The 55,085-nt window shown below is 69.8% G+C and carries 55 protein-coding genes and 3 pseudogenes (1 of these 58 running past the window's edge); 30 read left to right on the forward strand and 28 right to left on the reverse strand.

All coding sequences use genetic code 11. The features are described 5' to 3' along the window. A pseudogene (locus ACFWP5_RS23645) lies at positions 1–153 on the reverse strand (2-keto-myo-inositol dehydratase); the annotation flags it as partial. 204 nt (positions 154–357) lie between these two features. Between ACFWP5_RS23645 and ACFWP5_RS23650 the strand changes: the two are divergent. Continuing rightward, the gene (locus ACFWP5_RS23650; protein ID WP_384160021.1) at positions 358–1,359 is read left to right on the forward strand and encodes a LacI family DNA-binding transcriptional regulator; all 1,002 of its coding nucleotides are present in this window, start codon (positions 358–360) and stop codon (positions 1,357–1,359) included. A gap of 40 nt (positions 1,360–1,399) precedes the next feature. On the opposite strand, the gene ACFWP5_RS23655 is transcribed toward ACFWP5_RS23650, so the two are convergent. The 7 genes from ACFWP5_RS23655 to arsM all read right to left on the reverse strand — a co-directional run bounded on the left by ACFWP5_RS23655 (position 1,400) and on the right by arsM (position 8,200). Beyond that, positions 1,400–2,404 carry a sugar ABC transporter substrate-binding protein gene (locus ACFWP5_RS23655; RefSeq protein WP_384159857.1) on the reverse strand — a complete coding sequence of 335 codons (1,005 nt, stop codon included), beginning with the start codon at positions 2,402–2,404 and terminating at the stop codon, positions 1,400–1,402. Between the two features lie 564 nt (positions 2,405–2,968). Next, complete coding sequence (locus tag ACFWP5_RS23660) at positions 2,969–3,118, reverse strand: hypothetical protein (protein WP_384159860.1); 150 nt, start codon at positions 3,116–3,118, stop codon at positions 2,969–2,971. 248 nt (positions 3,119–3,366) lie between these two features. Further along, positions 3,367–4,104 (reverse strand): TetR/AcrR family transcriptional regulator, encoded by a 738-nt coding sequence (locus tag ACFWP5_RS23665; protein WP_384159863.1) that lies wholly within the window; start codon positions 4,102–4,104, stop codon positions 3,367–3,369. 83 nt (positions 4,105–4,187) lie between these two features. Then, on the reverse strand, positions 4,188–5,177 hold the full coding sequence (locus ACFWP5_RS23670; protein ID WP_384159866.1) for a hypothetical protein: 990 nt from the start codon (positions 5,175–5,177) through the stop codon (positions 4,188–4,190). 35 nt (positions 5,178–5,212) lie between these two features. After that, positions 5,213–5,812 carry a carboxymuconolactone decarboxylase family protein gene (locus tag ACFWP5_RS23675; RefSeq protein WP_384159869.1) on the reverse strand — a complete coding sequence of 200 codons (600 nt, stop codon included), beginning with the start codon at positions 5,810–5,812 and terminating at the stop codon, positions 5,213–5,215. A 2-nt stretch (positions 5,813–5,814) separates the two neighbouring features. Then, positions 5,815–6,402, reverse strand: coding sequence for a carboxymuconolactone decarboxylase family protein (locus ACFWP5_RS23680; protein WP_384159871.1), 588 nt, complete (start codon positions 6,400–6,402; stop codon positions 5,815–5,817). An 895-nt stretch (positions 6,403–7,297) separates the two neighbouring features. Beyond that, positions 7,298–8,200, reverse strand: coding sequence for an arsenite methyltransferase (arsM, locus tag ACFWP5_RS23685; RefSeq protein ID WP_384159874.1), 903 nt, complete (start codon positions 8,198–8,200; stop codon positions 7,298–7,300). 84 nt (positions 8,201–8,284) lie between these two features. On the opposite strand from arsM, the gene ACFWP5_RS23690 reads away from it, so the two are divergent. Genes ACFWP5_RS23690 through ACFWP5_RS23700 form a run of 3 tightly spaced genes read left to right on the forward strand, consistent with a single transcriptional unit; the run spans position 8,285 to position 10,180 of the window. Further along, the gene (locus ACFWP5_RS23690) at positions 8,285–8,662 is read left to right on the forward strand and encodes an ArsR/SmtB family transcription factor (RefSeq protein ID WP_384159877.1); all 378 of its coding nucleotides are present in this window, start codon (positions 8,285–8,287) and stop codon (positions 8,660–8,662) included. Beyond that, positions 8,659–9,777: an ACR3 family arsenite efflux transporter gene (arsB, locus tag ACFWP5_RS23695; RefSeq protein WP_384159880.1), complete on the forward strand. Its 1,119-nt coding sequence runs from the start codon at positions 8,659–8,661 to the stop codon at positions 9,775–9,777. Before ACFWP5_RS23690 ends, arsB begins: the two co-directional genes overlap by 4 nt. Next, entirely contained in the window at positions 9,770–10,180 is a 411-nt protein-coding gene (locus tag ACFWP5_RS23700) for an arsenate reductase ArsC (RefSeq protein ID WP_384159883.1), read from the forward strand. The genes arsB and ACFWP5_RS23700 overlap by 8 nt, the downstream gene beginning before the upstream one ends. A 276-nt stretch (positions 10,181–10,456) precedes the next feature. Here the strand turns inward: ACFWP5_RS23700 and ACFWP5_RS23705 are convergent, their stop codons facing one another. From ACFWP5_RS23705 to ACFWP5_RS23720, 4 genes and pseudogenes are all read right to left on the reverse strand, one after another. Further along, positions 10,457–10,720, reverse strand: coding sequence for a hypothetical protein (locus ACFWP5_RS23705; RefSeq protein WP_384159886.1), 264 nt, complete (start codon positions 10,718–10,720; stop codon positions 10,457–10,459). Between the two features lie 203 nt (positions 10,721–10,923). Continuing rightward, positions 10,924–11,114: pseudogene (locus ACFWP5_RS23710) on the reverse strand (CoA-transferase); the annotation flags it as partial. Beyond that, positions 11,111–11,740, reverse strand: a complete 630-nt coding sequence (locus ACFWP5_RS23715) for a carboxymuconolactone decarboxylase family protein (protein ID WP_384159889.1) — start codon at positions 11,738–11,740, stop codon at positions 11,111–11,113. The gene ACFWP5_RS23715 and the pseudogene ACFWP5_RS23710, both read right to left, overlap by 4 nt. 43 nt (positions 11,741–11,783) lie before the next feature. Then, on the reverse strand, positions 11,784–13,175 hold the full coding sequence (locus ACFWP5_RS23720; protein WP_384159892.1) for a hypothetical protein: 1,392 nt from the start codon (positions 13,173–13,175) through the stop codon (positions 11,784–11,786). A 133-nt stretch (positions 13,176–13,308) separates the two neighbouring features. Between ACFWP5_RS23720 and ACFWP5_RS23725 the strand changes: the two genes are divergently transcribed. The 9 genes from ACFWP5_RS23725 to ACFWP5_RS23765 all read left to right on the forward strand — a co-directional run bounded on the left by ACFWP5_RS23725 (position 13,309) and on the right by ACFWP5_RS23765 (position 21,965). Then, positions 13,309–14,133: an SDR family NAD(P)-dependent oxidoreductase gene (locus tag ACFWP5_RS23725; RefSeq protein ID WP_384159895.1), complete on the forward strand. Its 825-nt coding sequence runs from the start codon at positions 13,309–13,311 to the stop codon at positions 14,131–14,133. After that, complete coding sequence (locus tag ACFWP5_RS23730) at positions 14,126–15,070, forward strand: amidohydrolase family protein (RefSeq protein WP_384159898.1); 945 nt, start codon at positions 14,126–14,128, stop codon at positions 15,068–15,070. The genes ACFWP5_RS23725 and ACFWP5_RS23730 overlap by 8 nt, the downstream gene beginning before the upstream one ends. Then, on the forward strand, positions 15,067–16,440 hold the full coding sequence (locus ACFWP5_RS23735) for an FAD-binding oxidoreductase (protein WP_384159901.1): 1,374 nt from the start codon (positions 15,067–15,069) through the stop codon (positions 16,438–16,440). Before ACFWP5_RS23730 ends, ACFWP5_RS23735 begins: the two co-directional genes overlap by 4 nt. Before the next feature lie 134 nt (positions 16,441–16,574). Further along, a complete protein-coding gene (locus ACFWP5_RS23740; protein WP_384159904.1) occupies positions 16,575–17,927 on the forward strand; it encodes an FAD-binding oxidoreductase in 1,353 nt (450 codons plus the stop codon). 47 nt (positions 17,928–17,974) lie between these two features. Next, entirely contained in the window at positions 17,975–18,985 is a 1,011-nt protein-coding gene (locus tag ACFWP5_RS23745; RefSeq protein ID WP_384159907.1) for an ABC transporter substrate-binding protein, read from the forward strand. Positions 18,986–19,001: 16 nt separating this feature from the next. Further along, positions 19,002–19,844, forward strand: coding sequence for an ABC transporter permease (locus tag ACFWP5_RS23750; RefSeq protein WP_384159910.1), 843 nt, complete (start codon positions 19,002–19,004; stop codon positions 19,842–19,844). 17 nt (positions 19,845–19,861) lie between these two features. Next, positions 19,862–20,692 carry an ABC transporter permease gene (locus tag ACFWP5_RS23755; RefSeq protein ID WP_384159913.1) on the forward strand — a complete coding sequence of 277 codons (831 nt, stop codon included), beginning with the start codon at positions 19,862–19,864 and terminating at the stop codon, positions 20,690–20,692. Next, a complete protein-coding gene (locus ACFWP5_RS23760; protein WP_384159916.1) occupies positions 20,677–21,564 on the forward strand; it encodes an ABC transporter ATP-binding protein in 888 nt (295 codons plus the stop codon). The genes ACFWP5_RS23755 and ACFWP5_RS23760 overlap by 16 nt, the downstream gene beginning before the upstream one ends. Next, positions 21,561–21,965, forward strand: a complete 405-nt coding sequence (locus tag ACFWP5_RS23765; protein ID WP_384159919.1) for a VOC family protein — start codon at positions 21,561–21,563, stop codon at positions 21,963–21,965. Before ACFWP5_RS23760 ends, ACFWP5_RS23765 begins: the two co-directional genes overlap by 4 nt. Positions 21,966–22,166: 201 nt before the next feature. Here ACFWP5_RS23765 and ACFWP5_RS23770 read toward each other — a convergent pair whose 3' ends face one another. Continuing rightward, positions 22,167–22,946: an SDR family NAD(P)-dependent oxidoreductase gene (locus tag ACFWP5_RS23770; protein WP_384159922.1), complete on the reverse strand. Its 780-nt coding sequence runs from the start codon at positions 22,944–22,946 to the stop codon at positions 22,167–22,169. A gap of 46 nt (positions 22,947–22,992) precedes the next feature. Next, entirely contained in the window at positions 22,993–23,754 is a 762-nt protein-coding gene (locus tag ACFWP5_RS23775) for an SDR family NAD(P)-dependent oxidoreductase (RefSeq protein ID WP_384159925.1), read from the reverse strand. 108 nt (positions 23,755–23,862) lie between these two features. Between ACFWP5_RS23775 and ACFWP5_RS23780 the strand changes: the two genes are divergently transcribed. The 6 genes from ACFWP5_RS23780 to ACFWP5_RS23805 all read left to right on the forward strand — a co-directional run bounded on the left by ACFWP5_RS23780 (position 23,863) and on the right by ACFWP5_RS23805 (position 29,641). After that, positions 23,863–24,735, forward strand: a complete 873-nt coding sequence (locus ACFWP5_RS23780) for a fumarylacetoacetate hydrolase family protein (protein ID WP_384159928.1) — start codon at positions 23,863–23,865, stop codon at positions 24,733–24,735. Positions 24,736–24,739: 4 nt separating this feature from the next. Continuing rightward, a complete protein-coding gene (locus ACFWP5_RS23785; protein ID WP_384159931.1) occupies positions 24,740–25,582 on the forward strand; it encodes a fumarylacetoacetate hydrolase family protein in 843 nt (280 codons plus the stop codon). Next, positions 25,579–26,802: an amidohydrolase family protein gene (locus ACFWP5_RS23790; protein ID WP_384159934.1), complete on the forward strand. Its 1,224-nt coding sequence runs from the start codon at positions 25,579–25,581 to the stop codon at positions 26,800–26,802. Before ACFWP5_RS23785 ends, ACFWP5_RS23790 begins: the two co-directional genes overlap by 4 nt. Further along, positions 26,799–28,157, forward strand: coding sequence for a carboxylesterase/lipase family protein (locus ACFWP5_RS23795; protein ID WP_384159937.1), 1,359 nt, complete (start codon positions 26,799–26,801; stop codon positions 28,155–28,157). The genes ACFWP5_RS23790 and ACFWP5_RS23795 overlap by 4 nt, the downstream gene beginning before the upstream one ends. An 81-nt stretch (positions 28,158–28,238) precedes the next feature. Further along, the gene (locus tag ACFWP5_RS23800) at positions 28,239–28,766 is read left to right on the forward strand and encodes a carboxymuconolactone decarboxylase family protein (protein ID WP_384159940.1); all 528 of its coding nucleotides are present in this window, start codon (positions 28,239–28,241) and stop codon (positions 28,764–28,766) included. Positions 28,767–28,834: 68 nt separating this feature from the next. Continuing rightward, positions 28,835–29,641, forward strand: coding sequence for an SDR family NAD(P)-dependent oxidoreductase (locus tag ACFWP5_RS23805; RefSeq protein ID WP_384159943.1), 807 nt, complete (start codon positions 28,835–28,837; stop codon positions 29,639–29,641). 16 nt (positions 29,642–29,657) lie between these two features. Here ACFWP5_RS23805 and ACFWP5_RS23810 read toward each other — a convergent pair whose 3' ends face one another. Beyond that, positions 29,658–30,401: a GntR family transcriptional regulator gene (locus tag ACFWP5_RS23810; protein WP_384159946.1), complete on the reverse strand. Its 744-nt coding sequence runs from the start codon at positions 30,399–30,401 to the stop codon at positions 29,658–29,660. A gap of 238 nt (positions 30,402–30,639) precedes the next feature. Between ACFWP5_RS23810 and ACFWP5_RS23815 the strand changes: the two genes are divergently transcribed. Further along, on the forward strand, positions 30,640–31,167 hold the full coding sequence (locus ACFWP5_RS23815) for a nuclear transport factor 2 family protein (protein ID WP_384159949.1): 528 nt from the start codon (positions 30,640–30,642) through the stop codon (positions 31,165–31,167). 65 nt (positions 31,168–31,232) lie between these two features. Here the strand turns inward: ACFWP5_RS23815 and ACFWP5_RS23820 are convergent, their stop codons facing one another. Next, a complete protein-coding gene (locus ACFWP5_RS23820) occupies positions 31,233–33,245 on the reverse strand; it encodes a hypothetical protein (RefSeq protein ID WP_384159952.1) in 2,013 nt (670 codons plus the stop codon). Positions 33,246–33,532: 287 nt separating this feature from the next. Between ACFWP5_RS23820 and ACFWP5_RS23825 the strand changes: the two genes are divergently transcribed. Continuing rightward, a complete protein-coding gene (locus ACFWP5_RS23825; protein ID WP_384159955.1) occupies positions 33,533–33,997 on the forward strand; it encodes a DUF6192 family protein in 465 nt (154 codons plus the stop codon). 111 nt (positions 33,998–34,108) lie between these two features. Here ACFWP5_RS23825 and ACFWP5_RS23830 read toward each other — a convergent pair whose 3' ends face one another. The 3 genes and pseudogenes from ACFWP5_RS23830 to ACFWP5_RS23840 all read right to left on the reverse strand — a co-directional run bounded on the left by ACFWP5_RS23830 (position 34,109) and on the right by ACFWP5_RS23840 (position 37,328). Beyond that, positions 34,109–35,695, reverse strand: a complete 1,587-nt coding sequence (locus ACFWP5_RS23830) for an amidohydrolase family protein (protein ID WP_384159958.1) — start codon at positions 35,693–35,695, stop codon at positions 34,109–34,111. Between the two features lie 256 nt (positions 35,696–35,951). After that, positions 35,952–36,629, reverse strand: a pseudogene (locus ACFWP5_RS23835) (transposase); the annotation flags it as partial. Positions 36,630–36,839: 210 nt separating this feature from the next. Continuing rightward, the gene (locus ACFWP5_RS23840) at positions 36,840–37,328 is read right to left on the reverse strand and encodes a DUF4265 domain-containing protein (protein WP_384159961.1); all 489 of its coding nucleotides are present in this window, start codon (positions 37,326–37,328) and stop codon (positions 36,840–36,842) included. Positions 37,329–37,557: 229 nt separating this feature from the next. Between ACFWP5_RS23840 and ACFWP5_RS23845 the strand changes: the two genes are divergently transcribed. The 9 genes from ACFWP5_RS23845 to ACFWP5_RS23885 all read left to right on the forward strand — a co-directional run bounded on the left by ACFWP5_RS23845 (position 37,558) and on the right by ACFWP5_RS23885 (position 47,761). Beyond that, positions 37,558–38,136, forward strand: coding sequence for a TetR/AcrR family transcriptional regulator (locus tag ACFWP5_RS23845; protein WP_384159964.1), 579 nt, complete (start codon positions 37,558–37,560; stop codon positions 38,134–38,136). A gap of 109 nt (positions 38,137–38,245) precedes the next feature. Next, positions 38,246–39,541 (forward strand): hypothetical protein, encoded by a 1,296-nt coding sequence (locus ACFWP5_RS23850; protein ID WP_384159967.1) that lies wholly within the window; start codon positions 38,246–38,248, stop codon positions 39,539–39,541. 38 nt (positions 39,542–39,579) lie between these two features. Next, positions 39,580–40,461, forward strand: a complete 882-nt coding sequence (locus ACFWP5_RS23855; RefSeq protein ID WP_384159970.1) for an alpha/beta fold hydrolase — start codon at positions 39,580–39,582, stop codon at positions 40,459–40,461. Between the two features lie 248 nt (positions 40,462–40,709). Beyond that, positions 40,710–40,931 (forward strand): hypothetical protein, encoded by a 222-nt coding sequence (locus ACFWP5_RS23860; RefSeq protein ID WP_384159973.1) that lies wholly within the window; start codon positions 40,710–40,712, stop codon positions 40,929–40,931. Positions 40,932–41,285: 354 nt separating this feature from the next. Then, positions 41,286–42,317 carry a LacI family DNA-binding transcriptional regulator gene (locus tag ACFWP5_RS23865; RefSeq protein ID WP_384159975.1) on the forward strand — a complete coding sequence of 344 codons (1,032 nt, stop codon included), beginning with the start codon at positions 41,286–41,288 and terminating at the stop codon, positions 42,315–42,317. 19 nt (positions 42,318–42,336) lie between these two features. Beyond that, the gene (locus tag ACFWP5_RS23870) at positions 42,337–44,502 is read left to right on the forward strand and encodes a beta-galactosidase (protein ID WP_384159978.1); all 2,166 of its coding nucleotides are present in this window, start codon (positions 42,337–42,339) and stop codon (positions 44,500–44,502) included. After that, positions 44,499–45,860 carry an ABC transporter substrate-binding protein gene (locus tag ACFWP5_RS23875; protein WP_384159981.1) on the forward strand — a complete coding sequence of 454 codons (1,362 nt, stop codon included), beginning with the start codon at positions 44,499–44,501 and terminating at the stop codon, positions 45,858–45,860. The genes ACFWP5_RS23870 and ACFWP5_RS23875 overlap by 4 nt, the downstream gene beginning before the upstream one ends. A gap of 66 nt (positions 45,861–45,926) precedes the next feature. Continuing rightward, positions 45,927–46,880, forward strand: coding sequence for a carbohydrate ABC transporter permease (locus tag ACFWP5_RS23880; RefSeq protein ID WP_384159984.1), 954 nt, complete (start codon positions 45,927–45,929; stop codon positions 46,878–46,880). Beyond that, the gene (locus ACFWP5_RS23885; RefSeq protein WP_384159987.1) at positions 46,877–47,761 is read left to right on the forward strand and encodes a carbohydrate ABC transporter permease; all 885 of its coding nucleotides are present in this window, start codon (positions 46,877–46,879) and stop codon (positions 47,759–47,761) included. The genes ACFWP5_RS23880 and ACFWP5_RS23885 overlap by 4 nt, the downstream gene beginning before the upstream one ends. A gap of 22 nt (positions 47,762–47,783) precedes the next feature. Here the strand turns inward: ACFWP5_RS23885 and catC are convergent, their stop codons facing one another. From catC to ACFWP5_RS23930, 9 genes are all read right to left on the reverse strand, one after another. Beyond that, positions 47,784–48,062 carry a muconolactone Delta-isomerase gene (catC, locus tag ACFWP5_RS23890; RefSeq protein ID WP_384159990.1) on the reverse strand — a complete coding sequence of 93 codons (279 nt, stop codon included), beginning with the start codon at positions 48,060–48,062 and terminating at the stop codon, positions 47,784–47,786. Positions 48,063–48,074: 12 nt separating this feature from the next. Next, entirely contained in the window at positions 48,075–48,932 is an 858-nt protein-coding gene (gene catA, locus ACFWP5_RS23895; RefSeq protein WP_384159993.1) for a catechol 1,2-dioxygenase, read from the reverse strand. 35 nt (positions 48,933–48,967) lie between these two features. Further along, positions 48,968–50,071: a mandelate racemase/muconate lactonizing enzyme family protein gene (locus ACFWP5_RS23900; protein WP_384159996.1), complete on the reverse strand. Its 1,104-nt coding sequence runs from the start codon at positions 50,069–50,071 to the stop codon at positions 48,968–48,970. After that, the gene (locus ACFWP5_RS23905) at positions 50,068–51,303 is read right to left on the reverse strand and encodes an amidase (protein WP_384159999.1); all 1,236 of its coding nucleotides are present in this window, start codon (positions 51,301–51,303) and stop codon (positions 50,068–50,070) included. Before ACFWP5_RS23905 ends, ACFWP5_RS23900 begins: the two co-directional genes overlap by 4 nt. An 88-nt stretch (positions 51,304–51,391) precedes the next feature. Beyond that, positions 51,392–51,916 carry a 4-hydroxyphenylacetate 3-monooxygenase, reductase component gene (hpaC, locus tag ACFWP5_RS23910; protein WP_384160002.1) on the reverse strand — a complete coding sequence of 175 codons (525 nt, stop codon included), beginning with the start codon at positions 51,914–51,916 and terminating at the stop codon, positions 51,392–51,394. Between the two features lie 53 nt (positions 51,917–51,969). After that, the gene (locus ACFWP5_RS23915; RefSeq protein WP_384160004.1) at positions 51,970–52,923 is read right to left on the reverse strand and encodes a PDR/VanB family oxidoreductase; all 954 of its coding nucleotides are present in this window, start codon (positions 52,921–52,923) and stop codon (positions 51,970–51,972) included. A gap of 88 nt (positions 52,924–53,011) precedes the next feature. Beyond that, positions 53,012–53,779 (reverse strand): SDR family NAD(P)-dependent oxidoreductase, encoded by a 768-nt coding sequence (locus ACFWP5_RS23920; protein WP_384160007.1) that lies wholly within the window; start codon positions 53,777–53,779, stop codon positions 53,012–53,014. Beyond that, on the reverse strand, positions 53,776–54,306 hold the full coding sequence (locus ACFWP5_RS23925) for an aromatic-ring-hydroxylating dioxygenase subunit beta (RefSeq protein ID WP_384160009.1): 531 nt from the start codon (positions 54,304–54,306) through the stop codon (positions 53,776–53,778). Before ACFWP5_RS23925 ends, ACFWP5_RS23920 begins: the two co-directional genes overlap by 4 nt. Continuing rightward, positions 54,296–55,085: the 3' portion of a Rieske 2Fe-2S domain-containing protein gene (locus ACFWP5_RS23930; protein ID WP_384160012.1), read on the reverse strand. The gene runs 485 nt beyond the window's last position; only the last 790 of its 1,275 coding nucleotides appear in the window; the start codon falls outside the window, past its right edge — the gene reads right to left on this strand; the stop codon is at positions 54,296–54,298. Before ACFWP5_RS23930 ends, ACFWP5_RS23925 begins: the two co-directional genes overlap by 11 nt.

Raw genomic sequence — 55,085 nt, forward strand, 5'->3', positions numbered from 1 at the left:
CCATTCGTAACCGGCCGTGGCCAGCTCGTCGAGGAAGCGGATGTACGGCACCTGCTGCTCGTCCTCGGGGAACCAGATGCCCCAGGAGTCGGGGGCGGAGCCCAGGCAGAGGTTGCCGGCGATGGTGCGGAGCGGGCCTGGCGCCGTTGCCATGACATGTCCCTTCACCCCGAGATCGGGAGATTCGTTGTGTTTGCTGTCGCGCTCTACTAGCGCGCTCTAGTACGAGTACGATGACCCTGGTCCAAATGTCATGTCAATAGCCTGTTGCCGGGAGATTTCGAGTCCACTGGCTAAGGTGGGCCGCGTCGAAGGGTGGTTTCACAGGTGGATGCATCGGGCAAGCAGCGGCCCACGATGGCGGATGTCGCCGAGAAGGCCGGTGTCTCCAGGGCGCTGGTCTCGATCATCTTCCGCAACCAGCCGGGCGCCAGTGACGAGACCCGGCAGCGGGTGCTGAGGGTGGCCGACGAGATCGGCTATCGCCCCGACAGCGCGGCCCGGCTGCTGGCCCGCGGCCGCAGCCGCACGCTCGGCGTGATGTTCACCGTGCACCAGACCTTCCACACCGACCTCATCGAGGGCATCTACGCCGAGGTCGAGCGCCTCGGCTACGAGGTGCTGCTGTCGGGCGCCACGCAGGGCCGCAGCGAGGAGAAGGCCGTGGAGGCGCTGCTCAGTCACCGCTGCGAGGCGGTGATCCTGCTCGGCTCGTTCGCGGAGCCTTCCCTTCTCGACGAACTGGGGCGCCGTACGGTCGCCGTCTCCGTCAGTCGGCGGGTTCCGCTCGCCCACGTCGACTTCGTGCACTCCGCCGAGGGCAAGGGTGTACGGCAGGCCATGGACCACCTCGCCGAGTTGGGGCACCGCCGGATTGTGCACATCGACGGCGGCGGCGGCCCCGGCTCGGCCGAGCGGCGCCGCGCCTACCGGGCGGCGATGCGGCGCCACGGGCTCGAGTCCGAGGCTCGCGTCGTCTCCGGTGATCACACGGAGCAGTCGGGCATCGAGACCGGTCGGCTGCTCCTGGCGGAACGCGACCAGGGGCAGCCCCTGCCGACCGCGGTCCTCGCCGGCAACGACCGTTGTGCGATGGGCCTGTTGATGACCCTGACCAGGGCCGGTGTCGAGGTGCCGCGCGATGTGTCCGTCGTCGGCTATGACGACAGCCATCTCTCGCATCTGATGCCGATCGGTTTGACCACCGTCCGTCAGGACGCGGGGCTCATGGCGGAGTACGCGGTGCGCTTCGCGGTGGAGCGGCTGGAGAAGCCCGAACTGGAGCCGCGGGAAGCGGTGTTGGACCCGAAGCTGGTGGTCCGGGGGAGCAGTGGGCCGGTCCCGGAACCGCCGGCCTGAGAGGCGGACGTACGGTTCCGGGGCGAGCGGGGCGGAGCGGTTACCGCGTCCCCTTCGCGGCGAACTTGGCTACGGCGTCCACGTTGTCCTTGGTGATGAAGGCCGGGCCGGTCAGCACCGGGGCAGTGCCGCCGCCGCTGAAGTTGCCGTTGGTCTTGTAGAGCCACAAGGAGTCGACCGCCAAGTAGCCCTGCAGGTAAGGCTGTTGGTCGACCGCGAACTCCACGGACCCGTCCTGGACGGCCTTCACCAGTTGCTGGTTGAGGTCGAAGGTCGCGACCTTGGCCTTGCTGCCCGAGTCGGACAACGACTGGATCGCCGTCAGCGCGATCGGGGCGCCCAGGGTGACCACCTGGTCGATGGAGGAGTCCTGGCTGAGCTTCGCGGTGATCGTCGACTTCACGGACGGCATGTCGGTGCCGTTGACGTAGAGGATGTCGGTCTTGCCGCTGAAGCCCTTCTTCAGGCCGGCGCACCGGGCCTCCAGGGCGACCTGGCCCTGTTCCTGGACGACGCAGAGGGCGTGTTTGGCGCCGAGTTGGTTCAGGCGCTGGCCGAATGCCTGGCCGGCGATGTTCTCGTCCTGTCCGAAGTACTCCAGCATGCCGAGCTTCTTCCAGTCGCTCACACCGGAGTTGAAGCCGACCACGGGGATGCCGGCCGACTTCGCCTTGGCCACCACGTCCTTCATGGCGTCCGGCTTGGCGGCGGTGAGTGCGATGCCGTCGACCTTCTGGTCGATCGCGTTCTGCACGAGGTTGGCCTGGTTGCCGGCGCTGGGGTCGCTGGAGTAGACGAGCTTGACGTTGTCCTTGGTGGCAGCGGCCTGGGCGCCCTTACGGACCAGATCCCAGAACGTGTCGCCGGGGGCGGCGTGGGTGACCATGGCCACGGTCATACGAGGGGTGGTGGCCTTGCCCGCGGAGGCGGCGCCCCCGTCATCCGTGGACTTCTTGCCGCCGGAGCTGCTGGAGCAGCCCGTGGCGAACAGGGCGCCGGTGAGGACTGCGGCCGTCAGGACGGCGGCTCGGTGGTTTCTGTGCATGTCCCTTGCACCTCACTGTGCTTGTTGGGGTTCGTGCTCGTCGGAGTTCGTCTCAGGGGGAGCGGATTGCGGGCCGATGCGGCCGGCGGGCTGCGGCCGGGCATCGACGGGTGGCGGGGAGCCCCCTGGCGACGGTGGTGGAGGCGTGCTCGTCCCAGGCGAGGCGGGCTGGTGGTCACCGGGTGCCTCGCGTGGGTGGGGTGGTGCGGCGTGGAAGCGGTCATGGGTGCGACTGCTCGGGGTGCGTTACTAGAGCGCGTCATTAGCGCGCTCTAGTAGCTCGTAACTATGAGACCGGCTCCAGGGGATGTCAATCGGTTTGTCAGGACGTTTCGACAACTGCGCCTGCTTCACGCTTGAGAGTTCAAACGAGCTCGACGGGGCTCCATTGCGAAGCTTCAAGCGTCGCTTTGTGGGGATCTCGCCGATTCTGGCAGCGATTGCGAGAATTCGAGGTCAAGATCGAAGCGGGATATGGGTACGCAGCAGGCGGAACGAGGCTCGGGCGTACACGGCCCGCTTGATGGTCTTGGGGCCCGGCGCGCCGTGTCCGGCCTGGCGTACCTACTCCAGCAGCTGGTGGCCGCGCCGGTGTTGGAGCAGGTCGTGGAAGGTGCGGGCGAGGTCACAGGCTCGGGCGATGTCGGGACCTGTCGGCCGTACTCCAAGCGGCTGTTCTTCCTCGCGGCGCTTCAGGGCGCCGCGAGGCAGCATGATCCATGTGGTGATCTTGCGCGGGCTGGGGACGGCGGTGCGGGCGGGTTCGACGGTGCCGGTCCTGAGTCGGCCTCATGTCGGCGCACTGGCGGATCTCCCGGAAGAGTTCGGTCGGGCTGGTCGTGCCGTCGGCGAGCCATTCGGTCAGGTACGTGGTGTAGGGCTCCTGTACGCCTTTGGGGTGCCCGTGCCGGGGGACGTCGGAAGGCTCGTCGCGGGAGTTCGATGTCAGGGGCCGACGGACGTCAGCTGGGTGCCGGTTCCGGCCTGCCGTGGTCCCCGGAGTCGTGGTCACGCACGTGGCCTGCCCAGAGCGGGGCACGGTAGACGACCACGTCTGCGTTCGATCCCAGCGGCGCAGCGTCGTGCAAACCGCTGTCGGTCGTGTCGGCGGGGTCCGGTCCCCAGAGCGCGGTCGCGGCGTCGGGTACGGGCGCGGTGGCGTCCGGCGGCTGTGTCGCCAACTGCGTGACGTAGCCGACGAGGACCGAGATCATGATCGACGCGGTTGCCTCGGTGCTCAGCGGGCCGAGCCGTCCCGAACGCTCTTGTTCGCGCAGCAGCGTCGTCAACGAGCGACGAACCTCCGTGAACGCATCCCTCAGGCTCTCCGCCAGCACATCGTTGCGCAGGCTCTCCGACCAGGTGAGCAAGGCGACCGAGGCCAGGCCGTTGCGCTCGTGTTCGGTGCGGACATAGCCGAGCAACTCGGCGAGCACTGCGCCCGCACCCCGGCTCCCGTGGCGTTGCGCCAAGTCCGCGGCCGCCTGGCTGATGCGGCTGAGGTTCTGAGCGGCGATCGCAGCGATGATCTCGTTCTTGCTCGAGAAGTACAGGTAGACCACGCCGGAGGACACTTCGGCCTCACGGCATACATCCGCCATGGACGTGGCGTGGAAGCCGTCACGCAAGAAGCAGCGGCGGGCGGCGTCGAGAACATGCCTCCGGCGCGCGTCGCGATACTCCTCGGTGACCTTGGGCATGACCTTGACCCTAACATAAAAAGAACGATTGGTCGGTTTTGGTCGACGTGCGGCGGGGCCTCCGCTTCGTAAGAAGAAGCTGCTCATGTCCCGGTGGGGGCGCCGGGATCGAGTTCTACGCGGAGCAGGGCGGCGTTGCGTACGACACCGGCGGGCGGGGCGGTGGTGCCGCCGTCGGTCGTCACGTACAGAACGCGTCCCTTGTCCCCGGGCTCACATCCCCAGTAGGCGCTGGACGGCCCGACGAGCACCGGGTCGAACGGCTCTCCGGCGAGGTGGCGCACCTCGCTGCCGTGCCGCGGGGTGAGCGGGACGCGGTCGAGGGTGTTCGCGCGGTGCCGGGCGACGTACGCGAAACCGGCCGCCTCGTCGATCGCGAAGTCGTCGCCGTCGGTGATCGCCGCGACGAACTCGGGAATGCCTGCCGCGTCGAGCGTGACGGGGTCGACCGGGACGCGCATGAACACCTTCTGTGCGGTCGAGGTGTAGTAGAGGTATCCCGTCTCCGCGCCGTAGCGCACGCCGTTGATCCCCGGCTGTGGCGGCCACGGAATCTCGCTGTCCGGGTCATCGGCCATCGTGTCGTGCTCGGCCCAGACCCGCGCGGTCGCGCTGTGCGCGCCGGGTGTCAGGTCGACGCGCCAGATCAGTCCGGCGAAGCAGTCGGCTACGGCCATCACACCGGGGCCGAGCCGGCAGCTGCCGTTCAACCCCCGCGCCCGCTCGTCGAAGGTGAGGATCACCGCCGGGTCGACCGGCGAACCCGGGGACCAGCCGTTGAGATCGAGGCGGACCAGGTGGGACTCGTGGGTGGTGTAGGCCTCGGTCAGGCTCAGGACGAACACGTCGGGTTCGATTTCGACGATGCCCGTGACGGGGTGGTCGAAGGTGTGCACGAGCACCGGATCGGCGAGCGTGCGTGCCGGGCCCGGCACGTACCACAGCTCCTTCTGCAGCACGGCGGTGATCAGCACCGAGCCGTCGGCGCGGACGGTGAGGTTCTCCAGGAAGTACTTCTCGGGGAAGTGCGCGACCGGGGTAACGGCGACCTGGGGAAGCGGGGCGATGGTCATGAGGATCCCTTTCCGCTGCGTGTTTGTCGGGGCCCTTACTGGTCGAGTCCGGTGGCGTTCGCCGGCACGTCGTAGGCGATCAGCGTGAGGGAGACGGCGGTGAACCAGCCCATCAGGACCGTGACGTCGGCGACGCCGGAGTCGCCGAGCACCTGCCGTGCGCGGTGCGACAACCCCTGCGGTACGACGCGCACGCCGGCCAGGGTCGAGGCGAGTTCGTAGACGGTCTGCTGCCGCTCGTCGTCGAACGCGGTGGGTGCTCCGGTGATCAGGGCCTCGACCTTCGCGGGGTCGAGCCCGCCGAGGATCTCCCCGATCTTCTCGTGCTCGTGGCACGCGTACGCGGCACCCCAGCGCCCGCAGATGACGCAGGTCGCGATCTCGATCTCCGCCTTCGACAACGTCGAATCCGTCTGGAAGTACGCGCCGATCGGCGCGATCGTCTTCAGGAGGGTCGGGTTCGCCGCCCAGATCTTGTGCGGGCCCGGGACCAGGCCGCGTAGCTTCAGGGTGAAGGCGAACGCCTCCCGCATCTCCGTCGGCATCTCGTCGACCGGCGTTTCCACGAACCGGCCGAACGTGCCGAAGTCGTTCGGGTCATCGAGCATGGCCTTGAGGTCGTTGGCACTGTGCATGGTCACTCCTGGACGGTCTGTGTCGTGGGCATCTCGGCGGGCACGTCGTATGCGTTGAGCAGGGTGGCCAGCGTCAGGTAGTGGACGGCGATGAACACCACCGTGTCGAAGCCCCGCTGCCCAAGCCCCTGGACCGCCGCGTCGTACAGCGGTCCGGGCACGGCGCCACCGTGCGTCAACGCGGTCGCGACATCCGCGGCGAGCAGCTCGTCCTCACCCAGATCCGTCGGCCGTGTACCCGCGCTGAGCGCCGCGATCTGGTCCGGCCGCAATCCGGCACGCAACGCCAGCGGCGTGTGCGCGTACAGCTCGTAGGCGGCGTCGAACCGGCCGCCGATTGTCAGGATCACCACTTGGCGCGCTCGCTCGCTGACGCCGTCCAGCTTCTGGGCCATGGCGATGAACCGGCCCAGCGGCACCGCCAGATCCGGGAAGTGCAGCATCACGCTCCACGGCCCGACGAACGCGCCGTCGGAGTTCCTGACCTCGAAGCCCTGATATTCCTCGGCCTGGGTCATCTGCTCGAAGGACTCGTAGAGGGGGCGCTGCTCGGCGGTCAGCTCCGCCGGGCGCAGTAGCGGCAGTCGCATGGTGCTCTCCCTGAGCTGCGTGTGCTCAAAAAATGAGCGTTCATTTTATTTCAGACTCCACGCTACGACCGTCGGAGGCGATGAGCAAACGGTCCCGTCCCTCGTCAACTTGTGGGCCGGAGGGGTGGATGTGTGGCCCTCTCGTGATCAGGGCTTGTGTCGTTCGCTCTGGTGAGGGGCCGGGTGGCTGTCGAGGCGATCGCTGACGTCGGGCACGGGGTTTTCAGGTCGAGTTCGTTGTTGCGGACTGCGTACGCCGTCGTGAGGCTCTGGCGGCTGTGTGGAGCCAGAGGGTCGGGTCGCTCGGGCCGGTTCGGAAGGTGCGTACGTACTGTGAGTCCCGGCTGGGGCGTGATCACGCGATGCTGATGGACTTCAATCCGCGGGTGACGGGGCTGGTGTCGCAGCCGTTCCGGCTGTTCTGGCCCACGCGCCGGGGGGCGACTGGGGCACGTCCCCGACTTCTTCGCCCGTCTTGCCGATGGCGCCGGGGTGGTGGTCGACGTCCGTCCGGACGACCGGATCGAGCCGGACGACGCCCAGGCGTTCGCGGTGACCCAGCGGGTCTGCGACCTGGCGGGCTGGCAGTTTCGCCGGGCGGGAGCCGATTGACTCGGTGCTGCTGGCGAACGTGCGCCGGCTGCGGGGCCACGGACACCCGCGCAACGAGACGGCCGGCTACCTGCCGCTGGCGTTGTCGGCGGAGGATTACCTGAAGCTGTTGCCGACCCGCTGGCAGGTGGTCAGCTCCTACGGAATCAAGATCAAGCACCGGATCTACGACGGCGACGCGTTCGACGGGCTGCGGCGGGAGAAGTCCGGTCCGGCCGATCACAAGGGCCGCTGGGAAGTACGCCATGACCCTTACGACGTCCGCCTCGTGTGCCCGGGCTGGTCAGGACCGGCAGCCGCAACCCGAGGCGCTCTTGGCTTCGGCGACCGTGAGGGCCGGGTCGCTGGACTGCTCGGTGGGCGTGCAGCAGGCGGTAACGCCGCAACACGAGTCGCCGGCCTCACTTCCCGCAGCCTCGTGGCTCGCATCGCCGCTGGTGATGGGCTTGGCGGCGCGGACGATGGCGGAGTGCATGCCGTCGGCGACCGCATGGGTCGGGGTGATCTCGACACCTGTGAATCCGGCGGCTTCCAGGCCCTGGCGGTATTCGGCGAAGGAGAGAGCCCCGGCGATACACCCAACGTAGTCGCCGCGCTCGGCCCGCTGGGCCGGGGTGAGGGCGTCATCGGCGACGACGTCGGAGATGCCGATCCGGCCTTCGGGCTTGAGCACGCGGAAGGTCTCGGCGAAGACGGCCGCCTTGTCGGTGGACAGGTTGACCACACAGTTGGAGATCACGACGTCGATCGTGTTCGCGGGCAATGGGATGGCCTCGATAGGGCCCTTGAGGAACTCGACGTTGGTGGCCCCAGCCTCCTTCTGGTTGGCCAGCGCGAGGACGAGCATCTCCTCGGTCATGTCCAGGCCGTACGCCTTGCCGCTGGGGCCGACCCGGCGGGCGGAGAGCAGGACGTCGATGCCGCCACCGGATCCGAGGTCGAGCACGTGCTCGCCTTCGTGGAGATCGGCGACGGCGGTGGGGTTGCCGCAGCCGAGCGAGGCGGCGACTGCCGCGGTGGGCAGCTGATCGCGCTCGTCGGCGGCGTACAGGGCGGAGCCGAAGTTGTCGTCAACCTCGATCGCCTGCGGCCCGCAACACGCGGTGCCGCCCTCGGCGACCTGGACGGCGGCTGCCGCGTACCGCCGGCGGACGGTCTCGCGCAGTTCGGTGGACTGCTCGCTCATGACGTGCTCCTCGACAGATCCGGTTGCATTGACGTTCCTCGATGCAAGCTTGCGCCCTGAATTGAAAAGCGTCAATATAGAAGCATGTCGAAACAAGAGCTGGTCCTGCTCGGCCAGGATGAGACCGACTGCTGTCCCACCCTGCTGACCGAACCCATGGACCAGGACCAGGCCATGGACCTGGCCAGGGTGTTCAAGGCGCTCGGGGACCCGGTCCGGCTGCGGCTGCTGTCGATGATCGCCTCGCGGGCCGGAGGGGAGATCTGCGTGTGTGATCTGACCCCCGCCTTCGACCTGTCGCAGCCGACGATCTCCCACCACCTGAAGCTGCTCAAGCAGGCCGGGCTGATCGGCTCCGAGCGACGCGGCACCTGGGTGTACTACCGGCTCGTCCCGGAGACCACCGACCGACTCGCGCAGGTCCTCACCCGCCCCGCCGAGCCGACCGGGGCCGCCTCGTGAGCACGGCGTCTTCCCCCGCTGCCGGTGCGGTCGCGGGCCGCCTCTCCTTCCTCGACCGCTACCTGGCGGTGTGGATCCTGGCCGCCATGGCAGTGGGCCTGGGGCTCGGCCGGTTGGCGCCCGGTCTCGGTGACGCGCTGGTGAAGGTCACCGTTACCGGTGTCTCGCTGCCCATCGCGCTGGGCCTGCTGGTGATGATGTACCCAGTGCTGGCGAAAGTCCGCTACGACCGGCTGGAGACCGTCACCCGTGACCGGCGGCTCCTGCTGCCCTCGCTGGTGCTGAACTGGGTACTCGGGCCCGCGGTCATGTTCGCGCTCGCCTGGATCTTCCTGCCCGACCTGCCCGAGTACCGCACCGGTCTGATCATCGTGGGCTTGGCCCGGTGCATCGCCATGGTGATCATCTGGAACGACCTCGCCTGCGGCGACCGCGAGGCCGCCGCCGTTCTGGTCGCCCTCAACTCCGCCTTCCAGGTCCTCGCGTTCAGCCTGCTCGGCTGGTTCTACCTGACCGTGCTGCCCGGCTGGCTCGGTCTGGAGCAGACCGCGTTGGACGTCTCGGTGTGGGAGATCACCCGCTCCGTGCTGATCTTCCTCGGCATCCCCCTGCTGGCCGGATTCCTGACCCGCCGCCTCGGCGAGAAGGCCAAGGGCCGCACCTGGTACGAGACGAAGCTGATCCCACGCATAGGACCGTTCGCCCTGTACGGACTGTTGTTCACCATCGTGGTGCTGTTCGCGCTCCAGGGCGACGCCATCACCTCGAAGCCGCTGGACGTGGTCCGGATCGCACTGCCGCTGCTGGTGTACTTCGCGCTCATGTGGGCCGGCTCCATGGCCCTCGGCCGCGCAGTCGGCCTCGACTACCCGAAGGCAACAACGCTGGCGTTCACTGCCGCGGGCAACAACTTCGAGCTGGCCATCGCGGTGGCCATCGCCACCTTCGGTGCCACCAGCGGCCAGGCCCTCGCCGGGGTGGTCGGCCCGCTCATCGAGGTCCCCGTCCTGATCGGCCTCGTGTACGTGGCACTCGCCTCCCGCCGTTTCTTCCCCGACGGGCCCGCCCCGGCAGCCGAGCGGGCCGTCGCTCCGGAAGGACCCGCCCGTGTCTGACGCCCCCGCCGCCAAGCCGTCAGTGCTGTTCGTTTGCGTGCACAACGCCGGACGCTCCCAAATGGCCGCCGCCTGGCTCACCTACCTCGCCGGAGACCGGATCGAGGTCCGCTCTGCCGGCTCTGTCCCCGCCGACAGAGTGAACCCGGCCGCCGTCGCCGCGATGGCCGAGGCCGGCATCGACATCTCCACCCAAGTCCCGAAGGCCCTGGCCTCCGAGGCCGTACGTGCTTCCGACGTTGTCATCACCATGGGTTGCGGCGACACCTGCCCTGTCTTCCCCGGCAAGCGCTACCTCGACTGGAAGCTCGACGACCCCGCCGGACAGGACTTCGAAGCAGTCCGGCTGATCCGCGACGAGATCGAACGGCGGGTCCGCGCACTCATCGACGAGATCGCGTAACACCGCACCTGCCGCGTCGTACGCGATGCCGCCCGCCGACAACGAAAACTGGGACGGCCGCGCCCGAACCGCTGCCGACGGCAACACCTCCTGGGATTCACCAAGCCGTCGCGTTCACCATCTTGCCTGTCCCCTGTCACCGAGGTGCCCGGCGGGAGCGGGGAACGGGACGGGACACAAACAGACAGCGGGTTTCGGGCGCCCGAAATGGCAGAGAGCCCCGCTTGCAACGTAGGCAGGCACCCGAGTCGGATCCGGCATCAACTGCGGATCCGGTCATCCGTCCAAGGCGCGGCGGGAGAACGGAGAGGCGTAGCCGACGGTGATGAGACTCTTTGAAATCGCTTCGATCGTCTTGCTGTAGGCAGTGACACGGTCCCGGCAGATGATCTCGGCGCCGTGGTGCGCGGTGAGCCAGGCGGCGAAGGTGTCGCACTCGCGGTCGGGCAGGACATCGACAGCGCGGCCGGATTCGACGTCGACCAGCGGGGTGCCGTACCGCTTCTCCTCCTGGAGCGCGAAGCCGTCGACGCCCAGCACGTGCGGCGCCCGTTCGGGGACGGCCGGCTCCGTGAGCAGGCCCAGGAGTCGGGTCCGGCCCGCCGTCAGCCGCAGCCGCAGGCACAGCCGTTGTCCCGGTGTGCTTGGCGATGTCCTGGGGGCCCGCCCGGCCCGCATTCCACGAGGGCGAGGCCTTCCGGTGTGATGTCGAGGCCGGCGAGGTCGCCGGTGGCGGAGACCTGCATGGCGCCGAGGCCGGCGCTGTCGACGCCGCAGTTGTTGGAGACGACCGACAGTCCGCTCACGCCCGGTCGTACAGCGCGGCGATCACGACGTTCGGCACTCCGCTGAGGCCGAACCCGCCGACGGCCGGCGAGGCGCCGTCGCCGATGTCGTGTACCGCGCCGGCCGCGGTCGCGCAGATCTTGTTCACGGGACGGACTCCTTGTCCATGGACGGTGGTTCGTTCCGTGGCAGGTCCGGCGCGGGGACGTCGAACAGGCGGAGTTGGAGGGCGAGCGTCGCGTAGTAGCCGACGAGTGTGGACAGTTCGAAGAGCGCGGTCTCGCCGAGCGCGTCCCGGGCGGCCTCGTACCAGGTGTCGTCGAGGTGCCGCGGTGGGGTCGCGAGCGTGCGGGCCGTCGCCCAGGCCGCGTGCTCGAACGGATCGGTCAGACCCGGGTCGGCGCCGTCGCGCAGGGCGCGGATCTCGGCGTCGGTCAGTCCGGCGGCGCTGCCGGCCGGTTCGTGGGCGTACCGCTCGAAGGCGCTGTCCCAGACGGCGGCGACGACGAGGACAGCTGTCTCGCGCACCCGGGGCGACAGTGTGGTGCGGTAGCGGATCGCCGCTCCGAGCCCCTGGAGCGCGCTGCCCGTCCGGGGGCTCAACAGCATCGCGTTGAAAGGGCCGTTGAGGTGTCCGTCCGCGTCGGTGAGGGCGAACGGCTGGGGTCCGGCGGAGCGCGGTCCGCCGGTGATGTCCGCGTACAGGGCACGCTGGTCGGGATCGAGCCGCTCCGGGTGGAACAGGGGGAGGCGGCCGGTGGACGTCGGGGGCATCGGGGCTCCGTAACGTGTGCAGTGGCTCGGGAGGGCCGGGCACTCAGGCCCGTTCGGTCGCCTTCTGCGCCAGCGCCGCCAGATCGGCGTCGGTGAGCAGCCGCCCCTCGCGGGCCATCACCTCACGGGCCGCCCGCAGTACGACGTCGACCTGCGCGGGTTCCAGATCGATGCCCAGGGCGGCCAGCTTGTCGGCGAGCGTGTAGGGACCGCTGTCCGGAGTGAACGGCGTCCTGCGCTCGTTGCCGACGAGCGCGGGCTCCAGACAGTTGTGCAGCAGTGGGTCGACGGCGGTCTCCTGGGTGATCAGGTCCATGCCTCCCCAGGAGAAGGCATTCGTGCCGGTCACGGGGTGGTTCCAGGCGACGTGATAGCCGGTCAGGGCCTCACCGGCCCGGGCGAGGTCCGTCAGCCGCTCGGACCTGATTCCGGTGCGCACCCCGTACAGCGCCTCGAAGGCCATCGCGGTGGCGGCCAGGTCTGCGTTGCCGGGACCCCCGCAGTAGCCGTTGACGGACAGCTCGACCACGTCGGCGCCGGCCCGGACGGCGGCGACCGCGCAGGCCACGGCGAGCCCGAAGGTGTTGTGGGGGTGCAGCCCGACCTGGACACCGGGGGCGAGCTCCCTGGTACGGGTGACCAGGTGGCCGTAGGCCTCGGGGCTCATGGCGCCGGGGCCGTCGAAGAGGGTGAGTTCGGTGGCGCCGGCCCCGGTCAGGACGGCGACCGACTCCTCCAGGACCGCGTCGGTGAGGTACGAGACCATCAGCATCGGTACGACCGCGTCCAGGCCCCGGGAGCGGGCGTGCCGGATCAGGGGTACGGCGCGGGCCAGTACGTCGGCGCGGCTGCGCGGGGTGTCCGCAGTGCGCCACTCCTCGCCCTGCCAGGAGCGTTGGTAGACGGCCGGGTTGTAGATCAGGGAGGCCTCGCCGAAGCCCTGCACCCAGATCTGGACGGCGTCGTAGCCGGCGTCGGCGGCGCGGTCGATGTCCGCGGTGGTGCGCAGCAGGGGAAGGACCGTCCTGCAGTCGGGGTTCTCGCCCTTGACGGTGTCGACCTCGGTGCGTAGGGCCGCGTCGTCCCGGCCGGCGAGCCCCGCCGTCACGACCTCGCGGACGCCCGCGCCGACGAGCCGGCGCAGATAGCCGGCCTTCGCCTCGGTGGTGGCCACGACGCCGGGCAGGGTTTCGACCGACCTCAGGGTGGCGTCCCGCAGCCGTACCGAATCGGGCATCGATCCGCTCGTGTCCGGGTGCCGGGTGAGGGGACTGACCGACCAGCGGCCCGGCTCGTAGGCGCCGGGCGCGCGCCTGGCGGCGATCTCGGCCCGGAAACGGGAGATCTCCTCGTCGGTGAACACGGCCGGTTTGTCCATGAGTCCCTCCCGGTGGGCGTTCCGCAGCTCTCTTCTTGTCTCTTCTTGAGTGTCCATCCAAACATTCTGTCGACACTCATGCAAGAGAAGTGGGGTCCATCTGCGATTATCTGGCGCGGTGTTTACTTTCTGTCGACACTCGCTGAAACTGTCGGCAGATGAACGCCCACCTTGAACCGAGGGAGACCCCGTGACCGAAGACGTGCCCCCGGCCTGGCCGGGCCGCCTGGCCGGGCGCATCGCCGTCATCAGCGGCGCCGGCAGCGTGGGCCCCGGCTGGGGCAACGGACGTGCCGCCGCCGTCCTCTTCGCCCGGGAGGGTGCCACCGTCCACCTCACCGACCTCGACAAGGAGACGCTGGAGGTGACGGCGGACCAGGTCCGCGCCGAAGGCGGAGCGGTGCGCACGGACCTGCTGGACGTGACCGAACCCGCCGCCGTGCGCGAGTACTTCGAGGAGACCGGGCGCCGGGCGGGCCGGATCGACATCCTCGTCAACAACGTCGGCGGCTCCCGCGCGGGCGGTGTCGTCGATCTTTCCCTGGACGAGTGGAACAGCCAGCTCCTGACCAACCTGACCAGCGCGTTCCTGGCCTGCAAGTACGTGATCCCGATCATGCGGAACGGCGGGGGCGGTTCCATCGTCAACACCGCCTCGGCGTCCGGGCTGCGCTGGACCGGAGCGGCCCAGGCCGGCTACGCGGCGGCCAAGGCGGCGGTCATCCAGCTGTCCCGTGTCACCGCCGTCGAGTACGCGCCCGACAACATCCGGGTCAACACCGTCGTGCCGGGACAGCTGCACACGCCGATGGTCGAGGCACGGCTCGCCGGTCAGCGGGCGGACGGTGACGTGGCCAAGTTGCTCGCCCAGCGGCAGGCCCGGATCCCCCTCGGCTTCATGGGCGACGGCCGGGACACGGCGTACGCCGCCCTCTTCCTCGCCTCCGACGAGGCGCGGTTCGTGACCGGCACGGAGATCGTCGTGGACGGTGGAATGACGGCCCGCTGTGACTGAGCCCATCCTCGACCGTCCCCGGCCCGCGCCCTCGCCGGGCTGCCCGCCCCCGCACCCGGCACCGCGCAGACCCGCCCTGGTGCTTCCGCCCGACAGCTGCGACGCGCACTGCCATGTCTTCGGACCCGCCGAGGTCTTCCCCTACGCGCCGGAGCGCACCTTCACCCCCGTCGACGCGCCGAAGGAGCAACTGGCATCACTCCACGCCCACTTGGGGCTCACCCGGGCCGTGATCGTCCAGTCCTCCTGCAACGGCTCCGACCACCGGCTGCTGCGCGACGCCCTGGACGCCGGTGGCGGACGGCTGCGCGGAGTGGCGCTGATCGGTGACACCACCACGCGCGCGGAGATAGAGGAACTGCACCGGGCCGGCGTGCGCGGCTTCCGCCTCAACTTCCTGCCGCACCTGCGCACCGCGCCGACCCGGCAGGAGATCGACTCCGTGCTGGAACGGGTGGACGGCCTCGACTGGGTCGCCGAACTCCACCTCACCGGGCGGGAGGTGAGCGACTACGAACCGCTCATCCGCTCCCTGCCGGGACGGGTGGCCGTCGACCACCTCGCCCGGGTGGACATCACGGAGGGACCCGGCAGTGCCGCCCTGCGCAGTCTGCGCTCACTGCTCGACACAGGCGACGTCTGGCTCAAGGTGAGCGGCGCCGACCGGGTCTCCCGGCAGGGTCCGCCGTACCAGGACGCCGTGGCGCTGGCCGCCTCGTTCGTCGCGTACGCCCCCGAGCGCACCGTCTGGGGCACCGACTACCCCCATGTGAACATCGCCGGGGCCGCACCGGACGACGGCCTGCTCGTGGACCTGCTGACGGAGATCGCCCCCGATCCCGCGCGGCTGCGCAGGCTGCTGGTCGACAACCCTGCCGAACTCTTCGACTTCCCCCGCGACGAAGATCCGCGCGCACCGCATCCGGAGCACTCATGACGCACTTCGACGGCTCCCTCCTCGCCAGGGGCTCCGACGGCTACGAGGCCGCACGCCTCGGCGCGGTCTGGAACGCCCGCAAGCCCGACCGTCACCCCGCCCTCATCCTTGTGGCCCGGAGCGACCGGGACGTCCAGGAAGGCGTACGGCTGGCCGCCGCCCGGGGCCTGACGATCTCCGTCCGCTCCGGCGGGCACAGCTGGATCGGCACCGGCGTGCGCGAGGGCGGTCTGCTGATCGACCTGTCCGCGCTGGACGAGGTCACCATCGACGCCCCGGCCCGCCGTGCCACCGTCCGCCCCGCCGTCCAGGGATCACGCCTCAACACCCTGCTCGCGGAGCGCGGCCTGGTCTTCCCCAGCGGTCACTGCCCCTCGGTGGGCATGGGCGGCTTCCTGATCGGCGGCGGCTACGGCTGGAACTCGCGTGCCCTGGGCCCGGCGTGCTTCAGCGTGGAGGCCGTCGACGTGGTGCTGGCCGACGGCACCCTGACGCACGCCACGGACGAGACCCACCCGGACCTGATGTGGGCGGTACGCGGCTCGGGCCCCGGCTTCTTCGGCGTGGTCACCCGCTTCCATCTGCGGGTGTATCCGGCGTACGACCAGATCCTGCGCAGCGCCTACGTCTTCCCCCGGGAACTGCGCGACGAGGTGCTGGCGTGGACCTACGACGCCGTACCGCATATCTCGACGTCCCTGGAGATGTCCGCCAAGGTCGCCCACACGCCCGGGATCGAGCGCCAGACCACGACTGTCACGGCCGCCGCGTTCTGCGCCGGCGGCGCGGGCCCCGAGATGCTGGAGCCGCTGGAGAAGGCCCCCTTCCTGCGGCACGCCCTGCGCCGGGTCGAGCGGGTGCCCGCCACGCTGGACGACCTCTACGCGCTGTCCGACACGCTCACCCCGCAGGGCAACCGGTACGCCGTCGACGGGGTGTGGACCGGGGCGCCGGTGGCGGAGGTGCTCTACGCGGGCCGTGACGTGCTGGACGGGCTGCCCAATCGCGAGAGCTTCCTGCTGTGGATGCTCTGGGGAGGCCAGGCGACGCGCGAGAACGCCTGCTGGTCCACCCAGGCACGGCTCTACTTCTCGCCCAACGCCGTGTGGCGCGACCTCGCCGACGACCTTGCCGCCGAGACCTGGGCCCATGACACGCTGCGCGCGACGGCACCCGTAGCCCGCGGCACGCAGTTCGCCGACGCCAATCCGGCCGACCGGCCCGCCCGCGGGCTGGAGCCCGCACAGGCGGAGCGTCTGGAGCGGCTGAGGCGGCTCCATGACCCGCGGGGCCTGTTCCGTACCTATCTGTCCCCGGAGGAGTCCACCACGGCGCTCGCCCGGCATCGCCAGCGCGCCACGACCCGCTAGTGTCGACAGATTGCCGATAATGGGATCGTTCGACCCCTTGACCATCAAATAGTGTCGACAGTACCGTCGCGTGAACTGCACCACACAAGGAGACAAAGGTGTCCAGGACGTCGGAACCGAATCATGCCCAGCGTATGCGGGGAGCCGTCATCCGTCGTGGAGATGCTTCCTATGAGTCGGCCCGCCTCGACGCGGTGTGGAACGAGCGCAAGCCCGCCCGCTTTCCCGACGTCATCGTCCTGGCCGAGGACGAACAGGACGTCGCCCTGGCGGTACGGTTCGCCCGCGCCGAGGGACTGCGGGTCTCCGTGCGTTCGGGCGGCCACAGCTGGGTCGGCAACGGCGTGCGCGACGGCGGACTGCTGATCGACCTCTCCCGGCTCCAGGACATCACCGTCGACCCCGACACCCGTACAGCCGCCGTTCAGCCGTCCGCCAAGGGGCCCGCCATCCAGGCGGCGCTCGCCCCGCACGGGCTGTTCTTCCCGACCGGACACGCCCCCACCGTCGGCATCGGCGGCTTCATCCTCGGCGGCGGCTACGGCTGGAACTCCCGCCACCTCGGACCGGCCTGCCTGAGCATCCGCGCCGTCGACGTGGTCCTCGCCGACGGCACCCTGGTGCACGCCACCGACGACAACCACCCCGACCTGCTGTGGGCGGCGCGGGGGAGCGGACCCGGCTTCTTCGGGATCGTCACCCGCTTCCACCTGGACACCCACCCGAGCCCCACGAAGATCGTCCGTACGGTGCACAGTTACCCGCTGTCCCTGCGCGACGAGGTCCTCGCCTGGTCCTACGACCTCTTGGAGTCCCTCCCCACCACCGTGGAGTTCTCCGCCAAGGTCGGCTTCACTCCCGGCCTGGACACCCGGACCGTCTCGCTGACCGCCACCGCGTTCTGCACCCCCGAGTACGGGCCGGAGGCGCTGGCCCCCCTGGAGACCGCGCCGTTCCGCGACCTCGCCCTGAGGGCTGTGGTCGGGCAGGAGACCAGCATCGAGGAGCTCTACGACATCGCAGACCGCCTCAACCCGGCCGGTCTGCGCTGGGCGGTGGACGGCGTGTGGGCCGACGGACCCGTCGAGGAGATCCTCACCGCCGCTGTGTCCGTCCTCGACACCATCCCCGACGGCACCAGCTTCGTGCTCTGGATGCTGTGGGGCCACTACCCGCCGCGCCCCGACGCCTGCTGGTCCGCACAGGCCAAGGTCTACCTCTCGCCCAACGCCGGCTGGAGCGAGGCCGCCGAGGACCTGCGGTACGAGAACTGGGTGCACGGCTCCCTGGCCGCCGTACAGCACCTGTCCAGGGGACTGCAGTTCTCCGACAACAACCTCGCCGACCGTTTCGACCTCGGTCTCAGCGTCGACAACGCCGCGCGGCTGGAGAAGATCCGCTGCGCCTACGACCCCGACGGGTTCTTCCGTACCTACATGACGCCGGCCGAGTCCACCACGGCCTACGCCTCCGCCTCGCGCTCGTAGAGCCGCATTCCACGAGCGGTCACATCCGTGCAAAGGAGCACACCCGCATGCCGAAGAGCCAGAGAAACCCATGGAGCCGACTCTCCGTCGTCTGTGTGACGCTCGCCCTCGCCGCCTCGACCGCGGCCTGCGGATCGGGCGCCTCCTCGACCAGTACCAGCAGTGACGGCACGACCAAGGTGACCGTGCTGCGCTCCAGCGGCGCGCTCTTCGAACCGCTCTACATCGCCCAGCAGCAGGGCTACTTCAAGGACGCGGGACTCGCCGTCACCATCAAGGTGGGCGCCCAGGACACCTCGCAGAACGCGCCGTCCGTCCTCAACGGCGAGGCCCAGTTCGCCATGACGGACAGCTCCGGCTTCCTCAAGGGCGCGGCCAAGAACCTGCCCGTCCGCATCGCGACCGGGCTGGTGTCCGCCACCACCAAGACCGAGCCCACCGACGGACTGCTCGTCAAGAAGAACAGCTCCATCAAGTCCTTCGCCGACCTGGAGGGGAAGACGGTCGGACTGGCCGCGCTGGGCGGCACGATCCAGTTCATCACCGAGTACCTCGTGGAGAAGGACGGTGGCGACCCCGGCAAGGTCAAGTTCGTCTCCCTGCCGACCACCTCGCTCAACGACGCGGTGAGCAGCGGCAAGACGGACGCGGTCTACTCCTTCGGTGCCTTCTACGCGGCGGGCAAGCAGGCCGGCCTGCGCTCGATCGGAGACGGGATGAACGACCTGCCCGGCATTACCCAGGGCCTGATCTTCTCCAGCCAGAAGTACCTGTCGGGCAACTCCGCGACGGCCGAGAAGTTCACCGGTGCCGTCGCCAAGGCCCTGGCCTACGCCAACGCGCACCCCGAAGCGGTCCGGGCCGTCGACAAGAAGTACACCCAGTTGTCCGCCGCCTACATCGACAAGGCACCCGTCCCCTACTACGACAAGAACCTCAACACCACCGTGATGCGGACCGTCGTCACCAAGATGCACGGCTACGGGCTGCTGAGCAGCGAGCCCAAGGACACCGCCCTTTACTGGCAGAAGGCTCCGACCGTCACCACCGGCAGCTGAGGCGGCGAACGACACGATGGCCACATCCATCACGCGACGGCGGCCCGCCCCCGGGCGGGCTCCGCTGCCCGACCGTGCCCGGGCCGTCGGCCGGGGGCGCGCCGGACTCCTTCTGCTCCAGGTGTCCGCACTGCTGCTGGTGCTCGCGGTCTGGGCCGCTCTCGCCGCGGCCGGTTTCGTGAGCAGCACCGCACTGCCCGGCCCGAGAGCGGTGTTCGGCCGGTTCCCCGAACTGTTCGGCGACGGCGCGTACTGGCGGGCCGTGCTCGACACCCTGCGCGGAGCTGTGACCGGGTTCGTCCTGGCCGTCGTCGTCGGAGTGCCACTCGGCCTGGTCACCGGGACCTATGCGGCGGCCGAGCGGTCCACCCGGCTGCTCGTCGACGTCCTGCGGTCCTTCCCGGTGATCGCGCTGCTGCCGGTGTTCCTGCTCGTCCTCGGCTCGACCCCGACGACGAAGAGCACCGTGGTCTTCATCGCCTGCGTCTTCCCGGTCTTCCTCCAGGCGCAGTACGGGGCCCGCTCGGTCACGCCGATGGTCGCGGAGACCGTACTCAGCTACCGCATCCCGCGCCGTCTGCGCTTCCGCCGGGTGATCCTGCCGAGCGCCACCCCCTCGATCATGACCGGGCTGCGGCTGGCCGCCACGACCTCCGTACTCGTCGCCATCGGCGTGGAGGTGCTCACCACGCTGCCGGGCATCGGCCACGAGGTCGTCCAGGCCCAGCAGAGCGACGCGTCGGCCACGGCCTACGCGTACATCGTCACCGCGGGCGCGATCGGCTACGCGATCAACCTGCTGTCCCAGGTCGCCGAGCAGCGGCTGCTGCGCTGGCGCCCCCCGGCGTACACCGACTGAGGCAGGGAAGGAACATCATGGCGGCACACCCTTCAGGTGCCCTGTGGAAGTCGCTGCTCCATCAGCTGTGGCTGCCGGCCCTGGTCCTCGCGATCCTGGTACTGGCCACGGCGGGCAGCACCAGCTTCTACTTCCCGCCCGCGACCGACGTACTGGCCACCCTCTGGCGCGGCCTCGTCCACGGTGAGCTCGTGAGCGACCTGGCCTTCTCCCTGCGCAACATCGTGCTGGGCCTGGCCGTCGCCACCGTGGTCGGCATCGGCGCGGGCCTGGTCATCGGTGAGGTCCCGCTGCTGCGGCGGGCCACCGCGCCGCTGCTGGACTTCGCCCGGGCGGTGCCCACGGTGGCGTTCGTCCCCGTCATCATCCTCACCCTCGGCATCGGCTCCGGCCCCAAGATCTTCCTGATCGCGCTCGGCTCGCTGTGGCCGATCCTGCTCAACACCATCAGCGGTGTGCACGGCGTCAACCCGGCCGTGCACGAGACCGTCCGCAGCTACCGGATCCCCTGGCGGCTGCGGCTGACCAAGGTCGTCCTGCCGGGCGCGCTGCCCCAGATCTTCGCCGGTGTCCGCATCGCCCTGTCGATCGCGGTGGTCCTGATGGTCGTCAGTGAGATCTACGGTTCCCCCGTGGGGCTCGGCAACTACATCCTGCAGAGCGGCTCCAGCTTCGCCGTCCCGGAGACCTGGGCCGGCACCGTGCTGATCGGCATGCTCGGCTACGGCCTGAGCGTGCTCCTCCTGGCAGCCGAACACGTGCTGCTGGGCTGGTACCACCAGCGTCCGCCCCGCACTCGGCGGACCAAGCTCCGGAACGAGGTCACGCCATCATGCAGCGACACCTGAAAGCGAGCGGATCCAGCCTGGTCGTGGACGGCGTCGGCAAGACGTTCGGCCACGGCGCGGACGAGCACCGGGTGATCGAGGACCTGTCGCTGAGGGTCGACCCCGGGGAACTGGTCTGCGTCGTCGGCCCGTCCGGGGCCGGCAAGACCACCCTCCTGCGCTGTCTGTCGGGCCTTGTCCGCCCGACGTCAGGCACGATCAGCTACGGCGAACAGGAACTCACCAAACCGCACGCCGACATCGCGGTGGTCTTCCAGGACTACCGGGGCTCGTTGCTGCCGTGGATGAAGGTCCGCGACAACGTGGCCTTCCCGCTGGAGGGCATGGGCGTCAAGCGGGCCGCCCGCAGGAAGCGTGCCGACGAGTGCCTGGCCGCCGTAGGCCTCCCGGACGTCGGGGACAAGTACCCGTGGCAGCTCTCCGGCGGCATGCAACAGCGGGCCGCCATCGCGCGCGGACTCGCCTACGAGGCTCCCGTCCTGCTGATGGACGAGCCCTTCGGCTCGGTGGACGCCCAGTCGCGCTTCGACCTGGAGGACCTGACGCTGTCCCTGCGCAAGCGGCTCGGCATCACCGTCGTCGTGGTCACCCACGACATCGACGAGGCGGTCTACCTCGGCGACCGTGTGATCGTCCTCGGCGGCAGCCCGACGACGGTCGTCGACAACCTCACGATCGACCTGGGCGACGACCGCGACCAGCTCCGCACCCGGGCCCACCCACGCTTCGCGGACCTCCGTACCCATGTGCTGACACTGATCCGCGGCGACCGGCCGGCCGCCGGGAGCGCCGGCGCCGGCACGCCGGAGCGCGCCGGCGAGGACACTCCCGGCCCGGCCGGCGCGGTGACCGAGAGCGCGGTACGACGGTGACCCGGTTCGACCACGTAGGGATCTCGGTACCGGATCTGGAGGCCGCCACCGCCTGGTACTGCGCGGCGCTCGATCTCACCGCCGCCCCGGTGTTCTCGATTCCCGGCACCGACCTGCGCGGGGTGATGCTCCTGCACGACAGCGGTTTCCGCATCGAGTTGCTGCACCGCCCGCGGGCGGTGCCGGGCCTGCGGGCGGCGACCGCGCTGGAGGCGGCGGGGACCCTGGGCCTCGGGCACCTGTGCCTGTGCGTCGAGGACGTGGACGGCGAGTACACCCGGCTGGTCGAGGCCGGCGCGGGCAGCAGCATGTCCCCGCGGGCGGCACCCCGCCCCGGCGCGCGCATGGCCTTCGTGGCCGATCCGTACGGCAACCTGATCGAGCTGCTCGACCGCGAGTGATCCGGCCTCACCCGCGCGAAAGCCCCGGGAATCCGTGATGCTGTTGGCGAATCCGGTGCGGCTGGGCCACCTCTCCGAAAAAGTGTGACACTTCTGGGGAAAGTGTCACACTTTCTCGGCTGTGTATGGCTGCTCCGGCCTGCTGACGGGATTGGCCAACAGCGTCATCCGTTCCCGGGGCCTCTGTACGGGCTGCGGCCGTCAGGCGCCGATCATGTTGTAGCCGCCGTCGGCAATGAGGAAGCCGCCCGTGATGTGGTGGGCGTCCTCGGTGGCCAGGAACAGGGCGGCCCCGGCGAGTTCGGCGGGACCGGGGATACGGCCCATGGGGGTCAGCTCGCGCAGCTTGTCGCCGCGCCCGGCCTTCCAGTCGGCACGGCCGAGCGTCGCCTCGGTCTCGATGAAGCCCGGAGCGAAGACGTTCACCCGCACGGCCGGTGCGAATGCGTGGGCGTAGGACTTGGTGAGGCCGATGATGCCGTACTTGGCCGCCGCGTACTGGGGCGCCCGGGCGCTGCCGCGGGCCACGACGGTGGAGCCGACGTTGACGATGGCGCCGCCGCCCTCCTGCTCCAGCATCCGGGCGCCGAACTCGTGCGTGCACAGCAGGGTGCCCTTGATGTCGACGGCGAGGACGTGGTCGATGGACTCCTCGGTGATGTCGCGCCAGGACATCTGTTCGCGGGCCACGTCGCCGACGTTGTTGACGGCGACGTCGAGGCGGCCGAAGCGGTTCCAGACCTCGTCCGCCATGTGCTTGATCTGGTCGTGCTCGGCGATGTCGGCCTGCACGACGAAGGCCTTGCGGCCGAGGGCCATGACCCGCTCCGCGGTGGCCTCCGCGCCTGCCCGCGAACTGCGGTAGTGGATGGCGACATCGGCACCCTCCTGTGCCGCGCGCACGGCGATCTCCGCGCCGAATCCGGTTCCGGCCCCCGTCACGAGGACGGTGCTGCCGGTGAAGCGCTGGGGGATGGTCATGAGGGCTCCGATCGTGAAGCAGGGGAGGGGAAGGCGCGAGGAGGGGTCATACGAGGGTCCGGCCGCCGTCGACGTACAGCACCTGTCCGGTGACGAAGGCGGCCTCGGCCGAGGTGAGGAAGAGGGCCGGGCCGACCAGGTCGTCGGGCCGGCCGAGACGCCCGATGGGGACGAGTGCCTCCATGGACGCGCGCATGCCGGGCCTGGCGAGGTAGGCGCGGGTGAGGTCGGTCTCGGTGTAGCCGGGGGCGACCGCGTTGACGGTGACGCCGTGCGGCGCCCACTCCCGGGCCATCACCCGCATGAGCTGGTTGACGCCGCCCTTGGTGGCCGCGTAGGGCGCGTGGTCCTTGTGCGCGAGGAGGCCCGACACGGAGGAGAGGTAGACGATGCGGCCGTAGCCCCCGGCGACCATGCGGGCGCCGACCGCCCGCCCGAGCCAGAAGGCGCTGCTGAGGTTGATGGCCACGATCCGCTCCCACACCTCGTCGGGTGTCTCCAGCACGGGTCTGCGGTCGTTGGCGCCCACGGCGTGCACGAAGACGTCGAGTCCGCCCAGGCGTTCGGCGGCCCGGTCGACGGCGTCGCGGCAGGCGTCGGCGGAGGTGAGGTCGGCCGGTACGCCGAAGACATCGCCGAGCCCCTCGGCCGTACGGACGCGGGAGAGCTTGGCGACGGCGTCGGCGTCGATGTCCAGGACGGCCACGTCGGCGCCGGCGCCGGCCAGGGCCTCCGTGACGGCTGCTCCGATGCCTCCCGCCCCCGCGACGATCGCGCGCGTTCCGGAGTGGTTCCACATCGTCTTCATGCCCGGGACCGTAAGCCACTCAATGTCATTGTGTCCACACTTAGCCAGTCTATTGACGTCAAAGCCCAGTCGATGCAGGGTGAGTGTCGACAGTTCTTGGGAGGTCTGATGAAGCTGGTGACGTTCGACGAGGGGCTCGTGGGGCGCCTGGACGGGGACACGGTGGTGGAACTCGGCGTTCCGACCACACGTGAGTTCTTCGAACGCGAGGGCCGTGTCGACGAGACGGGACGGACGTTCGCACTCGCCGACGTCCGGCTGCGGGCGCCGATCGTGCCGAAGAAGTTCTTCCACACGGCGGGCAACTTCCGTGAGCACCACGAGGATCTGGCCCGGGTGGACTGGTCCCACCCTGTCAACAAGGGCATCGTGTTCTTCCAGAACACCGACGCGATCATCGGTCCCGACGACCCGATCGTGTACCCCGCCAACCTGACCAGGGAGCTGGACTACGAACTCGAACTCGCCGTGATCATCGGCAGGGCGGGCAAGTTCTTCTCGGCCGACCAGGCCGCCGAGCACATCGCGGGCTACCTCGTCTTCAACGACATCACCGCGCGCGACATCCAGCGCCGCGAGATGGAGTCGGGGGTCTTCTCCTTCTCCAAGGCCATCGACACGTTCTGCCCGATCGGCCCGTACATCGTCACCGCCGACGAGATCGGCGACCCCCACGACCTGGACATGGAACTGCGGGTCAACGGCGACGTACGCCAGAAGTCGAACACCTCCCGCATGTCGGTGTCGATCCCACAACTCGTCGCGTACCACTCGCCGCAGACCTACAGCGCGGGCGACATCCTCACCACCGGGACCATCGCGGGTGTGGCGGCGAGCACCGCGGATCCCTTCGCCAACTACCTCAACCCCGGTGACGTCGTCGAGGCCGAGATCGAGGGCCTGGGCATCCTGCGCAACCGGGTGGTGTCCTGGCAGGACGCCTACGGCACGCCGGAGCCGCTCGCCGAGCAGTGGGTGTGAACGGATGCGCATCGCTCAACTCGCGGGCCGCACCGTCCTGTTGACCCCCGACGGCGCCGTGGACGTGGCCACCGCCTCGGCGGGCCGCTTCTCCGCCGACCCGGCCGACCTCTTCGACCAGTGGGACGGCCTGCTCGACTGGTCGTGGGACATCGACCCGGCACACGCCGTGCCGTACAAGGAGCCCGACCTGCTCGCGCCCCTGCCCGAGCCGCGCCAGGTCTTCGCCGTCGCGCTCAACTACCGCCCCCACACGGCGGAGGCGGGCTACCAGGAACCGGCCGAGCCCCTCGTGTTCACCAAGTTCCCGAGCTGCGTCACGGGCCCCTTCGGCACCATCGACCTGCCGCCCGGGCACGTCGACTGGGAACTGGAGGCCGTCGCGGTCATCGGCCGCCACGCCCACCGCGTCCCGGAGGAGAACGGCTGGGACCCCGTCGTCGCGCTCACCGTGGGCCAGGACCTCTCCGAACGGATCGTCCAACTCGCCGGCCGTCCGGCCCAGTTCTCCCTCGGCAAGTCCTTCCCGGGATTCGGCCCGGTCGGCCCCGCCCTGGTCAGCCTCGACGAACTGCCCGACCGGGACGACCTGGAGCTGACCTGTGAGCTGAACGGCGAGGCCGTCCAGCACGACCGCACCTCGAACATGATCTTCCCGGTGTCCACCCTGGTCTCCTACCTCAGCGCGATCTGCCCACTGCGCCCCGGCGACCTGATCTTCACCGGAACCCCGGCGGGCGTGGGAAACCGCCGTACCCCACAGCGATTCCTGGGTCCGGATGACACCCTCGTGAGCAGGATCGGGGGACTGGGCGAGATGCGGCACACCTTCAGGAGCGCACCATGAGCGAGACCATCCTCTTCACCGACGTCCAGGTCTTCGACGGCACCGGACGGGATCCCTTCGCCGGCGAGGTCCTGGTAGAGGGCAACCGCATCACCGCCGTCACCGGCAAGATCCCCGCCGACAAGCTGGCCGTCGCCCGCATCGTCGACGGCGGCGGCGGCACCCTGATCCCCGGTCTGGTCGACTCCCACACCCACCTCGGTTTCGGCTCCACCGTCGAACACCGCTCACCGCGCCGGGACGAACCCGACGAGGAGAAGGCGCTCCTGGTCGCGCACGCCGGGCGGGTGCTGCTGGACCACGGCATCACCAGCGCCTACTCCGGCGGCAACCGTCTGCCCCGCACCGAGATCGCGGCCCGGAAGGCGTTCGCCGAGGGCTGGATGCCCGGACCGCGGTTCAAGGCCGCTTCCTGGGAGGGCAGCGCGGGCATGGTCGAGCCCGGTGTCTACGACTTCCCCGGGATCGACGGCAGGGCCTCCGACCCCGAGTCGGTGAGCCGCTTCGTGGGCGAGATGGCGGACCTCGGCGTCGACATCGTCAAGCTGTCACTGTCCGGGGAGAGCGCGGTGGTGCAGGGCACCTCACGGATCGTCCAGTTCACCGACGACGAGGTGGCCGCGGCCTCCGCCACCGCCCGCGCCCGCGGAGTCGCGCTCACCGCCCACGCCCACGCGGCCGAGTCCATCAAGATGGCCGTCCGGCACGGCATCCGAGCCGTCTACCACTGCACCTTCGCCGACGAGGAGACCCTCGACCTCCTGGAGGCCGCCCGCGACCGGCTGTTCGTCGCACCCACACCCGGCATCATCTACGCCAACCTGCACGAGGCCGGCAGCGAACCCGAGCCCGGCATGGAGGTCGAGGCCACCGAGAAGGCGGTCCGGCAGGTCGTGCCCGAACTCGTAAGCCGGGGCATCCGGGTCGTGCCCGGCGGCGACTACGGCTTCCCCTGGAACCCGGTCGGCCGCAACGCCCGGGACCTGGAGCTGTTCGTCGACTGGTTCGGCTTCACCCCGGCCCAGGCGCTCAGCGCCGCCACCCGGGACGGCGGCTGGGTCATGGGCCTGGAGGGCGAACTCGGCCTGATCCGGGAGGGATACCTCGCGGACCTCGTCCTGGTCGACGGCGATCCCCTCGACGACATCCGCGTCCTCCAGGACCGTGACCGCCTTGCCGCGATCATGAAGGACGGCGTGCTGCACAAGGCCCCGGCGTGAACGCCCCCGCGGCGCGCGTCACCGGCGGCCGGCTGCTGGGGGAGTGGGACCGCTCGGTCGCGGTCTTCCGCGGTGTCCCCTTCGCCGCGCCGCCGGTCGGCGCCCTGCGGTGGCGGCCCCCACAGGCCGCCGAGGGCTGGGACGGTGAGCGGCGCGCGATCGAGTTCGGCCCCGCGCCGCTGCAACCCCAGCCGCCCCGGGGCTCGGTGATGTACCGCACCAACTTCGAGGACCGCCGCCCCCTCGTGATGAGCGAGGACTGCCTCTACCTCAACGTGTGGACCCCCGAGCCGTCCCCGAGGGCCGGGCTGCCCGTCATGGTGTGGGTCCACGGCGGAGGCAACCGGTACGGCCACGGTTCCCAGGACATCCACGATGGTGCTTCCCTGGCTGCCCGCGGCCTGGTCGTCGTCACCCTCAACCACCGCCTCGGTGCCCTCGGCTTCCTCGCCCATCCCGGCCTGGCCGCCGAGGACGACCTCGGCGCCTCCGGGAACTACGGCCTGCTCGACCTCGTGGCCGCCCTGACCTGGGTGCGCGAGAACATCGGGGCATTCGGCGGCGATCCAGACCGGGTCACCCTGGCCGGCAACTCCGCCGGAGCGGCCCACATCTGTCATCTGATGGCCGCGACGACCGCACGGCCGTTCTTCCGCGCGGCACTCGGCCAGAGCGCCTCGGGCGTGGGCCGGGCCGAGGGGCCGCTGCCGGGCCAGGAGGACGCCCAGAAGCAGGGACTGTCGTACGCCGACGAATTCGCCACCCACGACGTCGAGAGGCTCCGGGGGATCTCGGGCGTCGAACTGGTCGTCCGCGGGCACTTCGGACCCGTCGTCGACGGCCGCGTCCTGACCGAACCCACCGACGACGTGTTCGCCGCCGGCCGGCAGCACCCCGTACCGCTGCTCGTGGGCACCAACCTCGACGAGGGCACGGTCTACGCCAAGGACGGCCAGGACCCGAAGACCGTGGGCGACACCCGATTCGTCCGCCCCGTGTGGCACTGGGCGCACACCCACCGCGCCACGACCGGCGCCCCGACCTGGATGTACCGGTTCACCCGCAGGCCCGCGCTGCCACCTGGCCTGCCGGACTCCGGCGTCTACCACACCGCCGAACTCCCGTACGTCCTCGACAACCTGCACCGTCGGCCCAACTGGCCCTGGCAGCCGGCCGACCACGTTCTGGCGGGGACGATGGCCGACACCTGGGCGCGTTTCGTGGAGTCGGCAGACCCGAACGGGGCGTGGCCGCAGCACTGGCCGCTGTTCACCGGGCCCGACCACACCCCCGCCATGATCTTCGGCGACACCGTCGGCCCGGGAGTCCTGCACCGGCCGGCAGTGCCCGAGTAGCCCGGCCGCCCCGAACGCCCACGTGAACAACCGAGGACGCCCCGAACGGCGGCCCGCACGACATGCCGAGAAAGGACGACCGTGGCACGACTGCCGGGCATCGACGGAGCCGGACCCGTCGCGGAACGCATCCGTGAACGGCGGGGCGGCATCCTGCGCCCCCTGGACCGGATGCTCCTGTACAGCCCGAGCGTCGCCGACGGCTGGAACAGCCTGCTGGGCGCGATCCGGCTCCGCATGGACCTGCCCGCGGACATCCGTGAGCTGGTGATCCTGCGGATCGCCGTGCTCAACCGGGCCCCCTACGAATGGGCCGCCCACGAACCGGAGGCCCGCGCCGCCGGCCTCGAGGGCCACCAGCTCGTGGCCCTCCGGCACGACGACGCGGCCGAACACCCGGGCTTGGACGCGCGACAGCGCAGGGTGCTCGCGTACACCGACGCCATGACCCGGCACGTCCAGGTGCCCGAAGAGGTCTTCGACGCGTTGCGCGGCGACTTCACCGATGCCGAGCTCGTCGAACTGACCGCGACCGTCGCCGCGTACGGCATGGTGTCCCGCTTCCTCGTCGCCCTGGACGTGGAGCTGCCTGAGGCACCGGACCGATGATCCGCCCTTCGGCCGGACCCACCGTGTCGACGACCACCGACCTCCACCCCCGTTCCCAGGAGGAGACCGTGACTCATTCCCGTCCGATTACCACCCCCACCGGCCCCGGCAGACTCGCCGGCAAGGTCGTCCTCGTCACCGGCGCGGGCGCCGGCATCGGTCAGGGCTGTGCCCTGCTCTTCGCCGAACAGGGTGCCACCGTCGTCGGCTGCGACATCGACCCGGCCGCGGCCGAACGCACCCGCAAGCTCGCCGCCGACCGTGGGCTGAGCATCGATGTGCTCGGGCCGCTCGACATGACGGACCCCGCCGACACCCGTCGCTTCGCCGACGAGGCGCACACACGGCACGGGCGGATCGACGCCCTGGTCACCGCCGGAGCCATCGCTCCGCGCATGGCGACCGCCGCCGACATGGACTTCGACGAGGAGTGGACCCCCACGCTGCGGGGCGAGGTCGATGTCGTCTTCCTGCCTGTACAGGCGGTGTGGCGGCACATGGAGGCGTCCGGGGGCGGCTCGATCGTCAACTTCGCCTCGGTGAACGCCTTCCGGGGCAGCGCGACCTTCGGGATGGTCGCACACTGCGCCGGTAAGTCCGCCGTACTCGGAATGACCCGCCAACTCGCTGTGGAAGGAGGCCCGTTGGGAATCCGGGCCAACACGATATCGCCCGGCATGGTGCGCACCCCAGCCACCGAGTCGGCGGGCGCGCACGAGGGCGCGGCCCGCAAGGCGCTCCTCGACCGCATTCCGCTGGGACGCGTCGGACGGCCGGAGGACATCGCCTGGTGCGCCGTATACCTGCTATCCAACGAGTCTGCCTGGGTGACGGGCAGCAACTTTCCGGTCGACGGCGGTGTCCTCGCCAAGTAGGCGCCGCCCGCCGTCCTCAGGCGGTACGCCCGCGCTTGGCGCGGCCGGGCGTGCGGGTGCGCGGGGCATCCTGCTCCAGCTGTTCCTCCACCGCGCGCAGGGCCCGTACGGTGGCTCCGGCGATGAGCGCGGAGGCCAGCTCGCCGTCCCGCTCCTCGTACGCCTGGATCAGGCGCTCCTGGTCGTCGACGCTGTAGGCGAGCCGGCCCGCGCGGGTCAGGCTCAGATGGCGCAGCATGAGCGTGCGCAGCGCGAGCGAGTCGAGGATCTGCTTCAGGGTGGCGTTGCCGACGATCTCGGTCATCCGCTCCTGGAGCTGGACATGGCTCCAGAAGTACGCGTCCACGTCCTCCTTGTCGGCGAGGTCGCGCATCGACTCGACCCGGCCGCGCAGTTCGGCGAGTTCGTCCTCGGTGGCCCGCTCGACCAGCAGCCCGGCGAGCATGGCCAGGAGCTGCCGCCTGACCTGGTAGATGTCCCGGATGTCCTGGAGGGAGGGCGAGGCGACGCGCGGTCGGCGGCGGGCCTTCATCTCCACCAGCCCCTCCTGTTCGAGGAGCATCAGCGCCTCGCGCACGGGGGTACGGCTGGTCTCGAAGCGGTTGGACAGATCAACGCTGTTGAGATCCTGTCCGGGCTGCAGCCTGCCCTCGATGATGCCCTCGCCGACCCACTCGGCGATCTGTGCGACCAGCGGTTCGCGTCGGTCCCGCAGCCGCAGCAGGCGCTCCAGTACGAGATGAGTGTCCTGATGGGGCATGAGGGGGTCTCCCTGACTGATCCAGCTGCGCGCTCGTCCTGACGGTGTCGACACTAGCGCACCTGTGGATGCGTGTGCGCGCCAATCGTGTGCCATGTGTCGACAGGTGGCGGCATGATCGTGCAGGAGACCCATGCCCTCACGGCAGCTAGCACAGGTCGCGCCGTCAGTGACTATCACATCACTTTCCATGACACCACCTCGTCCGCTTTGTTCACTCATTCACAGGAGGTATGCCATGCCGTCGTCACCGCCCCAGGCCTGGGCCCACCGTCAGGGCCGCGTCGCGATGCGGCCGTTGGAGCCCGCCGACTTCGGCCCCGAGGCGCTGTCCGCCCGGGCCCGGATCGCCGACGCCTTCCACCGGTTCGCCGTCGCCCATGACGAGGCGCAGTTCGACCAGTTGGCCAGCTGCTTCACCGAGGACGCGGTGTTCGAGGTGGCGGAGGCCTCGGCCGAGCCGTTCGAGCGCTTCGAAGGCCGTACCCGGATAGGGGAGCGGCTGTCCGAGGTCGTCGCCGAACAGGCCGACCAACGACGGCACTTGATGGGCAACGTCCTCGTCGAGGAACTCGACCTGACGGAGGGACGGGCCACCGCGATCGCGTTCGGCCTGGTGTCCGTGGCCGCCGACACCGTCCGTTGGGGGGCCAGCGTCATCTACCACGCCCGTCTGCGCCGCGAGGAGGACGGCTGCTGGCGGTTCTGCGCCTTCTTCATCGGCATGGACGCCTACGTCGGCGACAAGCCGGTGATCGAGCCGTAGTCGCCCGGTCGCGGAACGCCCCCGGCCGCGTGCGGTACGCGGCCGGGGGCGCCCTCATGTGCCGGCTACGCCACGGTCAGCGTCAGCGCTCCCGTGTAGGAGGTGCCGGCCTCGATGGCGGTGGGTGTCCCGTCGACCGTGAGCTTCACGGTCCTGCCCGACGGGGCCCGCACCGAGGCGTCGGACGCCAGGGTCAGCGCGCTCAGGTGGGAGGTGCCGGTGACGGTCCAGGTGGACCAGCTGCCGAGCGTGACGATGACGCCGTTGTTGACGACGGGTGCCGGGGTGTTGGTGACCTCGCTGATCTCGCGGTACTCGGCCATGGTGATGGTGGAGACGCGGTGCTTGGCACTGGTCGAGGTGATGACGCCCCGCACGGAGGAGCGGGTGAAGGTGAGGCTGAGGTTCTGTCCCTGGAGACCCGCGTTGCCGCCGCCCAGCACGGAGTTGTAGAAGTCGCCCTTCAGGTCGATGTCGGTGAAGGATGCCCTGGCGTCGGTGCTCTGTACGCTCGTGGCGTCCCAGGTCGATGATTTCGTCGCGGCTGCGGTCGGCTCGGTGTAGGTGCCGATCATCTCGGTCTTCCACGCCTTGCCGGTGACGGAGACGCTGCTCGGGCGATCGGTGTCCATCAGCTGGTAGATGACCCCGTTGCCGGGCTTGATGGAGGCGCCCTGGGAGCCGTCGACGCTGACGGATCCGGCGACCGCCTTGGAGATGAACGCGGTCTTGCCCGTACGGACCTGGGTGCCGCCGTCGATGGTGACGGAACCGGCGGCGTACCACATGACCATGAACCGGCCGGCGTCGATGACGGTCGGGCGCACCGGCAGGCTCCGCAACTCGGCGTGGGTGAGCCCGAGTTCCAGTGAGTCGTTGAGCGCGGACACCGCGGCCCGGGTGCTGTCGCCGTAGTGGGCGGAGGAACCCCAGTGGATGAGGGCGTAGTCGCCCACGTCGAAGGTGCACCCCAGGAAGTGCTCGGTCACACTGCCGATGGCGTACGAACCGTAGCCCTCGCCGCCGGTGTTGGCGATCCGGCTGTTGATGGCGGTCAGCGTGCATCCGCTGCCGCCGTCGACCGACAGCGCACCCCACTTCTCCGAGGAGATCGACGAGTTGATGTAGGAGGCCCTGGTACTCGCGCCGAGCAAGTTGGTCGCGCGGACGTTCCCGGAGATTCCCAGCATCCAGGGCACGGTGATCATGTACCGGGTGTCGCCGGTCCCGGTCTCCGGATACTCGGCGGGCACGCTGTCGCCGTCCGCGCAGTGGATGGTGGAGTTCTTGACGACGACGTTGGCGGTGGCGTCGGCGATGACGGCCGTACGGACCACGCCCTCGTTTCTGATGGTGGCACCGTCGACGACCAGCGTGGTGCCCTTGCCCGTTCCCACTACGGCGGCGCCGTAGCCGATGAAGTCGCAGCGGCCGTTGCCCACGAACCCGATCTTCGGTCCGCGCACGGTGTAGTCGGCGCCCCCCGACACATAGACGCCGTTGAAGGCCTCGCCCCGGGAGAGGAGGGTGATGTCGTCGGCGTGTGTGTGGGTGACCCTGCCGCCGCGGACTTCGGAGGGCACGGACTTGTCCTCGTGGACGCCGTCGGCGTCCACGAAGACGGCCTGGCGGAAGGGGAAGACGAGGTCGCTGAAGGCGACGTCGGTTTCCTCGGCGACCGTCAGGACCACGGCGCCGCGATAGGTGCCGGGGGCGATGACCGTGGTGGCTCCGCCGTGGCCGTCGGTGAGTTCGCTCAGTTTGCCGCCGGTCTCCACGCCGTTGACCGTCAGGGTGAGACTGTGTCCCGCCGGGGCGGCGACGATGCCGCCGGCCGCGATGGTGAGACTGCTCGCCCGGGTCGTCCGGGTCAGCTCCAGGGTCTCGCCGGACCCGACCCGGATGGTCTTGCCACCGGTCGACGCCTGGGCCAGGGCCGGGGCGACGAATGTCGGTGCCGCGGCGAGACCGGCGACCGCCAGGAGGAGCGCGCGGGGACGGGCGCGGTAGGCCACCTCCCGGTCCAACAGGGCAGTCCCCTCCGGGTGGTTGGAGCCTTCACTCGTTCTGCGTGCCACTGTGAACTCCCTTGTCTCCAGTGTTCTGCGACAGGACCGTCCGCACGGGGCCGGACGGCCGGTTGGGACAGTACTGTCGACACTTAGAGGCCACAAGGGGGTAGTGCATGAGAAGTTGGGGCTTACTGGCGACACTAGGTGGGGAGGGTGCGCGCCGGGGAGGACCGGTCGCCCACTTCTCAGTTGGGAGTGGGGGCCTGTCGGTGGATGTGTCGGCCGCGGCGCCGTGGCCGACGGCCGGGCGCAGCGGGGCCGGTTGGCGCAGATGGTGCAGGGGCACGGCGCTGATGAGCGCGGCGGCCAGTAGGGCGTCGCAGTACAGGAGGCGGCAGGCCGGCCGGGCCCGGGGTGCGGTGGACTGGCTCGAAGGAGCTCTCGACAACGGCGAGTTCCCCCTGGACGAGCAGCTGCCCCAGCTTCTCAAGGCGGGTAGGCGATGGCCCGTCGCGCCGGCCGGCCGCTGGATGAGCACGATGTCGACCTGGTCCGCGTCCCCCGATGGAAGCCGGACCAGCCGGCCTGCACACCGTCCAGCTCGTTGCCGCCATCCGAAGAAGTACCGGGCCCAGCGCGGAATTCCGGCCCGCAGAATTGAACTACGGGCGCAAGAGACACTTCGCGGTGGACACGAAGGGCCTCCCCAGCATTCCGCGGCTCACCTGAACTGGTCGCCCATCACCCTCGCGAGCAGGCGTCTGCCCCGGAAGAAGCCCGCCTCCGGCTGGGCGAAGAAGCCGAGACCGACGGCCTGAGCCCGCGTATGGAGGCGAGGAACCGAGCCTTCTAAAGGACAGGCGCCGCCGCAGCGCCTCTCTGAGCTGCGGCTGGCCTCACTCGTCGGCGAGGCCGCCGCTGGAGGGCTGTCAGGGGTGCCCGCCGCAGCCGCAGCCCGTCATGGTCGTCCCCTCCTGGGGTGGCGGGGTCTGTGCGGCGGCCTCTTCCACCGCCGCGAGCAGCCGGCGGCGTTCCTCCGGCGGGATCCACCTGCCGTCGACGACCACGCCGTGGATGCGGCGGGTGTTGCGGATGTCACGCAGCGGGTCGGCGTCGAGGACGAGCAGATCGGCGGCCTGTCCGCGGGCCACGGTGCCGACGGCGGGCAGGCCGAGGGTACGGGCCGCGTCCCGCGTGGCCGCGCGCAGGGCCTCGGCCGGGGTGAGGCCGGCCGCCACGAGCAGCGCCAGCTCGTCGTGGAGGGCGAAGCCCGGGACGAGGTATCCCGTGCCGGTGTCGGTGCCCGCCGCCAGCCGCACACCCGCGCCGTGCAGTTCGCTCACCAGCCGGAGCCGGTGCGCGAAGATCTCGCGGATCTGCCGGGCCTGCTCGGGGGTGCGCCCACCGGTCAGGGCCGCCAGCTGGTCCGGCCAGCTCTCCACTTGCCAGGCGGGCAGGTACTTCCACTCCTCGGCCCGGGACGGAACGTCGTCGGGCAGCTCCAGCGTGCGGTGCACGCTGAGCGTGGGGACGACCGCGGTCCCCCCAGCCGCCAGACTCCGGAAGAGGGCGTCCGCCCGGTCCCGGTCGTAGCCCTGCACCGCCTGCCATTCGAGGGGATGCACCTGCTGGAACCAGCTGTGGTAGCGGGACAGGCTGCTGGGGTCGCGCGGGTCGATCCGTACGGCGTCCAGGCGGCGCCGTATCTCCTTCTCATGCCGTGAGGTCGCCAGGAGCAGCGCGTGCAGGTGCTCGATGGTGCGGTGGCCGACGGCGCTCGCCTCCGCGATCCGTACGGTGTCGGGGCAGTGCCCGAGGTGGGGGATGCCCTGGCGCCGTGCCTCGTCCGCGATGGCGAAGTAGGCCTCGCGGGACAGGCGGGAGTACACCTTGACGAAGTCCGCGCCCTCGCGCTTGACCCGCCGTACGGCACGCCGGGCCTCGGCCGCGTCACGCACCTCGATGGTCGGGCCCACGTCGGCCGCCCACAGTGAGGGCGTGCCGTCGACGATGGGGCTGCCGATCACCCAGCGGGGGCCGAGCAGTGCACCGCTGCGGATCTTCTCGCGCCACTCGTGGTGGACCGGCTCGCCCCGCATCTCCCGGACCATGGTGACGCCGGTGAGGGCGTACAGCGCCGGGACCACTGTCTCCGGGCCGTCACTGTGGGTGTGCGCCTCGATCAGGCCCGGCATCAGGTACTTGCCGGTCAGGTCGACCGTGCGGGTGCCGGGGCGGAGCCGGGTGCGTGCGCTCGGGGCGAGTGCGGTGATGCGGCCGCCCTCGACGACGACCGTCATGTCGAGGGCCGGAGGTGCTCCCGATCCGTCGATCACCGTGACGTGGGTGAACGCCAACGGGCCGGTGTCGGCGCCGTTTCCGGCCCTTGCCCCGACCGCGCGTGCCGTGCCGGCGAACGCCGTGCCCGTCAGTGCCGTACCCGTCACGGCGGCGGCCCCGGCCAGGAACCCCCGTCGGGCCACGCCGCGATGTGCCCCACCTGTTGCTTCGGACATGCTGTTTCCCCTCCTGCTCGCGAATCCGTCGGCCGTATCCGCCGACTCCCACGACTCTGGCGGACACGGGGCGATAGGACAGTGCGGCCAGACCGTGCATGTGGGGGTGTTGCTGGGACCACCGAGGGCCGTCCTTGGCGCTTGGGTCGCCCCCGCCCGTGAACCGGCCGCCGGCCGGAGTGACCACGCCGCGTCGCGTCCCTCGCCAGGGCGGTCAGAGGGCATGGGGGATCAGAAGCACGCACTCTGCTTGTCCTTATGTTTTGCGAACTTTGAGCTGATTACGTTCAGCGATACTCGCCGGGCGTCTGGTCGTTTTGCCCACGCCGTACCGGGTGGCGGGCCGCCGGTTCTTCGAGCCAAGCGGTCGCCCGGGGCCGGGAGTTGAGGGTTTTGGTGCACGGGCCGGACAGTGCAAGTGCGGACGGATGTTTCTGAACCCTCGGCGGACACGGGCCGGAGTGAGCCTCGCGGGCTCGGCCGGCCTCTCCCATGGGCGGCGGAGATCGGCGGCGGCTGCGCGGGTCAGGCGGAGCTGGGTGTGGGCGGCGATCACGAGCCACATCCACCGGTCCGCCTCCTCGGTCGGACGGAGCTTGGGACGGGTCCGGCCAAGCGTCTGCTTTGCGAATCGGAAGGTGTGCTCCAGATCGAAGCGCCTGAGGAACGCCTGCCAGCGTAGGTCGACGTCGATGCTGGTCATGCTGGTCATGCCGGTCTTGGAGGACCACAGCCATACGGGCAGCGGGTCCTGGCCGCAGGGCAGGTGATCGACCTGGAGGCGGATCAGCGTGCCCTCGATGATGGGGAGTTCGCCCTCGTGGTCGATCCAGGCCGAGCGAGTGGTCAGCCGGGGATGGATGCGGTCCCATGCCATCGCTTGAGCGGTGCCGTAGCGGTCGGTGACCTGCGCAGTCTCGGCGTCCAGCTCGCCCGCGTAGAAGTCCTCCCGAAAGTGGGACGTGAGGTCGAAAGCGTCCCGCCTGGCATCGTGGTGCAGCACACCCACCTCTGCGGCCTTCGTATGAACGTGATTCCGTGGCGGGACGCATGCTCGTACGGGGGCCGTCCGCCTGCCCGGCGAATGCCCAGGTGAGTGAATTTGCGCGACTCGATGTTCGAGGTCAGAGGTCGAGAGACAAGCTCAGGCGTTCCACCACTCGTCGGTGCCACGCCCGACTTCGTAGTGCCACCAGCCTTCCTCTTGACCTTGTGTCAGAAGGGCTTTGATCCCGGCGAAATCCGCGCCGGCCGGCGCGGTGAAGGCCACCATGGGGAAGTCCTCACTGAAGACCTCGCCTCCGAGGTTGAATGCCGAAAAGCGCTGGTGCACCGTCTGCGGACTCCGTCCCAGAGGGCCGGTGGGCACGGGCACCACACGGATCGTGCAGTTGCCCGAAGAACTGACCCGCCCGGCGGCCCAGTGGAGCCCGTCGGAGTCGGTCCGGTACCGCACCACATCTCCTTCAGCCACCCCGTCCTGAAGGAAGGGGGCGTTCTGCACCCTGGCCGTGTCATCACTGAGTTTCGTCGCCCACAGCCCTTCGGTGTCCTGCGGGAACCACCCCTCACGAGGGACAAACCGGAACCAGACCTTGATCTTCTCGACCGCGCTCTCCACGCCGGTCATCATGCGCCGACCGGCAACACTGGCCCGGCACCGGGTCTGAGACGGGCGATCAACCATAGCTGTCACGCGCGTGCTTGAGGTCAAAAGACAAGCGTCTGGGAAACGGGCCGATCCTCGCGGCTTCCCGATCGCGGAAGCCCGGAAGCCCGGAAGCAGGGGCTGTGGGTCAGCGCACGGTCGGGCCACAGGGCCTTTTCTTGAGCGATCGATCCAGATGGGTTACGGTGGAGTCATGGCAAGGATCCGGGAGTTCGACACCGAGGTGGCGGTGAGCCGCGCCATGGAACTGTTCTGGACGCGCGGCTATGAGGCCACTTCGGTACGCGAACTGACCCAGCAACTGGGGATCGGGCAGGGATCCTTGTATGCCGCGTTCGGCGACAAGGAGGGCCTGTACCGGGCGGCGCTGGAGCACTACCGCGCCACCCTCGCGGCGGCCGCTCTGCGCAGTCTGGAGGAGGGGACGGATGCCCGGTCGGTGATCCGTTCGATGCTGGTCGAGCGGGTCCGGATCGCCGTTGAGGACGACGGCCGGGGCTGTCTGGCGGTCAATGCCGCCTGTGAGCGCCTGCCGAAGAGTGCGGCGATCCGGCGCATCGTCCGGGACATGCAGGACGCCAGTCGGGACGCGCTCACCGAGGTGCTGCGGGTCGCGGCGGAGCGGGGGGAGATCGCGGCGCGGCACGACCCGTACACGCTGGCCGCTTACCTCGTCACGTTCCTCAACGGACTGCTGGTCTCCTCGAAGATCACCCCGGATGCCCGCGCCCTCGAACCCCTCGTGGAGGTCGCCCTGGTCGCCCTCGGCTGACTTTTTCATACCCGCAAACTGTATCGGTCGATCCAGAAAGAGTCTGCATCCCGCGAGCGCGGGATTCGGCGACATCCACCATCACTTCATCGACTACTGAGGAGGACCCATGCCCCTCGCGCCCACCCCGAACACACCCGCTCTCGGCGGCAGCCGCTGGAACAGCTTCCCCGCGGCCGGCACCACCCTGACAGCCGGCGAATTCTTCACCGCCACCGAGCCGCTACTGCAGGGCATCATCGATGACAACGCCCTCACCATCGCCGACGGCGAGGTGCTGGAAGACCAGATCCGCGCGACACTCGCTCTCGGCACCCGGGAGACCTCTCTGCCGCTGGCCATCGGCCCGGACAGCGCCTGGGCGGCGCGCGAGCTGGGTGCGCAGGCGGAGACGATCGGCCGGGAGCTCGCCTCCTGGGCCACCTCGGCCCTGGAGAGGCTGCTCATCGGCCGGATACCGCTGCCCGCCGGACCACTGGTCGTCCGCAGCCACTGCTATGGTCACCTGCTCACCCCGTCCGCGGCCGATCTGCTCCGCGGCCGGCGCGGCGGGCCCGTCACGATGCAGCTCTACAACGAGTGGCTGCACCAGATAGTCCTGCTGCGCGACGCCCTGCTGCCTTTTACGAACTGGCAGGACGTGCCGCTCCTGATCACCCCGACCGGGCTGCGGCACGCCGAACCGGCCCGCGACGCGTTCCTCACCGAACTCCTGGTCCGCCAGATCCGGCACTCCAGCATCGTGGACTTCGCCCGCCATGTCGTCACCGGCACATCGGGCCCGGCCGGCTACGGTTTCGAGGCCGGCGGCGGCACCGCCCTGCCCGCCGCCATCGGCCAGCCGCCCCTGACCGCACCTCGGTACCTGCTGACCTGGCGCACCGATCCGGCCGCCGACGACACCGTCACGTACGTCGCCGAGGTGCAGGACTACTACGCAGCCCCCCGCACCCTCGTCGAGGACCTGCCGCCCGCCAACACCGCACCGGGGCCGCTCACCGTCCGTACCGGCACCGGGCCGGTCGCGGGCGGGACCCGCACCGCCCACATCGAGGTCACCCACGACGGCGCCACCGCCCGCGTGGACCTCGGCCAGGCCCTGCGCGGCCACCGCTTCGCCCACCGACCGGACCCCGCCGCCGGTGACGCGTACTCCGATGCCGCGCCCCGCACCGCGGCTGTGTGGTCTGCACTGCGTGCACCGGGGTTGGTGTGGACGCAAGATGGCGACGTCACCTTGGACGCCACCGGTCAGGACGACCTCTTCGTACTGGCCCTGCTCGGCCGGCTCTACCCGGAGAACGTCACCCTGCGTCCCGCCGACCGTTCCGCTGCCCGGACACCCGCGGACGGCACCGGACCGAGCCGCCTGGTGACTCTCGTCGACCCTCCGCAAGCCCACTGACACCCGTATCGCGAAGTGCACCAGAAAGGTTCGGAAACATGATGTTCGACCATGAAGGGACTCCCGTCCGCACGGGCCGTGCCGCCGTGAACGGAACGAGTCTGCACTACCGCACAGCCGGGTCCGGCCCCGCGGTGGTACTCCTGCACGGCGTGCCCAAGACCAGCTACCACTGGCGCCACCTGGTCCCCAAGCTGACACCCCACTACACCGTCGTCGTGCCGGACCTTCGCGGTCTCGGCGACTCCGCCCGCCCCTCGGACGGCTACGACTCCGCGACGATGAGCGACGACATCGCCGAGTTGATGACCCACCTCGGACACGAGACATACGCCGTGGTGGGCGAGGACTGGGGAGCGGTGATCGGCTACCAGCTCGCCGCCCGCCGGCGCGACCGCGTCACCGCTCTCGTGTTCGCCGAGGCCCTGTTCCCCGGATTCGGCTTCGAGGACCACACCGCCCTCACCCCCGAGAACGTCTCCGCCGGCATGCACCTGTGGCACCTGGGCTTCTACTTCCAGCCGGACGTACCCGAGATGCTGATCGCTGGACACGAGCGCGAGCTGATCACCTACATGATCAAGTACGAGCGCAGCCACCCTGACACCGCTACCGCCGACGCGGTCGAGGAATACGTGCGCTGCTACTCCATGCCCGGCGGGATCCGCGCGATGCTCTCGATCTACCGCGCGATGCTCGTCGACGCCGAGCAGAACCGGCAGACCGCACAGAAGAAGCTGGACATCCCGGTCCTGGCCCTCGGCGGATCCGCGTTCATCGGCGACCGCAACGAGGCCCAGATGCGGCTCATGGCCCAGGATGTCACCGGACACGTCTTCGACGCCGGCCACGACCTGGCAGAGGAAGTACCCGACGCGATGGCCGATGTCGTCCTGCCGTTCCTGGCCGCCCACCAGTAACGGCACCCGGCCGCCGAGGTCGGCGATCCGAAGCGCTCCGGCAGGGCGAGGGGGCCCGGCCGCTCGATCACCTCGATCGTCAACCTGCCGGGCGTTTCCCCGGGACCCTTCTAGAGCCACATCCCGGACCTGCGCGAGCTGCGCGCCGGCGCCGTGCCCCGTCAGCTCGAAGCGCCGACGAGGTAGGCCAACTCCAGCAAGATCAATCTTGGCGGCACTCTCCGTACCTCAACCACTCACACCCGAAGATGTTCAGCTTCGGCTTCGGCCTGGGCACTCTCGGCCTCGCACTGATCGGACTGCCCACGACCGTCGCCATGTTCCTGGCCGCGACGGTTGCGGGCTGCCTGGCCCGCGCCGTCAGCGCACGCTCGACCGTAACCAGCACGTTTGCGCTGGTCGCCGTCGGATTCCTGGGACGGCACTGTCGCATGGCCAGTTGGGGGAGTACATCGCCGAGGGTGTCGTGACCGGGATCGGCACCGGGCTTCAGCTCGGTGTGCTGTCGACCCTCATCATGGCCGGGCTGCCCGCGAACCAGACAGGCATCGGCAGAGGCGTGTTTGCGATGACCATCCGCAGCCGCGCAGGCCGCGGACAGCGTTCAGGCCGAGGCTGCCGCCTGGGCCTGAACGCAACAGCCGTTGTCGAGGGGCGCCTCGTCGTGAAGGAGGAACGTCGAGCCGAATCCCCGATGAGAGCAACCTGGCTCTCGAACTGCCAGGTGAGTTTCCCCGCAAGGGTCTTGAATCGGAGGCCTTGTTAACGTTAACGTCCAGCGCAACACCACAGAAACAAAGGGAGCGATCTCCAAGTGATGCCCTATGACGTCGTCAACTGACCGGGGCGGACGCCCCGCGGTCCTCGGCGACGTGGCCCGGCTGGCGGAGGTGTCGGCGATGACCGTCTCGCGGGTGCTCAACGAGCACGCCGGGGTCAAGGACAGTACCCGGGCGCGGGTTCTGGCGGCCGTGGCGGAGCTGGGCTACCGGCCCAACAGCATGGCGCGGGCGCTGGTGACCGGCAGGTCACGGGTGCTGGGCGTGGTCGGCTTCGACACCAGGCTGTACGGCCCGGCGACCACGCTGTTCGGCATCGAGCAGGCGGCCCGCGACGCGGGCTACACCGTGCGGGTCACCACGCTGGAGTCCACCGGCCAGAACTCGGGCGAGGAGGTGATGCGTGACCTGATGTCGGAGTCGCTCGCCGGGGTCATCCTGGCCGCCCCGCACGACTGGGCGGCGGGGGCGCTGCGGCACCTGACGAAGGGGACACCGGTGGTCGTGGTGGACGTCGACATCGAGCAGGAGTCCGCCCCGGTGGTCGGAATCGCCCAGCACGCGGGCGCCCGCCGGGCCACCGAGCACCTGCTGTCGCTGGGCCACCGCACCGTGTGGCACGTCGCGGGACCCGTTGACTGGCCGTCGGCTCAGGCCCGCGAGACCGCCTGGCGCACCACCCTGACCGAGGCCGGACGCAAGGCGCCGGCGCCGCTGCGCGGGGACTGGACCGCGCGGTCGGGCTACGAGCAGGGTCGGCGCCTGGTGCGCCGCAAGGACGTCACCGCGGTTTTCGCCGCCAACGACCAGATGGCTCTCGGTGTGCTCCTCGCGCTGCGTGAGGCAGGTCTCGACGTGCCGGGCGACGTGAGCCTGGTCGGCTTCGACGACATCCCGGAGGCCGCGTACTTCTGGCCGCCGCTGACCACGGTCCGGCAGGACTTCGACGAGGCCGGCCGACTCGCCCTCGACCTGCTCGTGGACCAGATCGAGGGCGCCGCGGTGCGGGACGGCCTGACCGTGGTCGAGCCCGAACTCGTCGTACGTGCCAGCACGGGCCCGGCGGCCCGGAACTGACACGGGGGAACCGATACTCATGAACTCACGTCCGACCAAGAATGTTAACGTTAACGATCTCCCTCGGCGCATCCTCTTCGGAGCCGCCTACTACGCCGAATACCAGCCGTACGAACGGCTGACCACCGATCTGGACCTCATGGCCGAGGCCGGATTCTCGGTCATCCGCGTCGGCGAATCCGTCTGGTCCACCTGGGAACCCGAGGACGGCCGCTTCGAACTCGACTGGCTCCAGCCGGTGTTGGACGAGGCCCACGCCAGGGACATCGCGGTCATCATCGGGACGCCCACCTACGCCGTCCCGCCGTGGCTGCGCCGCAAGTACCCGGAGACCGCGGCACATCGCGCCACCGGCCGGCCCGCTCCGTACGGCGGCAGACAGGACGCGGACTTCAGCCACCCGGCCTTCCGGTACCTCGCCGAACGGGTCATCAGGAAGATCGTCCCGCGCTACGCGGACCATCCGGCGGTCATCGGCTGGCAGGTGGACAACGAGCCCGGGATAGAGATCCTCCACAACCCCGCCGTGTTCCAGGGTTTCGTCGACCGCCTCCGGACCACCTACGGCGACGTGGCGACTCTCAACGACCGCTGGGGGCTGACCTATTGGTCGCACCGCATCGGCGAGTGGTCGCAGCTGTGGACGCCCGACGGCAACACCACCCCGTCGTACGACCTGGCCTGGCGCCGCTACCAGGCGGACCTGACCACCGACTTCATCGGCTGGCAGGCCCGGATCGTGCGGGAACTCGCGGCCCCCGGGCAGTTCGTCACCACCTGCATCGACCTGGGCCGCAAAGCCCTCGACGAGGTCGAGCTCGCCTCGCGGCTGGACGTGACCGCGACCAACATCTACTTCCCGATGCAGGACGGGCTGCGGCACCCGGCCCCCGCGGACCCGCCGGCGGCCGGTCGCCCGTGGTGGCTGCCCTGGTCCGGCGCCTCGGCGTTGTACCTGAAGTCCGACCTGTCGTACGGGATACGCCGCGAACCCTTCCTCGTCACCGAGACGCACGCCCAGTCGATCGGCGAGTCGCACGTCAACTACCCGGCGTACGACGGCCAGTGGCGCCAGGCGGTGTGGGCGATGGTGGCCCGTGGGGCCTCGGCGATCGAGTACTGGCACTGGCACACCCTGCACTTCGGCCTGGAGACCCACTGGGGCGGAGTCCTCGGGCACAGTCTCGAACCGGGCCGCTGCTACGAGGAGTTGAGCCGCACCGGCGCCGAACTCCGCCGGGCCGGGGAGACGTTGGCCGGTCTTGAACCGGAGGCCGATGTCGCAATCCTGTACTCGCTGGAGAGCAAGTGGGCGCTGGAGTTCCAGCCGCCCATCGCGGCGGGAACCGGCGGCGACCCTGACCGGACGGCATACGACCGCGTCGTCGCGACCCTGTACCAGGGCCTGTTCGACGCCGGGCTCCAGGCCGCCGTACTGAGCCCGAGGCAACTGGGGACGGACGCCGCCGCGCTCGCCGCCCGCTGGCCGGTGCTGGTGGTGCCCGCCCTGTATGTGGCGAGCGACGAACTCCTGGAACTGCTGGAGCGGTACGCGCACCACGGCGGCCACCTCCTGCTCACCTTCCGCTCCGGGTACGCCGACGAGGAGGCCAGGCCGCGCCCCCGGGTCATGCCCGGCGTGCTGCGTGAGGCCGTAGGGGCGCACTACCTGGAGTACAGCAACCTGGCCGAGCCGGTGCGGGTGACGGGACCGGACGGAGGGTTCGACGGCCGTGCGACGGCCTGGGCGGACGCCCTCGTACCGGACACCGCGAAGCCGCTGGCCACATACGACCATCCGCACCTGGGCCGCTGGCCCGCCGCCGTCACGAACGAGCACGGGGCCGGCCGGGTCACCTATCTCGGCACCCTGCCCGATGCCGCCCTGGCGCGCCAACTGGCCGGCTGGGTCGCGAGGACGACCCTGCCCGAGGACCCGTGGCGGGCCCGGCCCGCCTCGGTGACCGTGACCGGGGCCCGCGCGGCCGACGGACGGCGGCTGCGGTTCGTCAGCAACTGGTCGTGGGAGACGGTGCCCGTGCGGCTGCCCGTACCCGCCATGGATCTGCTTTCCGGCGAAGCGCTCGAAGCCGGATCGGAGTTTTCACTCGGAGCTTGGGATGTCCGGGTGCTCGTCGAGCGGGACACCGGTATCACCGGGAACAGACAGGAGGAGAGACGATGAGGTCTCCGACAAGGGGCAGGCGTTCGCGCCTGCTCGCCACAGCGGCGGGCGGGCTCGCCCTGCTCGTGCTGGCCGCCTGCTCCGGCGGCTCGACGGCCGGGTCCGGCAACGGCACCAAGTCCGTCGACATGGCCGCCGAGCTGAAGAAGCCGGCCACGATCGAGTTCTGGAGCTGGGTGGACGGCATCCAGTCCGAGGTCAATCTCTTCGAGAAGAAGTACCCCAACATCAAGGTCAAGGTGGTCAACGCCGGCCAGCCCGCCGCCGAGTACCCCAAGCTGCGTACCGCGCTGAAGGCGGGCAGCGGGGCCCCCGACGTCGTACAGCTGGAGGCCCACGAGGTCTCCTCCTTCACCATCACCAAGAGCCTGCTCGACCTGGCCCCGTACGGCGCGGGCAGTGTCAAGAGCAAGTTCCTGCCCTGGGCCTGGAGTCAGGTCTCGCAGGGCTCCTCGGTCTACGCGATCCCACAGGACACCGGCCCGATGGGCATGCTGTACCGCAAGGACATCTTCGACAAGTACCACATCAAGGTCCCCACTACCTGGGCGGAGTTCGCGACCGCTGCCGCGAAGCTCCACAAGGCCGACCCGAAGGCGTATCTGACCGACATGTCGCCGAGCAACGGCGCGTCCTACACCGGTCTGCTCTGGCAGGCGGGGTCACGGCCGTTCAAGGGCAGCTCGGGGACCAGCCTCGACGTGAACATCGCCGACGCGCCGGCCAAGAAGGTGTCCGACTACTGGAGCGGCCTGGTCAAGTCGGGCGCGGTCTCCACCGACGCCGACTTCACCGACCAGTGGTACCGCGGGCTGGCCAGCGGCAAGTACGCCACTTGGCTCACCGCCGCCTGGGGCCCGCTGTTCCTCCAGGGCACCGCGAAGGGAACATCCGGCAAGTGGCGCGTCGCCCCGCTGCCCCAGTGGAGCGCGGGGGAGTCCGCCTCGGGCAACACCGGCGGCTCCACCAGCGCGGTCGTCAAGAGCACCAAGTACCCTGCCGCGGCCGCGGCGTTCGCGGAGTTCCTCAACAGCGACCCCGCGTCGACGAAGATGCTGGCCTCCAAGCAGTCGCTCTTCCCCGCCACGACGGCGCTGCTCGACGACCAGACCTTCCTGAGCACCTCCCTGCCGTTCTTCGGCGGGCAGAAGGTGAACCAGGTCTTCTCCGACATCTCCAAGACGGTCAGCACGGACTTCACCTGGAGCCCCGTCCAGGACTACGTCTTCAGCAATTTCAACGACACCGTCGGCAAGGCGATGACCAGTAAGACGGATCTCACCGCCGCGCTCACCCAATGGCAGGACTCGGTCACCACATACGCCAAGCAACAGGGCTTCACCGTCGGCGGCAGCTGACCGGAGCACACCGTGCCCCCGTGGACGCCACCACCGGTGTCCGCGGGGGCCGGGGGAAGGTACGACATGAGCCAGACCGTCCCACCGGCCGCCGCGCACCGCGTCCCGCCGCCGGTCGTCCCCAAGTCCCGCCGCCCATGGCGGAGTTCCACCCGCGAGGCGCTGACCGCGTACGGGTTCGTCGCCCCCTTCATGGTCCTGTTCGCCGCGCTGCTCGTGGTCCCCCTCTGCTACGCGGGCTACCTCAGCCTGTTCCGGTCACAGCTGGTCGGCGGCGACGTCTTCGCCGGACTGGGCAACTACCGGCGGGCGCTGGACGATCCGCTGTTCAGGGAGGGCGTGCTGCGGATGGCGCGGTTCCTGGTCATCCAGGTGCCGGTCATGCTGGCCGCCTCACTGCTCTTCGCCCTCGCCCTGGACAGTGGCCGGCTGCGCTTCCCGCGCCTCATCCGGCTGGGCATCTTCGTGCCGTACGCGATCCCGAGCGTGATCGCCGCGCTCATGTGGGGCTATCTGTACGGTCCCGACTTCGGGCCGTTCGCCCAACTGGCCCGGGGCGTCGGCCTGGACACGCCAGGCTTCCTCTCCCCGCACTGGATTCTCGCCTCCCTCGCCAACATCGTGACGTGGGAGTTCGTCGGCTACAACATGATCATCATGTTCGCCGCCCTGCAGTCGGTGTCGCCCACGCTGTACGAGGCGGCGGCCGTGGACGGCGCCGGCGCGTTCCGGGTCGCCTGGTACATCAAGATCCCCGCGATCCGGCCCGCCCTGCTGCTCAGCGTGATCTTCTCGGTGATCGGCACCTTCCAGCTCTTCAACGAGCCCAAGCTGCTGTCCGCGCTCGCGCCGCAGGCCATCAGCACCTCGTACACCCCGAACATGTACGCGTACACGCTGGTGTTCACCAACCAGGAAGTGAACTACTCCTCGGCCGTCTCCTTCCTGCTCGGCGCGGTGATCGTGGTCGTCTCCTACGCCGTGCAGCTCGCGTCCCAACGGAAGGCCCGCCGGTCATGACGAGCAACACCACTCCCGCTTCCGCGTCCTCCTCGACGCCCCGCCGCAGCAATGTCCTCACCCTGGTGATGCTGGCCTGTCTGGTGTACTTCCTGTTGCCGCTGTTCTGGCTCGTGGTCTCCGCCACCAAGGACAACGGGTCCCTCTTCTCCACGTTCGGGCTCTGGTTCGGCGGCGGATTCCACCTGTTCGGCAACCTCCACGACGTCTTCACCTACGACGGCGGCATCTACGGCCGGTGGCTGCTCAACACCGCGCTCTACGCCGGGATCAGCTCCGTGGGCTCGGCCTTCCTGTCGGCGCTGGGCGGCTACGCCTTCGCCAAGTTCCGCTTCCCGGGCCGCACTCTGCTCTTCTCCATCGTGCTGGGCTCGATCATGGTGCCCAGCACGGTGCTGACCATCCCGACGTATCTGCTGTTCAGCAAGATCGGCCTGGTCAACACCCCGCTCGCGGTGATCATCCCGATGCTGCTGAGCCCCTTCGGCATCTACCTGATGCGGGTGTACGCGGACGGTGCGGTGCCCGACACCCTCCTCGACGCCGCACGGATGGACGGCGCCGGGGCCCTGCGTACCTTCTGGCAGGTGGGGTTCCGGCTGATGCTGCCGGGATTCGTCACGGTCCTGCTCTTCCAGCTCGTCGCCAGCTGGAACAACTACTTCCTGCCGCTGATCATGCTCAACAACCCGAAGCTGTACCCGGTGACCATCGGACTCGCCCAATGGCAGTCCCAGGCAGGCGGGTTGGGCGGCGCCCACGCCCTCTTCTCGATCGTCGTCACCGGCTCCCTCGTCTCGATCCTCCCCCTGGTCGCGGCGTTCCTCCTTCTGCAGCGCTACTGGCAGAGCGGGCTGGCCACCGGCGCCGTCAAGGACTGACCGAGGCGAGGAGAGGCAGCGGTCAGCGGACGGCGGACGGGTGCCGGGCCAGCGGGGTCACCGTGACGTCCATGTACGGGAAGAGCGGCAGGCCCCACAGGAGTTCGTTGAGCCGGTCGTTGTCGGCGACGTCGAAGACGCTGAGGTTGGAGTACTGACCGGCGCAGCGCCACAAGTGCAGCCATTCGCCGGCGCGTTGGAGTTCCTGCGCGTACTCCTTCTCGGCGGCGACGGTCGACGCCCGGAGCGCCGGATCGAGATCGGGGGGCAGGTTGACGGTCATATGGACGGCGAAGAGCATGACGGTCTCCGATCAGGACGCGGGATCGAGGACGAGGTCGTACGTGACCTGCTTGCCGCCGTCGCCCACCGGCCGCGGGTCGATGACGAGTTCCGGCTTGACGGCGGAGGCCACGTCGTCCTCGACGTGTTCGCCGCCGCGGAAGTACAGCTGGGCGGTGAGTGTCTCGTGGCCGGGCGCGGAGACCTTCAGGTGCAGATGGGCCGGGCGCCAGGGGTGCCAGCCGGCGGCGGCGATGAGCTGGCCGCAGGATCCGTCGGTGGGGATCTGGTAGGGGGCGGGCTGGATGGTGAGCACCGCGAAGCGCCCCTCGTCGTCGGTCTCGACGGCACCGCGCAGGTTCCACTCGGGGATGCCGGGTGCGAACTGCGCGTACAGACCGTCGTCGTCGGCCTGCCACATCTCCAGCAGCGCGCCGGACAGGGGCTCGCCCGAGACCCCCGTGACCTGGCCCTGGAAGAGGAGCGGGGTGCCGGACTCGTCGTCGCGCATCGGCAGGGTGCTGACACTGGGGAGGCCGGGAGCACCCGGCACGTAGTACGGCCCTTCGATGGTTCCCTTGCTCCCCTTGCGCTCGGCGCCCGCGACCTCCTCGACGACGTGCTCGATCCACACGTCCAGGAAGAGCGGCCACTCGCCGTCCTCGCCCACGGAGATCAGCCACGACTTGAGGGCGTTGTACTCCTCGTACGTCACCCGGTTCCGGCGGATGACGTCGTGCACGGCGGATATCAGCTCGGTGGCAAGGGTGTTGACACGCTCGGTGTCGGCGACGGCCTGGCCGGACGCGACGGTCTTGTCGGTGCGGAAGCGGTCGGTGGCCGAGGCGCCGGATGCGGCGGCCGTGGCTTTCAGAGTGGTGTCGGACATGATGTGCGGCTCCTTTGCCGGTCGGGAAATGCTGTTCAGCGGTCCTGGCGGTAGCGGGTGAGCTTGTCCGGGTCGATCGCGACGCCCAGACCGGGCATGTCCCGTACGGCGAGCGTGCCGTCGGTGATCGTGACCGGTTCGGTGAGCAGGTCGTCGCTCATGTCCAGGAAGTTGGAGAGTTCGCCGGCGCGGCGGGAGGCGGCGGCGTACGCGGCGCCGAAGGCGACCGTGCACACGGTGCCCAACTGGCCGTCGATCTGGTTGCCCATCACCACCTCGGCGCCCATCCCCTCGCACTGGAACAGCACGCGCTGGGACTGGGTGAAGCCGGTGCGGGCGGTCTTGACGCTGATCGCGGTGGCCGCGCCGTCCAGGAGGGAGCGGGTCACTTCAGCGGGCGTGGTGGCGGACTCGTCCGCGACGAACGGCACGGGACTCTGTCGTACGAGCCAGCGACGGCCCAGCACGTCGTCGGCGGGGCACAGTTCCTCGGCGAGTGTGATGCCGACGGGTTCGAGTGCGCGCAGGGCGGCGGCGGACTCCGAGGCGGTCCAGCCGCGGTTGCCGTCGACGTACAACTCGGCCTCGTCGCCCAGGGTTTCGCGCAAAGCCCGGCACACATCGAGGTCGAGCGTGATCGGCCGCCGCCCGACCTTCACCTTGAAGGTGGTGATGCCGTATGTGTCGCGGATTCGCTCGGCCTCGGCGGCCATCCGTTCCGGGGCGTCGAAGCCGAGCATGTGCGAGACGCGCATCCTGTCTGTGTAGCCGCCGAGGAGTTGGGTGACGGGTTGGCCGAGGGCCTGGCCGGCTATGTCCCAAAGGGCCATGTCCACGGCCGACTTGGCTGCCGGGTTGCCGACGGTGCGGTGCAGGCGGGCGTGCACCTGCTCGCGGGCGAACACGTCCATGCCGGTGAGCTGCGGTTCGAAGATCTTCTCGATGACGCCGATCACGGACTGCTGGGTCTCGCCGTAGGTGAAGGGGCGGGGTGGCGCGTCGGCCACTCCGACCGGCCCTTCGTCGGTGTGGACCCGGACGAGCACGTGCTCGGCGCTGTGCACCTCACCGCTCGCGAAGCGAAGGGGTTTCACGTACGGGATCGAGTACGGGATCGTCTCGATCGCGGTGATTTTCATCGGGTGCCCTCGGGCGTCTCCTGGATGAGGGCCTCCGTGTGCCGGGCGATACCGAGCAGCCGGGCCACGCGGTCGGGGTGGCCGATGAGTTGGAGGCCGAGCGGCATGCCGTGCGGGTCACGGTGGCCGGGGACGGTGACGACGGGCAGGCCGAGCAGTTGCCAAGGGCGGCTGAGCACGGGGGTGCCGGTGGCGTCCAGCCCGCGAGGGGCGGGGCCCGGTGCGGCCGGAGCGAGGATCACGTCGACCTGGGTGAGCAGGTCGAGGACGCGGGCCCGGGCGGTGCGCGCGGTGTCCAGTGCCGCGCGGTACTCGCCCTCGGGGGTCAGGCGCCCGCGCTCCAGCAGTTCGCGCAGGGGCGTACTCAGCGACTCCGGGTGCTCCGCCTCGGCGGCCAGGGAACGCGCGGCCTCGTACGCCATGACGGTGGCGTGGGTCTCGGCGAGTTCGGGTGTGCGGACCTGGTCGGCCAGGTCATTCGCCTTGGCACCGGCTGCCGTCAGCGCCCTGGCGGTGCGGTCCAGCGCGTCGAGCATCGCCGGGTCGATGTCGGCCAGTTCGGCGCCGGGCCAGATCAACACCCTGATGCTGTCCGGAAGTTCGGCCGTGGTGCCGTCGACGGCCTTGACCACGGCGGCCAGTTCGGTGACCCGGGCTGTAAGCAGCCCAGGCGCGTCCAGGCTCGGGCTGAGCCCGGTGAACCCCCGCGTCGACCAGGCACCGACAGGGGCGACGTACCCGGCGACACCGCAGAAGGACGCCGGCCTGGTCAGCGAACCCGCCGTCTGCGAGCCCAGCGCCAACGGCACCACGCCCGCCGCGACCGCCGCCGCGGACCCGCTGGATGAACCGCCGGGAGTGTGGGCGAGGTTGTGCGGATTGCGGGTCGGGCCCGGCTGGAAGTACGCGAACTCGGTGGTGACCGTCTTGCCCAGCGGTACGGCGCCCGCCCGGCGCAGCCGGTCCACCAGCCAGGCGTCGGACGTGGCGATTTGCCCTCGCCGGAGCGGGGAGCCGCACTCGGTGGGCAGCCCGGCGACGTCGATGATGTCCTTGACGCCGACGGGCACACCCCGCAGCGGCCCGTCCGTCACGCCCTCGGCCGCCCTGCGCGCACCCTTCGCGTCGACGAGAGCCCAGGCACGGATGTCCGGCTCGGTCTCGGCCAGGCGTCGCAGCGCGCCGTCGACCGCTTTGCGCGGGTCGTGCGCGGCGGAGGTCAGTGAGGGCACGTCAATCTGCTTTCGAAGTAGGGGTGTTCCTCAACAGGCGCGTTTCAATGGGCTGTTGCTCAACGGGCGGCTTTCAACGGGCTGTTCCTCAACAGGCCACCGGCGGCGCCGAGTCCAGCCGGTGGAAGCTGCGGTTGAAGTAGACGAGGCTGTGGCCGCCCGGCCGGGTGCGGATCTGCTCGATCTCGACGAACAGCACGCTGTGGGTGCCCATGGCCTTGGAGTCCTTGATGGTGCCGACCACGGTCACCACCGCGTCCTTGAGCACCGGCACGTCATGCGTCCGGTCCCAGACGTCCCAGGTGAAGCGCTCGGCCATGGACGCCTCGGTCGCGCCGGCGAAGTGCATCGCCAACTCCTGCTGGTCCCCGCCGAGCACGTTGACGCACACTCGGCCGTTGGCGTTGAACACGTCGTGCATGGCGCTCTTGCGGTTGACGCAGACCAGGACGGTCGGCGGGTCGTCGGTCACCGAGCAGACTGCGCTGACGGTGATGCCGCACCGGCCGTTCGGTCCGTCCGTCGTCAGGATGTTGACGGCCGCGGGAAGGTGCGCCATCGCCTCCCGGAAGTCCGCCTGAATCGGGGCGCGTTGGGTGTCGTACGCGTTCATGGTCGTCTGTTCCTCTCCGCGCCGGACTCCGGCGCATCGCTCGGCGTGCCCGCTCACCACAGCTCGACCACCAACCGGGGTGACCTGGAGCGGGAGACACACGCGGCGATCTGGTCGCCCGCCGCCTTCTCTTTGGCGGTCAGGCAGTGGTCGCGGTGGTCGGGCTCGCCGTCGAGGACCCGTAGGACGCAGGTGCCGCAAATACCCTCGCGGCAGGAGGTGTCGAGCGGGACTCCGTTGTCCTCCAGCACTTCGGCGATGCTCTTGTCGGCGGGCACGGTGTAGACCTCGCCGGTGTCGAGTTCGACCTCGAAGCTCTCGCCGGGTGCGGCGTCCGGCTGGTCCGCCGCCTGGAACAGCTCGGAGTGGATCTGGTCCTCCGGCACGCTTCGGGCCGCGAGCGCGGCGACCTGTTCCATGAAGCCCTGGGGCCCGCAGGTGTAGACGTGCGCGCTTGCCGGGAGATCCGTGAGCGCGTCGGAGAGCGCCAGGATCGCCGCCTCCCTGCCGTGCCCGAAGTGCAGGACGACCCGGTCGGCGAACACGGACTCCTCCAGCCGGTCCGAGAAGGCTGCCTCCGCCCGGCTCCGTGCCACGTAGTGCAGCGTGAAGTCCGCACCGGTGGCGAGCAGTTCGTACGCCATCGCCAGCAGCGGCGTGATACCGATGCCGCCCGCGACCAGGTGATGTTCGCTCGCGTCGAGGTCGAGGCCGAAGAGCTGCCGGGGTGTGCCGATGCGCAGCTCCGTGCCGGGTTCCGTCTTGTCGTGCAGGGCGTGGGAGCCGCCCCGGGACGTCTCCTCACGTTTGACCGCGATGGTGTAGGCGCCGGCGTCGTGCGGAGGTCCGCACAGTGAGTAGGGGCGGGTGATCCCGGTCGGTCCGGTCACGTCGATGTGAGCACCGGCCGGGTAGCCCGGGAGTGGGCTGCCGTCGGAGCGGGCCAGCCGGAGGACCTTGACCGCGTCGGTGACGTCGACGGCCTCGGTGACGGTGACAGTGAACATCCGTCTGCCTTCACATTCGGGGCGGAACCAAAGGGCGGAACCAAGAGGCGGAACCAAAGGGGCGCGGGGCTTCAGCTCGTGCAGGGCTTCAGCGCATGTAGAGGCCGCCGTTGGCGTCCCAGCACGCCCCGGTCACCGAGTCCGCGTTGTCCGCCGCCAGCAGCACGGCCATGTCGGCGATGAACTCGGGGCGCCCGAGGCGGCGTACGGGAATCGAGGCCTCGATCTGCGCGAGCCTGTCCGGGGCGACGCTCTCGCGGACGGACGGCAGCTCCTGCGGGCCGGGGGAGATGGCGTTGACCGTCACGCCCTGCGGCCCGAGTTCGCGGGCGAACACCTTGGTGAGCGTGATGACGCCGCCCTTCGCCGAGGCATAGTGCGCGCCGGTCGCCGTGCCGCCGTTCTGCCCGGCGAGCGAGGCGATGTTGACGATGCGTCCGTATCCGCGTTCGGCGAAGTACTCGCCGAGCACCTGACAGCCGAGGAACGTGCCGTCGAGGTTGGCCGACACGACCGAACCGAAGCTCTCGGGCGTGATGTCCATCAATGCCTCGACCTTGGAGAGGCCCGCGTTGTTGACCAGGACGTGGACGGCGCCCCAGCGTGCGACCAGGTCGTCCAGCACCCGTACGAACGCGGTCTTGTCACGGGCGTCCAGGCCGAGCCCGACCGCGGAACTCCCGGTCGGGTCCAGGGCGGCGGCGGCCTTCACCGCGGCCTCCTCGTCCAGGTCGGTGACGGCGACGCGGTAGCCGCGGTCGTAGAACCGGGAGGCGATACAGGCACCCAGGCCGCGTGCCGCACCGGTGACCAGCACGACGCGCGGCTGGTCGTCCTCCCACCCCGCCGGGCTCACAGGAGGAACCCCGACGCCGTCACGGCGTCCTCGGAGTTGATCAGACGGACGACCTTGCGCGCGATCCGGGGACCGCCGTCGGTGAATGTGATGCGGTGCGTGAGATCTGCCGCCAGGACGAAGGTCTCGCCGCGCTTGTAGCCCACGACGATCTGTGCCGAGGCGATCTCGATGGAGTCCTCGGACTCCTCATGGGCGGCGACCGTGAAGCGGGAGACGGTGCGGACCGTACGGGCCGCGGCCGTCGCCGAGATGGAGAAGCCACCAGTCAGCCGCTCGATGCGCATCCGGCGCATCCGGTCGTCGTCGTACACGAGGTTCAGCGAGCCGGCGAAGTCCGTCGTCTCCGGGTCGATGGGGACGACGTACTCCCCGCCCTCGGCCCACAGCGTGTCCCACTCCTCGTACCGCTTGGCATCCAGGAGGCGGGCCTCGCGCCAGATCAGGGACAGCGCGGCGAGGGTGCGCGGATCGTCTAGCGGCAGCTCGGCATCCACAACTGCCGTACTGAGAAGGTCACTTGGCATCGGTCATCATCCTCTTCCACATCGCGTACGCCTCGCGCATGCCGGTCTCGTCGGTCGCGTGGGAGGTCGGCTGGCCCAGGTCGTTGGGCTTCTCGCGGCCGAGGCCCCGGTTGACGAGGATCGGCATGTCGACACCGCCGGTCACGCCGCGCTGGACGCGGTTCCAGGCCTCGGCGTCGTCGGGGCTGCCGAAGCCGAACGGGCCCTGGAAGTGCTCGTGGATGCGCAGCCGCTCGCGGTTGACGATCTCGGGGCCGCCGTCCAGGCCGAGGGCCACATGCCGGATCTCCGTCTCCGCGACCGAAATGGGGCGCAGGACCCGGAAGAAGGACATCGACATGGCGACGTTCGGGAACAGGTTGAGGTTGAAGCCCGCGCCGTGCAGCGAGCGAACGATCCGCCGCACGCGCTCCGGAGGCAGGTCCTTCGACAGTTCCTCGATGACATGACCGAAGCGGTCCTGGAGCTTCTCGGTGCCGTCGTCGACATCGAGGTCGACGTGCTCGGCGACGGAGACGGACACGCTGTGGCCGTTGCCGAGGGCGTGGGTGACCGCGCTCTCGTCGGTCATGATCGACAGCATGCTCGCGGTCTCGGCGTCCACGGACGACATCCAGGAGCGGTGCACGATCGGGAAGTGGTACCAGTCGGTCGTGTTCTCCAGCTGGATCTTCCAGTTGCCCTGGAAACGGAACCTGTGCTCGCCCTGCACCTTGATCGGGAAGCCCGCGCCCTGCTTCATGAAGCGGTCGATCCACAGCCGCGCCCCGCCGAGGAAG

Source organism: Streptomyces sp. NPDC058469, from assembly GCF_042721125.1.
In the GTDB taxonomy this organism is placed as follows: Bacteria; Actinomycetota; Actinomycetes; order Streptomycetales; family Streptomycetaceae; genus Streptomyces.

Excerpts from the sequence above, each read along its gene's own strand:
- ACFWP5_RS23830 (WP_384159958.1), bottom strand. The coding sequence starts at position 35,695 with ATGTCCGAAGCAACAGGTGGGGCACATCGCGGCGTGGCCCGACGGGGG.
- ACFWP5_RS23770 (WP_384159922.1), bottom strand. The coding sequence starts at position 22,946 with ATGACCATCCCCCAGCGCTTCACCGGCAGCACCGTCCTCGTGACGGGG.
- ACFWP5_RS23655 (WP_384159857.1), bottom strand. The coding sequence starts at position 2,404 with ATGCACAGAAACCACCGAGCCGCCGTCCTGACGGCCGCAGTCCTCACC.
- ACFWP5_RS23720 (WP_384159892.1), bottom strand. The coding sequence starts at position 13,175 with ATGGACACTCAAGAAGAGACAAGAAGAGAGCTGCGGAACGCCCACCGG.
- hpaC (WP_384160002.1), bottom strand. The coding sequence starts at position 51,916 with ATGAACGCGTACGACACCCAACGCGCCCCGATTCAGGCGGACTTCCGG.
- ACFWP5_RS23680 (WP_384159871.1), bottom strand. The coding sequence starts at position 6,402 with ATGCGACTGCCGCTACTGCGCCCGGCGGAGCTGACCGCCGAGCAGCGC.
- ACFWP5_RS23880 (WP_384159984.1), top strand. The coding sequence starts at position 45,927 with ATGAGCCAGACCGTCCCACCGGCCGCCGCGCACCGCGTCCCGCCGCCG.
- ACFWP5_RS23650 (WP_384160021.1), top strand. The coding sequence starts at position 358 with ATGGCGGATGTCGCCGAGAAGGCCGGTGTCTCCAGGGCGCTGGTCTCG.
- ACFWP5_RS23790 (WP_384159934.1), top strand. The coding sequence starts at position 25,579 with ATGAGCGAGACCATCCTCTTCACCGACGTCCAGGTCTTCGACGGCACC.
- ACFWP5_RS23815 (WP_384159949.1), top strand. The coding sequence starts at position 30,640 with ATGCCGTCGTCACCGCCCCAGGCCTGGGCCCACCGTCAGGGCCGCGTC.
- arsM (WP_384159874.1), bottom strand. The coding sequence starts at position 8,200 with ATGAGCGAGCAGTCCACCGAACTGCGCGAGACCGTCCGCCGGCGGTAC.
- ACFWP5_RS23760 (WP_384159916.1), top strand. The coding sequence starts at position 20,677 with ATGCAGCGACACCTGAAAGCGAGCGGATCCAGCCTGGTCGTGGACGGC.
- ACFWP5_RS23875 (WP_384159981.1), top strand. The coding sequence starts at position 44,499 with ATGAGGTCTCCGACAAGGGGCAGGCGTTCGCGCCTGCTCGCCACAGCG.
- ACFWP5_RS23925 (WP_384160009.1), bottom strand. The coding sequence starts at position 54,306 with ATGCCAAGTGACCTTCTCAGTACGGCAGTTGTGGATGCCGAGCTGCCG.
- ACFWP5_RS23885 (WP_384159987.1), top strand. The coding sequence starts at position 46,877 with ATGACGAGCAACACCACTCCCGCTTCCGCGTCCTCCTCGACGCCCCGC.
- ACFWP5_RS23915 (WP_384160004.1), bottom strand. The coding sequence starts at position 52,923 with ATGTTCACTGTCACCGTCACCGAGGCCGTCGACGTCACCGACGCGGTC.
- ACFWP5_RS23745 (WP_384159907.1), top strand. The coding sequence starts at position 17,975 with ATGCCGAAGAGCCAGAGAAACCCATGGAGCCGACTCTCCGTCGTCTGT.
- ACFWP5_RS23750 (WP_384159910.1), top strand. The coding sequence starts at position 19,002 with ATGGCCACATCCATCACGCGACGGCGGCCCGCCCCCGGGCGGGCTCCG.
- ACFWP5_RS23660 (WP_384159860.1), bottom strand. The coding sequence starts at position 3,118 with ATGCTGCCTCGCGGCGCCCTGAAGCGCCGCGAGGAAGAACAGCCGCTT.
- ACFWP5_RS23810 (WP_384159946.1), bottom strand. The coding sequence starts at position 30,401 with ATGCCCCATCAGGACACTCATCTCGTACTGGAGCGCCTGCTGCGGCTG.
- catA (WP_384159993.1), bottom strand. The coding sequence starts at position 48,932 with ATGTCCGACACCACTCTGAAAGCCACGGCCGCCGCATCCGGCGCCTCG.
- ACFWP5_RS23735 (WP_384159901.1), top strand. The coding sequence starts at position 15,067 with ATGACGCACTTCGACGGCTCCCTCCTCGCCAGGGGCTCCGACGGCTAC.
- ACFWP5_RS23740 (WP_384159904.1), top strand. The coding sequence starts at position 16,575 with ATGCGGGGAGCCGTCATCCGTCGTGGAGATGCTTCCTATGAGTCGGCC.
- ACFWP5_RS23900 (WP_384159996.1), bottom strand. The coding sequence starts at position 50,071 with ATGAAAATCACCGCGATCGAGACGATCCCGTACTCGATCCCGTACGTG.
- ACFWP5_RS23780 (WP_384159928.1), top strand. The coding sequence starts at position 23,863 with ATGAAGCTGGTGACGTTCGACGAGGGGCTCGTGGGGCGCCTGGACGGG.
- ACFWP5_RS23670 (WP_384159866.1), bottom strand. The coding sequence starts at position 5,177 with ATGACCATCGCCCCGCTTCCCCAGGTCGCCGTTACCCCGGTCGCGCAC.
- ACFWP5_RS23825 (WP_384159955.1), top strand. The coding sequence starts at position 33,533 with ATGAGCGCGGCGGCCAGTAGGGCGTCGCAGTACAGGAGGCGGCAGGCC.
- ACFWP5_RS23855 (WP_384159970.1), top strand. The coding sequence starts at position 39,580 with ATGATGTTCGACCATGAAGGGACTCCCGTCCGCACGGGCCGTGCCGCC.
- ACFWP5_RS23755 (WP_384159913.1), top strand. The coding sequence starts at position 19,862 with ATGGCGGCACACCCTTCAGGTGCCCTGTGGAAGTCGCTGCTCCATCAG.
- catC (WP_384159990.1), bottom strand. The coding sequence starts at position 48,062 with ATGCTCTTCGCCGTCCATATGACCGTCAACCTGCCCCCCGATCTCGAT.
- ACFWP5_RS23840 (WP_384159961.1), bottom strand. The coding sequence starts at position 37,328 with ATGATGACCGGCGTGGAGAGCGCGGTCGAGAAGATCAAGGTCTGGTTC.
- ACFWP5_RS23715 (WP_384159889.1), bottom strand. The coding sequence starts at position 11,740 with ATGCCCCCGACGTCCACCGGCCGCCTCCCCCTGTTCCACCCGGAGCGG.
- ACFWP5_RS23665 (WP_384159863.1), bottom strand. The coding sequence starts at position 4,104 with ATGCCCAAGGTCACCGAGGAGTATCGCGACGCGCGCCGGAGGCATGTT.
- ACFWP5_RS23850 (WP_384159967.1), top strand. The coding sequence starts at position 38,246 with ATGCCCCTCGCGCCCACCCCGAACACACCCGCTCTCGGCGGCAGCCGC.
- ACFWP5_RS23785 (WP_384159931.1), top strand. The coding sequence starts at position 24,740 with ATGCGCATCGCTCAACTCGCGGGCCGCACCGTCCTGTTGACCCCCGAC.
- ACFWP5_RS23865 (WP_384159975.1), top strand. The coding sequence starts at position 41,286 with ATGACGTCGTCAACTGACCGGGGCGGACGCCCCGCGGTCCTCGGCGAC.
- ACFWP5_RS23690 (WP_384159877.1), top strand. The coding sequence starts at position 8,285 with ATGTCGAAACAAGAGCTGGTCCTGCTCGGCCAGGATGAGACCGACTGC.
- ACFWP5_RS23845 (WP_384159964.1), top strand. The coding sequence starts at position 37,558 with ATGGCAAGGATCCGGGAGTTCGACACCGAGGTGGCGGTGAGCCGCGCC.
- ACFWP5_RS23775 (WP_384159925.1), bottom strand. The coding sequence starts at position 23,754 with ATGAAGACGATGTGGAACCACTCCGGAACGCGCGCGATCGTCGCGGGG.
- ACFWP5_RS23675 (WP_384159869.1), bottom strand. The coding sequence starts at position 5,812 with ATGCACAGTGCCAACGACCTCAAGGCCATGCTCGATGACCCGAACGAC.
- ACFWP5_RS23860 (WP_384159973.1), top strand. The coding sequence starts at position 40,710 with ATGTTCAGCTTCGGCTTCGGCCTGGGCACTCTCGGCCTCGCACTGATC.
- ACFWP5_RS23870 (WP_384159978.1), top strand. The coding sequence starts at position 42,337 with ATGAACTCACGTCCGACCAAGAATGTTAACGTTAACGATCTCCCTCGG.